This window comes from Nitratireductor aquimarinus (genome assembly GCF_017255295.1).
Lineage (GTDB): Bacteria > Pseudomonadota > Alphaproteobacteria > Rhizobiales > Rhizobiaceae > Nitratireductor > Nitratireductor aquimarinus.
The window spans coordinates 56,685-112,774 of the sequence record NZ_JAFKDE010000006.1 but is presented as its reverse complement, the minus strand read 5'-3'; the positions used below and the strand labels follow the sequence as shown (position 1 = coordinate 112,774).

Below are 56,090 nucleotides of genomic sequence, written 5' to 3'. Positions count from 1 at the left end.
TTCACCCGGTGATAGGCAAGCGCGATCTTCAGCGCCGTGTCGACGCTCTCCGAGCCCGAATTGGTGAAGAACACATGGTCCATGCCCTCCGGGGCCATCGCGGCCAGCCGGTTGGCGAATTCAAACGCGATGGGATGGCCCATCTGGAAGGCGGGCGCATAGTCCAGCTCTGCGGCCTGTTTCTGGATGGCCTCGGTGATCTTCGGCCGGCAGTGCCCGGCGTTCACGCACCACAGCCCCGCCGTGCCATCCATGATCTTGCGGCCGTCCTCGGCCGTGAAGTGCATGTCCTTGGCTGCGACCAGCATCCGTGGCGTTTCCTTGAACTGCCGGTTCGCAGTGAACGGCATCCAGAATGCGGATAGGTCGTTCGGCCTCTTGTTTTGCCTGTCGAGCATGACCAAGCTTCCCCTGATTGTTTGTTGCGCTCGGCTTATCCCGGTCAATGCTTGGTAGTTCGCACATAGTTATGCTACGAAATTTTTGACCGTTTGGACAAACGTTAACACCGCCATGTGGGCGGTCAAGAGTATAGTAGGGGAAATGTCCTTGCGCCGGCGCATTCCACAGTGGACTAATCGGCTGGACCAGAAGCGCCGTTTACACGGCCTTGATGGCCCCCGTCACACGCGCGCAACCGACCCCGCAGCCCATGGAGCGGCGGCCTGATGGACGAGCCCGCTCCCCGCCCCAAACGCACCCGCATCCAGCGCGAGAAACGCGAGCTGATCGGCGAGGCGGCGCTTGAGGTTTTTTCCAGGCACGGGTTCCGTGGTTCGACCATCGATCAGATCGCCGATGAGGCGGGTATGTCGAAGCCCAATCTCCTTTATTATTTCAAGAACAAGGAGGAGATTTTTACGACCCTGATTCAGCGTCTCATGGAGACATGGCTCGCGCCCCTGCGCGCCATGGATGCGGCAGGCGACCCACAGTCGGAAATCCGCTCCTACATCCGCCGCAAGATGGAGATGTCGCGCGACTTTCCGCGCGAGAGCCGGCTTTTCGCCAATGAGATCCTGCAGGGCGCGCCGCGCATCCTTCCGTTGCTTGAGGGCGAGCTCAGGGAACTGGTGGACGAGAAGGCGACCGTCATCGCCGCATGGATGCGCGAGGGGCGGCTAAAGAAGAGCGATCCCTATCACTTCATCTTCGCCATCTGGGCGACCACCCAGCACTACGCCGATTTCGACGTCCAGGTACGCGCCGTTCTCGGTGAAAAGCGCGGCGGTGAGGGCCGTTTCGAGGATGCCGCGCGGTTTCTGGAGGGGTTGTTTTTGGAGTAAGTAACGGCAAGATTGCGATAGCAAGTTCGCGTTGTTTTTTTGCCGTGGTGGGTTTGGACTTGAATTTCTGCAAACCGGGTATTTGGCAGGTTGTCTTCAAAACCCTTCTCAGCGACATGTGCGACCTTGGTTCTCGCAGAGGTTTCAGCCTTGTCGAGCTCAGCTAATCCGAGCCTTGCTCGGATACGATGAGGCGCGTTGCCTCTGCGCCGCACAGCTGTTAAACGCCCGGTCCCAACTCAACCGGAGCACTCACATGCGGCCTGCACTCAGGGCGAAAGCCATCGCGATCTGCGAAGAGAAAATCGCGAAGAAGGGTGAGGGCGTCGGGCTCTCTTTCTATGCCTTCTTCGCGAACAAGAATGACGATCCCGAGCTTCTCATGGAAGCGGCGGAATGGTGGATCAGGACGCACGCGCTCGATCATTTCGAAAAGGCGGTGAAGATCCGCGACATGATCCGGTCCGGCAAATAACCAGCTCTCTTTCAAAGCGGTTCGTCTGACCGGTGCATTCCATTTGCGCCGGTCAGTCCCCATATTGGGGGCATCCGAGTTTCAACCGTTCGAGACAGGCCATGCGTTTTTCCCTCCCGACCCTTGCCGCGTCATTCATCGCGTCCGTTTTCATCGCAGCTCCCGCATCCGCCGAGCAGGTGGGCGAAATCGGTGTCGACTGGCTCGGCAACGACATCATCATCGAAGCCGTCAATGACCCGAAAGTGGAGGGCGTGACCTGTCATGTCACTTATTTCGATCGCGGCGTGATCGACCGTCTGCAGAAGGGCAACTGGTTCGAGGACCCGTCCAACTCCTCCATCTCCTGCCGCCAGACCGGTCCCATCGTTATCGGCGATATCGATATGGATGACGGTGGCGAAGAAGTGTTCAAGCAGCGCCAGTCGCTCATCTGGAAGTCGGTCGTCGTCAAGCGCATCTATGATGAGGCCAACGACACGCTGATCTATCTGTCCCACGCCCGCCAGGTGCAGGACGGTTCGGCCAAGATGGCGATCTCCACCGTGCCGCTCTACGGGCAGGATGCGGTCTGGAAAGAGGGGGAATAGTCTTCTCTGCTGGTGCGAAGCGGGCGCAACGCGTTTCGCCCGCTTCGCCTCGTTTTCTCATCCTCAGACCGCGCGTGGCCTGTCGTAAGGGCACCACCAGTAAGCCCTGTGAATGCAGTTTCCCTGTCCATCGCCGAAGGCGTGATAGGTGCGCTTGAAGCGCTTTTCGTCAATGCCGAAAAGGGCCGCCACGTCTGCGATCTGGAAATCGTTGAGGCCGGCTTTCGCCAGATCTCCAAAGTAGATTTTCGAGACGAAGCCGTTCTCGTCGAAGTCCAGGCAATGCCTGAAAAACGAGATTTCCTCATTGCTCAGGATCGAAAGGTGCGATGTGTCGAGCTTCTGGTCGTCCCCGCAGAACTCGTCGAAATCTTCAAGTGACCTGATCATGACTTTCCTCCACAGCGTAATTGCAGCGAGAATTGCCGGATCAGGCTACTTTAATTCCGATTGATCTGTCACTCGAAATAAAACGCAGCTCCTTGGAAGTTTAGCCGTCAAGATAAGCGTAGGCGCCGGTCGCCGTGAAGGCGAGGCGTGCGTCGCCTTCAGCACGCATCTCCACCCGCACATAGGCCATGCGCCGTCCATTCGACAGAACCTCGACGCGGATCACCACGGGGCCGGGCTTCAGCGGGCGAATGAAGTGTGTGGTCATGTCCACCGTCGTGCAGGTGCGGAAGCGGCCATTGGCGGCGGAAAGGGCTGCCACCGCGCAGGTGTCGGCGGCGGAAGCCGTTGCCTGCCCGCAGATCACGCCGCCCGCATGCGCAAGGTCCCGGTTTTCCGGCAGGCGGAAGTCCACGCCCGTTTCGTCCGCTGCGAGCGCCTCGATCTCAAGCGCTGCAATCCACGGTGCGAAAACCGTTGCAAGCGTGTCGCGCGCGGCCGTCAGCGCGTCCTTTTCGATCGCCGTTTCGCTCATCATTCCTCCCGTCGCCAAAAAGCGTTACAAAATATTGCAAGTTTCAAGCTTTTTTGTTACACGTTTTCTGTGAGGGCATGTTCCCCCGCCCTGAGCCGCCGCAAGCATGGAGGACAAGCGATGTATAGCCAAGGGCTTATCGGCGCTAAGACCGATACGAACGAAGACGAGGCTTTCCTCGCCGCGTTTCAGGCGCGCATCGACGCCGAAGAGAAAATCGAGCCCAACGACCCGATGCCGGAGGGCTACCGCAAGACGCTCGTCCGCCAGATCGGCCAGCACGCGCATTCCGAGATTGTCGGCATGCTGCCGGAGGGCAACTGGATCACGCGCGCCCCGTCGCTGCGCCGCAAGGCGGCCCTGCTCGCCAAGGTGCAGGATGAAGGCGGCCACGGGCTTTATCTCTATTCCGCCGCCGAGACGCTGGGCGTTTCGCGCGAGGAGATGACCGAGGAGCTTCTGTCCGGCAAGGCGAAGTATTCCTCCATCTTCAACTATCCGACGCAGACCTGGGCTGACATCGGCGCGATTGGCTGGCTTGTGGATGGCGCGGCCATCATGAACCAGATCCCGCTCTGCCGCTGTTCCTACGGCCCCTATGCGCGCGCCATGATCCGCGTGTGCAAGGAAGAGAGTTTTCACCAGCGTCAGGGCTACGAGATCATGATGACGCTGGCGCGCGGCACGCCCGAGCAGAAGGAAATGGCGCAGGATGCGCTGAACCGCTGGTGGTGGCCCTCGCTCATGATGTTCGGTCCGCATGATGGCGACAGCCAGCACAGCGACCAGTCCATGAAGTGGAAGATCAAGCGCTTCACCAATGACGAGCTCAGGCAGAAATTCGTCGATGCAACGGTGCCGCAGGGCGAGTTCATCGGCCTGACCTTCCCCGATCCGGACCTGAAATGGAACGAGGAGAAGGGCGGCTACGATTTCGGCGCCATCGACTGGGATGAGTTCTGGCGCGTGGTGAAGGGGCATGGCCCCATGAACCGCGACCGCATCGCCGCCCGTCAGAAGGCCTGGGACGATGGCGCATGGGTGCGCGAGGCGGTCCTTGCGCATGCGGAAAAACGAAATGCCCGCCGCGAAGCGGCGAAGATGGCGGCAGAGTGAGCGGAGAGACGCTATGAGCAAGAACCAGATCCCCCTTTGGGAAGTCTTCATCCGCCCGCGCAACGGGCTGGCCCACAAGCATTGCGGCTCGGTGCACGCCGCCGATGAGGTGATGGCGCTTCAGGCTGCGCGCGATGTCTACACGCGCCGCGGCGAGGGCACCTCCATCTGGGTCGTGCCGTCGTCTGCGATCACCGCGTCGGACCCGGAAAACAAGGACGAGAACTTCGAGCCGGCAATGTCGAAGGTCTACCGTCACCCGACCTTTTACGAAATTCCGGAAGAAGTGGGGCATATGTGATGGCCGCTGCTTCTTCCACCGCTCCTTCCATCTCCGGCGAAACGCTGACGGCGTTCCTGTTGCGGCTTGCCGACGATCATCTGGTTCTCGGCCACCGGCTTTCGGAGTGGTGCGGCCACGCGCCCATGCTGGAAGAGGATCTCGCCATGCCCAACATGGCGCTCGATCTCATCGGTCAGGCGCGTTCGCTCTACCAATATGCCGGCGAGGTTGAGGGCAAGGGTCGCGACGAGGACCAGATCGCCTATGTGCGCCGCGAGCGTGAATATGTGAACTGCCTGATGGCCGAGCGCCAGAATGGCGATTTCGCACACACCATGCTGCGCCAGTTCTATTTCGCAGCCTTCATGCAGCCGCTCTGGCAGGCCATGATGACGTCGACCGACGAGCGTCTGGCCGGCATCGCCGCCAAGGCCGAGAAGGAAGTCGCCTATCACATCCGCCATGCCGGCGAATGGGTGGTGCGCCTTGGCGATGGCACGGAAGAAAGCACCCGCCGCATGAAGGCGGCGGTCGAGGCGCTCGCGCCCTATGTGGACGAGCTGTTCGAGAGCGATGATGTCACCCGCGCCGTGGCCGGGGCCGGCATCGCGCCCGACCCGTCCACCCTGCGGCCTGCCTTCGACGCCATTGTCGGCCCGGTCTTTGCCGAAGCTGGCCTTGAATGGGTGGAAACGCCCTATGGCCAGACCGGTGGCCGTCAGGGTCGCCATGGCGAGGCACTGGGCTTCCTGCTCGCGGAGCTGCAATACATGCAGCGCACCTATCCGGGGATGACCTGGTGAGTGCGAGGTCGGATAAGGTCGTGACAGCCTCCTTCTCCCCGCCTGCGGGGAGAAGGTCCCGGCAGGGGGATGAGGGGCGAGCCTGCCTCTCGGATGCTGTGCAAAGCCCCTCATCCGACCCTTCGGGCCACCTTCTCCCCGCAGGCGGGGAGAAGGAAGAGCGCGCCTATCGCGCCGCCGCTTCCGTGGTCGATCCGGAAATCCCCGCCGTCACCATTGCCGATCTCGGCATCCTGCGCGGTGTGGAGATGGAGGGTGACGTCGCCGTTGCCCGCGTCACGCCCACCTATACGGGCTGCCCGGCGGTGCTTGCCATTGAGCTCGCGGTGGAGACGGCGTTGCGCGAGGCGGGTTTCGAACCGCGCATCGAGCGGGTCATTTCGCCCGCATGGACGACGGACTGGATCACGGCGGAGGGGCGTGAAAAGCTGCGCGCCTATGGCATTGCGCCACCGGCGAATGCGTCCAATTCCATCCGCTCCCTTTTCGGCGAGACGGAGGTGGCGTGCCCGCGCTGCGGTTCGCTCGAGACCGCGCGCATTTCCGAGTTCGGTTCCACGGCCTGCAAGGCGCTTTACCGCTGCCAGACCTGCCACGAGCCTTTCGACTATTTCAAATGTATCTGACTGAACCCAGACCGAGGTGACCATGGCCCCGCGTTTTCACGATCTGAAAGTGGCCTCCATCGAGCGCCAGACCCCCGAAGCCGTGGCGATCGCCTTTGAGATCCCGGCCGATCAGGCCGAGGCCTTTGCCTTCACGCCCGGCCAGTATCTGACGCTCGCCACCGATATTGACGGCACGGAGGCGCGCCGGTCCTATTCCATCTGCTCCGCGCCCGGCGATCCGTATCTCCGCGTCGGTGTGAAGAAGGTGGCCGATGGCCGCTTCTCCACCTTCGTCAACGATGTCCTGTCGGTTGGCGACACGATCCGGGTGATGCCGCCGCAGGGCCGCTTCACCGCGCTGAAGGGTGAGCGCCACGATTACCTGCTGTTCGCCGCCGGCTCCGGCATCACGCCAATGCTCTCCATCGCCCGCACGGTTCTCGCCCACGAGCCCGAGAGCACCATCACGCTGGTCTATGGCAATCGCTCCACCGAGACGATCATGTTCCTTGAGGAGCTGAACGATCTCAAGGACCGCCATATGGGCCGCTTCACGCTGATCCATCTCCTGTCGCGCGAAACGCAGGATGTGGAGCTCCTGAATGGCCGCATTGATGCCGGGCGCGTTGGCGAGCTCGCCTCCGGCGGTCTCATCGAGCCCGCCGCCATGGATGGCGTGTTCCTGTGCGGCCCCGGCGAGATGATCGACGCGGTTTCCGGCGCACTTGAGACCATGGGTGTCGAGCGTGACCGCATCCGCTTCGAGCGCTTCACGCCCTCCGGCGAAGCGCCCGCGCCCCGCAAGGCATCGAAGGCCGCACGCGAAGCGGTTCAGGATGGTGTTGCCATTGAGGTCGTTGTCGATGGCGTGCGCCGCAGCTTCTCCATGCAGGATGCCGATGGCACCGTGCTCGACGCTGCCCACAAGGCCGGTATCGAGCTGCCTTACTCCTGCGCCGGTGGCATGTGCTGCACCTGCCGCTGCCGCGTTGTGGAGGGGCAGTCGGAAATGGCCGTGAACTTCTCGCTCGAACCCTGGGAAGTGGAAGCCGGCTTCACACTCGCCTGCCAGACCCGCCCCACGGCGAAGAAGCTGGTCCTCGATTTCGACGCCGCCTGATCAGCGCGTTTCATTTCTGACAACCGTCAATGACGCGTTCCTTCTCCCCGCAAGCGGGGAGAAGGTCCCGGCAGGGGGATGAGGGGCAAGCGCCTGCTCTTATGGATTTTCCGCTGCCCCTCCATGTCGCCCCCGCCCTTCGACAAGCTCAGGATGAGGGCTGGGTTGGAGGGGAGGACTTGGCAAGTCGGAGCCCACCCTATCAGAGGGCTTTCAAACGTAATCTCGCCTGATCAAAGATAGCACGGTTAATCTGCCTTCTCCCTCATCCTGAGCTTGTCGAAGGGCGGGGGAGAAGGCACGCGCTGACAGTGCCGCAGGCTCACGCCCGCAGCACAAATGATCCTCAACGCTTCTCGCGGATATCCGTCAGCGTTTTGGCGGGCGTGATGGCTTCCGGGTCGAGCCGGATTTCGATCAGCGCCGGTTTGCCGCTGGCCTGTGCGCGCTCGAATGCTTTGGCAAACGCTTCCGTCTTCTCCACCGTTTCGCCATGTCCGCCATAGGCACGGGCAAGCGCTGCGAAATCGGGGTTGTTGATCGAGGTGCCGGAAACGCGGCCGGGATATTCGCGCTCCTGATGCATGCGGATCGTGCCGAAAATGCCGTTGTTCACCACCACCACGATGATCGGCAGGTTCTCCTGCACGGCAGTGGCGAATTCCTGACCGTTCATCATGAAGCAGCCATCGCCGGCAAACGCCAGCACGGGGCGCTCGGGGAAAAGCGCCTTGGCGGCCACGGCTGCCGGCGTGCTATAGCCCATTGAGCCGGAGGTCGGTGCGCCCTGCGTGGCGAAACGGCGGAAACGGTGGAAGCGGTGCACCCAGGTGGCGTAATTGCCTGCGCCATTGGTGAAGATCGCATCGTCCGGCAGAACGCTTTCCAGATACTCCATGATCGGACCCATCTGCACCGCGCCGGGGCCGGTCTTTGGCGGGGTCGACCAGTCGAGATAGGCCTGATGCAGGCGCTCGGTCTCTTCTGCCCATGGCATGTCACGGGGCGCGTCACCCGGTGCGAGCCCGGCAAACGCCTCGGCGAAGGCCGCCGATGATGCGTTGATGGCAAGTGTGGGGCGATAGACGCGGCCAAGCTCATTGGCGTCGGCGTGCACATGCACCAGCTTCTGGTCGGGATAGGGGCTCTTCATGAGCGTGTAGTCTGAGGACGGCATCTCGCTGAACCGGCCGCCGACGAGCAGCACCAGATCGGCATCCTTGACGGCGGCTGCGAGCTTCGGATTGGGACCGATGCCCACATCGCCGGCATAGGAGGGGTGCAGGTGATCGAACAGCATCTGCCGGCGGAACGAGCAGCCAACGGGCAGCGACCATGCTTCCGCCGCCTTCTGGAAATCGGCCACGGCCTTCTCGTTCCAGCGCGAGCCGCCAAGAATGACGAAGGGCTGTTTGGCGTCCTTCAGGAGAGCGGCAAGCTCTTCCATCTCGGCTGCGCCCGGGCGCGTTTCGACCGGCGTGGCGGCCCGTGCTGCGGGCGCATCCACCAGGCTTGTCAGCATGTCCTCGGGAAGCGAAATCACCACCGGGCCGGGGCGGCCGGAGGTCGCGACCGAAAAGGCGCGCGTCAGGATTTCGGGGATCCGCGCCGCATCGTCGATCTCGGTTGCCCATTTGGCGATGGGGCCGAAAAAGGCGCGGTAATCCACTTCCTGAAACGCCTCGCGTTCGCGGGCATGGCTCGCCACCTGTCCGATGAACAGGATCATCGGCGTGGAATCCTGCATGGCGATGTGGACGCCGGGCGATGCGTTGGTCGCGCCGGGGCCGCGTGTGACGAAGCAGATGCCGGGCTGGCCGGTCAGCCGTCCGTGGCAGTCCGCCATCATCGCCGCGCCGCCTTCCTGACGGCAGACAATGTTGCGGATCTTTGAATCGTGAAGCGCGTCGAGCACCGCCAGGTAGCTTTCGCCCGGCACGCTGAAAATGCGGTCGACGCCATTGGCTTCAAGGCTGTCGACGATAAGCTGGCCACCGGTCTTCATTCGCTGTCGTCTCCGATTTCGCGCAGGATCTCTGCCGTGTGTTCGCCAAGCCGGGGGCTTGGCCGTTCATAGGAAAGCGGGGTTTGTGAAAGGGCGATGGGCGCACGCACCGAAGGCAGCGCCGTCCCGTGTCCGTCATCGAGCGAAAGCTGCATGCCGCGCGCCTTCACCTGCGGATCATCGAACATTTCCTCAATCGTGTTGATCGGGCTCGCCGGCACCGCATTGGCGTCGAACTTGCCCAGAAGTTCCGCCTTTTCCCAGCCCGCCAGCGTGGCGACGATGCGCTCGCGCAGCGCCGTGCGGTTGGCCACGCGCGCCGGGTTGGTTGCAAAGCGTTCGTCTGCCGGCAGATCGTCAAGGCCGACGATCTTGCAGAAGCGCTGGAACTGGCCGTCATTGCCCACGGCGAGGATGATGTGCCCGTCCTTCACCGGCAGCACCTCATAGGGCGCGATGTTCATGTGGGCGTTGCCCATCTGCACCGGGCTGTTGCCGGAGATCAGATAATTCATGTTCTGATTGGCAAGCACGGCCACCTGGCTGTCGAGCAGCGCCATGTCGATGTGCTGGCCCTGGCCGGTCGCCTCCGCGTGGCGAAGTGCGGCCTGAATGGCGATCACCGAGTAGAGCCCGGTGAAGATGTCGCTCACCGCCACGCCCACCTTCTGCGGCTCGCCGCCCGGCGCGCCGGTGATGGACATCAGCCCCGACATGCCCTGAATGATGAAGTCGTAGCCCGCGCGCGGCGCATAGGGGCCGGTCTGGCCAAAGCCGGTGATGGAGCAATAGACGAGGCGCGGGTTGATGGCCTTCAGGCTCTCATAATCGAGCCCGTATTTTTTGAGCCCGCCCAGCTTGAAGTTCTCGATCAGAACGTCAGCGGTGGCGATCAGCTTTTTCAGCTTCTCCGCCTCTTCCGGCTTCGAGAAGTCGAGCGCGATGGAGCGCTTGCCCCGGTTGCACGAATGGTAATAGGCGGCAGAAAGGTTCTCGCCATCCGCACCTTTCACGAAGGGCGGTCCCCATTTGCGGGTGTCGTCGCCGCCATTGGGGTTTTCGACCTTGATGACGTCAGCGCCCAGATCGGCCAGAACCTGGCCTGCCCAGGGGCCGGCCAGAATGCGCGCCAATTCGATGACGCGAACGCCCTTCAGGGGTGGGTTGTTCATGATCGCCCGCAGCCCTCCAAAACTGATATGCTTTTGAGGTAGCAAACGGCCCGGTCGCCTTCTAGATGCGCTCACCGCATTATTTTGGCATTAATTGATGATTTTTTCGGCCCAGGCCGCAAAGTCCTCCATGGCCTGCTCGCGCCCGATCTCCCTGAGGGATTCGTGCCGGAAACCCTCGTAAATCCTTGTTTCGAGATTCGAAAAGCCGTTTTTGCGCAGATGTGTTTCAAGCTTCCGTGTGATCTTGCCGCCGCGTGTCGAAGGATCTTCCGAACCGCCGACCAGTTGATAGGGCAGGGTCTTGCGCGCTGCCGCAAGCGTCGCCGGGTCGGCGGGGCCCCGACCCAGTTCGAACAGCACCGTCCAGATGCCGACCGACGGATCCCAGCCGGACAGCGGATCGGCGATATAGGCGTCGACTTCGGCAGCATCCCGCGACAGCCAGTCGGACCCGGTGCGCCGCTCCGGGAAGGCGCTCGCCCAGAGCGCAAAGGTAAATTTCGGCAGAAGCCATGAAGGCACATCCGATCCGAGGCGGAAGCGCTCCCACGCCAGAACGGACCGGCCGGCAAACGCTTCCAGCGCGGTGGTCAGTGGTGCGTTCCACACCGCAGCTCCCGCCAGCCGGTCGCCATGGCGCAGTGCGAAATTGAGGGCGATCATGCCGCCCATCGAATGCCCGAAGATGACCACCGGCAGACCGGGATGTTCCCCGGCGATATGATCATGCACCGCGTTCACGTCCGTGAGCAGCGTGTCCATCCCGACGCCTGGTCCGAAATGGCCAAGCGGGGCGCCCGGCGCTTTTGTTTCGCCATGGCCGCGATGGTCGTGTGCATAGACGTGAAAGCCACGCTGCGACAGGAAATCGGCGAAGGCCGCATAGCGCGCGGCATGTTCCGCAACGCCGTGGTTTATCTGCACGGCAGCGCGCGCCTCGCCGCTCGCCGAGCGTTTGAACAGATGCAGATCAGCACCGGTCGGCGTTGCAAGCCGCGTTTCGATATCGAAGCCCATCTTCCCTCCGTGCTGCGGATTGCCCCGCCGCTTCGTTTGGCCTACATACGCTGCTCAACAGGTTCCCCCCAATTCGAGTGAGACGGAGCGCGACGAGCCACATGGCACGCCAATTCATCTACCACATGTCCGGCCTCAACAAGGCCTACGGCTCCAAGAAGGTTCTTGAGAACGTTCATCTGTCCTTTTACCCGGACGCCAAGATCGGCATTCTCGGCCCCAACGGCGCGGGTAAGTCGACCGTGCTCAGGATCATGGCCGGTCTCGACAAGGAGTTCACCGGCGAAGCATGGCTCGCCGAAGGCGCGACCTGCGGATATCTGCCGCAGGAGCCGCAGCTTGATCCGGCCCTCGACGTGATGGGCAATGTGATGGAGGGCGTCGCCGCCAAGAAGGCGATCCTCGACCGCTACAACGAGCTGATGATGGACTACTCCGACGAGACGGCGGAGGAGGCTTCCCAGCTTCAGGATCAGATCGACAGCCAGAACCTCTGGGATCTGGAAAGCCAGGTCGAAATGGCCATGGAAGCGCTGCGCTGCCCGCCGGCCGATGCATCCATCGACCATCTGTCGGGTGGTGAAAAGCGCCGCGTGGCGCTGTGCCAGCTTCTCCTGCGCCAGCCCGATCTGCTGCTGCTCGACGAACCGACCAACCATCTGGACGCAGAAACCACGGCGTGGCTTGAAAAGCACCTGCGCGAATATCCCGGCGCCGTGATGATCATCACCCACGATCGCTACTTCCTCGACAATGTCACCGGCTGGATTCTCGAGCTCGACCGTGGTCGTGGCATTCCCTATGAAGGCAATTATACCGCCTATCTGGAAGCCAAGGCCAAGCGCATGGCGCAGGAAGGCCGCGAAGAGGCCGCCCGCGAGAAGGCGCTGTCGCGCGAGCGCGAGTGGATGGCAGCCAGCCCCAAGGCCCGTCAGGCCAAGTCGAAGGCCCGTATCCGCGCCTATGACGAGCTGGTGCAGTCTGCCGCCGACCGGCGTCCCGGCGATGCGCAGATCATCATTCCGGCCGGCGAACGCCTCGGCAATGTGGTCATCGAGGCCGAAGGCCTCTCCAAGGGCTATGGCGACCGCCTCCTGATCGACGGTCTCGACTTCAAGCTGCCGCCCGGCGGCATTGTCGGCGTGATCGGCGCCAACGGCGCGGGTAAGACCACGCTGTTCCGCATGATCACCGGCCAGGAAAAGCCCGATGGTGGCGAGATCCGTGTCGGTGAGACCGTCAAGCTGGGCTATGTCGACCAGAGCCGCGACTCGCTCGACCCCGACAAGACGGTCTGGGAAGAGATTTCCGGCGGCAACGACATCATCAAGCTTGGCGCTCACGAAGTGAACAGCCGCGCCTATTGCTCGTCCTTCAACTTCAAGGGCGGCGACCAGCAGCAGAAGGTCGGCTCGCTGTCCGGCGGTCAGCGCAACCGCGTTCACATGGCCAAGCTGCTCAAGGAAGGCGGCAACGTCCTGCTGCTCGACGAACCGACCAACGACCTCGACACCGAGACGCTGGCCGCACTCGAAGACGCGCTGGAAAACTTCGCCGGCTGCGCCGTTATCATCTCGCATGACCGCATGTTCCTCGACCGTCTGGCCACGCACATCCTCGCCTTTGAAGGCGATAGCCATGTGGAGTGGTTCGAGGGCAACTTCGAGGATTACGAGCAGGACAAGATCCGCCGTCTCGGCCCCGACAGCGTCAACCCCAGGCGGGTGACCTACAAGCGCCTGACGCGGTAGACAGACCGAAACGTGTCTGTAGAATGCGCATTCGGGAAGGGGCTTCGGCCCCTTCTCTTTTTGCGTTCACACTCTGTTTGAGTGTTTCGTTCATTATTGCATCGTGAACGCCCGGGGCAGTGTTTCCTTGACACCGTGGCGTCACGTCGTAAATCGGCCATAGATCGCCATGTATCCATTCGGACGCAAAAGGGACGATCGAAACTATTTGTGGGGCGTCGGATCAACCGAAACCGGTTTCCGGTCCGAACCTCCAGAAGGCAAACACAGGCACGGATCATGCTGCGCACCAGCGAGCAAGAGGCTTCAGACTTCGCACCGCACCATTCCAACGCCATGACGCGCGTCTGCGTCGGCGGAATTGGCGTCGAAATCCCTGAAGCGTCCATCTCCAATGAAGAATTGGTCGAGAGCTTCAACGCCTGGGTCGACACGGAAAACCCGAAGCGCGAGGCCGCCGGCCTGCCGCCGCTGGCGAAATCCGATGCCGGCTTCATCGAGCATGCGTCCGGCATCCAGCGCCGCCATGTCTATGAGCGTGACGGCATTCTCGATCCAGCCCGCATGGCGCCCAACATTCCCGCCCGCGCAGATGACGAACTTTCCGTCATGGCCGAGTTCGGCGTGGCCGCAGCCCGAAAGGCGCTTGCCCATGCCGGCGTCGAGGCGCGCGATGTCGATCTTGTCATCTGTGCGTCCGCCCATCATCAGCGGCCCTATCCGGCCATCGCCATCGAGATCCAGAAGGCGCTCGGCACCAGCGGCGCTGGCTTCGACATGGGGCTTGGCTGCTCCTCGGCGCTCGCCGGCCTCCATGTGGCGACCAATCTCGTGCGCTCCGGCGCGCACCGCCGTGTGCTCGTCGTCACGCCGGAGCTCATCACCGCGCATCTGAACTTCCGCGACCGGCAGACCCACTTCATCTTCGGTGACGCCTCCGTGGCCGTTCTCATCGAGGCGCTGGGCGCGAGCGAAGAGCGTCCCGGCCGTTTCGAAATCGTCGACACGCGCAGCTGGACCCAGTTCTCAAACAACATCCGCACCAATTTCGGCTTCATGAGCCGCCTGGCGCAGGACGATCCGTCCTATCTCGCCATGGAAGGCAATCTCATCAAGCAGAACGGAAACAAGGTCTTCAAGGATGTGACCATTGCCGGTCACAAATTCATTGTCGACTTTCTGGCGGAGCACGGTCACACGCCGGAGACGATGCGTCGCTTCTGGCTGCATCAGGCCAATGCGCGCATGAACGCCATGATCCTCAAGCTCGCCTTTGGCGGCGAGGTGGGGCAGGACCGTGCGCCCACCGTGCTCGACCGTCTGGGCAACACGGCAGCCGCTGGTGCAATCATCGCACTTGAAGAAAAGCACCGGGACATGAAACCCGGCGAGCATGGGCTGCTATGCGCCTTCGGCGCTGGCTACTCCATTGGTGGCGCGCTCCTGCGCATGATGTGATGCAGGGCATGGAAGCCCGGCAGGTTCAGTCCTGCCGGGCTTCCATGCCATCTTCTTCCGCCGGATCGAGCAGGCGTGTGGCGCGCCAGCGCGTCAGAACGGTGTTGATGTCGTCCACCACGAAGTGCCGCGCCGCATCCCGGTCATAACCGTCTTCCAGCATCGCGTCGTAATCCGTGTGCTCATGGCGCACATGCGTCACCGTTGCCAGCCAAACGGCGATGGCCGGAGGCAGCGTGCGCAGCTTGCGGTCGTCTGCCTTGTCGCGGATCGCCTCGGCATCCGCCATCGGCGCCCAGGGAATAAGCAGCGTCAGCGCCTTGTCGACCGCTTTGCGCCGCCCGGTTGATGCCCGTTTCATGTCCCTGAAAACTCTCTTCTTCCTGTGCGCGGCCCGCATTGCCGCGCGCTGTGCCCCGCCTTGCCGCAGGCTGTGCAGTGTGAACTGCGCCGCCTTGCCAAGCAAGCCGAAACGATATAAACATATCTTTATATGTATCAGGAGAAGCGCATGCTGATGCGTCCGGCAATTCATCTCGACCAGATGGTCGATACGTTGAAGGCGGCGGCTGAAACCAGTCGCCTGCGTATCCTTGCGCTTCTGTCGCAGGGCGATCTGACCGTGACCGACCTGACCGAGATTCTCGGCCAGTCGCAGCCGCGCGTTTCCCGTCATCTCAAGCTCCTGCTCGAAGCCCATCTCATCGTCCGTTACCAGGAAGGTTCCTGGGCCTATTTCCGCCTGTCGGATGCCGACGCCGCGCGTGAATTCGTCGATGGCGTCGTGGTGCGGCTCGATCAGGCCGACCCGGTCATTGAGCGTGATCTGGAGCGGCTTGGTGCGATCAAGCGCCGGCGCGAGGAGAGGGCGGCGGAGTATTTTTCGCAGAACGCGGCAAGCTGGGATGAGATCCGCTCGCTTCACGTGCCCGACAAGGCCGTGGAAGAAGAGCTCCGAAAGCTCATCGGCGACCGGCCGTTCCAGTCCATGGTGGATCTTGGCACGGGCACCGGCCGCATGCTGGAGCTGTTCGCGCCGCTCTACCAGCGCGGGGTCGGCATTGATCTGTCGCGCGAGATGCTTGCGGTGGCCCGCGCCAATCTCGACCGGGCCGGCATCGCCAATGCGCAGGTGCGCCTTGGCGATATCTCCGCCCCGCAGCTTGAGCGTGATGCGCATGATCTGGTGACCATCCATCAGGTGCTGCACTATATCGACAGGCCAGGAAACGCCATCCGCGAGGCCGCCCGGCTTTTGAGGCCCGGCGGGCGGCTGGTGATCGTCGATTTCGCGCCGCATGAGCACGAGTTCCTGCGCGAGGAACATGCCCATATGCGGCTCGGACTGGCCGACAGCCAGATTGCAGAATGGCTCGAAGAGGCCGAACTCGATCTGGCCGAAACACTGGAATTTGCGCCGCGTGGCGAGGCCGGAAAGGGCCTCACGGTCAAGCTTTGGCTGGCCCGCGACCGGCGCATGCAGATTGCCGACGGCATGGCGCCGTCGATTGCTCAGAAGGAGACGGCTTGATGCCGCAACAGCGTTTTTCCCGTCAGCCGGACACGGCTGGCAAGCTCCGTGTGTCGTTCGAGTTCTTCCCCCCGAAGACGGATGCGATGGAGGACCGCCTGTGGGAAACGGTGAAGCGGCTTGAGCCTCTGGCGCCGTCCTTCGTCTCCGTCACCTATGGCGCGGGCGGCTCCACGCGCGAGCGCACGGCCCGCACGGTCCGCCGCATCCTTGAAGAGACGACGCTGACGCCGGCCGCCCACATGACCTGTGTTGACGCTTCACGCGAGGAAGTCGATCAGGTGGTGGCCGAGTTCGTCGAAATGGGCGTAAAGCGCTTCGTGGCGCTGCGCGGCGATCCGAGTGCGGGTGTCGGCGCTGCCTATCGCCCCCATCCCAATGGCTACGCCAATGGCGCAGAGCTCACGGGCGCGATGAAGCTGCAGGGCGATCTCGATATCTCGGTGTCCGCCTATCCGGAAAAGCATCCCGAAAGCCCGGATTTCGCAACCGACATCGACATGCTCAAGCGCAAGGTCGACAATGGGGCGACACGCGCCATAACCCAGTTCTTCTTCGACAACGATCTCTATGAGCGTTACGTCGAGCGCGCGCGCCGCGCCGGCATCTACATCCCCATCGTTCCGGGCATTCTGCCGGTGCACAATTTCACCCAGGTGGCCAACTTTGCGGGCCGCTGCGGCGCAAGTGTTCCCGGCTGGCTGGCCGAGCGTTTCGCTGGGCTGGAAAACGAACCGCAGATCCACGCTCTCGTGGCTTCGGCGGTGGCCGCCGAGCAGGTTTTGGACCTTATCGAGCGCGGCATTGACGATTTCCATTTCTACACGATGAACCGTGCGGATCTCGTCTACGCCGTCAGCCACATGATCGGCATCCGCCCGAAGGCGGACCTTGGCGCCGAGCAGCCGGCGGCAGCATAAACCGCTTGTGAGAAAGGGCCGGCGAACCGGCCCTTTTTTATGTCTATCAACAAAATCCGGATAGCTGCCTTCCAGAGCATCGAAACCCTGGATCAACCCTTTTGCATCCGCATGGATGCGGGGAGGGGCTGGGTGGCTGTTCCGGTTATGGCTTTACGGCAACACGCCCATCACGAGAGCGCCGATAAAGACGAATGCCGCACAAATCATCAGTGCATTAACAGGCCGTGTCAGTCCCATGGCAAAGCCTCCTCTGCTTATGCTTCCCGGATTCTAGGGATGGGCGGGTCTGCGGCAAGCGGATTTTATGCTGCGCTGCGGTAGGAATCTGGAAAATCTGACCACTGTCGCGCGCGCCCTTTTGAAATCATTGGGCAATCGGTTTGATTCACTTTGTGTTAACGGATGCGCGCGATCAGCCGCCCGTCGATCACGATCAGGCCCGCCGCGATCAGCGCCATTCCGGCCATCTCGAAACGCGCCAGCCTTTCCCCCAGAAACACGGTTCCAAGCAGGATCGCGCTCACCGGATTGAGGAAGGTGACAAGCGAAGCGTTGGTCGCGCCCGCGCTTGCCAGGACACGGAAATAGATCAGATAGGCGAAGGCCGTCGAAAGGGCGGCAAGCCCGATCACGGCGGCCCAGACATTGCCCGAGAACGCAAACAGGTTGCCCGTGCCGTAAAGCGCCAGAACCAGCGGGATCATGATCACGCTCGAAGCGCTTAGCTGCCCGGCGGCGACGATGGGCGAAGGCACGTTGCGGAAGCGGCGCGCATAGATGAAGGCGAAGCCGTAGGAGACCGCACCGCCGATCATCGCGAACTTGGCCCAGATCGGCCCGCCCAGCCCGGCAAAAAGGCCGGGGCCGATCATCACCGCCGTGCCGGCGATGCCGAGTGCTATGCCCGTGATCTTCGTGACCGACAGTTTTTCATCCGCTGTCAGCATGTTTGCGAGGATGGCTGTCCAGAAGGGCGTCGTTGCATTGAGCACCGAGGCAAGCCCTGCGCCAACCTCCGTCTGGCCCATGAAGATCAGTGAAAACGGGATCACATTGTTCAGGAGCGCCATCACGCAGAAACTGCCCGCAAGCGGTAGCGCCGTGCGGAAAGAAGGGCCGCGCAGGGCGAGATAGGCCTGCAGGATCAGGGCTGCGATCGACACGCGAAACATGACCAGCATGAGCGGCGGCATCTCGCCGACCGCGATCCGCGCGAAGAAATAGGAGCCGCCCCAAACCGCGCCGAGAACGATGAGAAGCGCCCAGTTTTCAAGCGACATAGGCGGCGTGGCGGTTCCGGCTGGCGATTGTGCGGTCATCGCATTGTCTTTCATCTCGGAAACATTCGGGATCGAATGCCTGTCTGGTGCATTAGGATCAGGACCCTAAATCGGAGAGGCGCGCGCCGCCCACCCGAAACATGCCTTCCCGTTTCCTGTGCCGGAAAAACCCTTTGGAGGAGCGTTTACTTGAACGGCAAATCCTCTACCCTTCCGGTCCGCCCTAAGCGTTCAACCGAACCCGGAGCCGCCAATGCAGTTTTTTGAGACCGCCCGAGACGCCGCCATGAAGCTTCGTCCGGATGAGCCGATCTACTGCTTCCGGCCCGATGTTCTGAAAGCCGATGCACGTGATTTCATGGGGCAGTTCCCCGGCAAGACGGCCTATGCGGTCAAGACGAATGGCGAGAAACTGGTTTTGAAGACGCTGGCGGAAGCCGGCGTCGATGCGTTCGATGTGGCCTCACCCGCCGAGTTTGCTTCCGTCCGTTCCGTCGCGCCGCGGGCCGAGATGCTCTACATGCACCCGGTCAAGGCGCAGTCCGATATTCGCCTTGCGCTGGAGGAATACGGCATTCGCGTCATCGCGGTCGATCACGAGGATGAGGTCTCCAAGCTGATCCGCGTGGTCCGCGCCCTCGATATCGATCCGGGCACGCTCACCGTCTTCGTGCGCATCCAGACCAAGGGCCACGCGGCCTACGAACTGTCGAAGAAATTCGGGGCCGGTCCCGCTCAGGCGGTTGAGCTTCTGCGGCGTCTGCATCGCCATGGCTACAGGCTTGGCCTGTGCTTCCATGTCGGTTCACAGATCCAGGACCCGGATACCTATGAGCGCGCGCTTGCCTCGGCAGACTGGGTGCGGGGCAGGGCGGGCGTGCCACTCGCCGCACTCGACGTTGGCGGTGGTTTCCCGGCGGAATATGGCCACGACCCGAACCGCAAGAAGCCCGAAATGCCGAGCCTTGATGAAATCATGGCGCGGTTGCGGGCCGATATTGTGGAGTGGGGCTTTGATGAAATGCCGCTCGTTGCGGAGCCCGGTCGCGTCATCGTTGCGCGCGCCTTTTCGCTCATCGTGCGCGTTCTCCTGCGCAAGGGCCGCCGGCTTTACATCAATGACGGCATCTGGGCCTCGCTCTCCGATTCCTGGACCGGAAAAATCACCCTGCCGGCCCGCTTCATTCCCGACCCCGCGATCCGCAACCGCAATGGCGACCCTGAAAAGGTGGTGCCGTTCAAGGTCTGCGGGGCGACCTGTGATTCCGTCGACATCCTGTCTCGTCCGTTCTGGCTGCCGGAAACGGTGGATACCGGCGACTGGATCGAGATCGGCCATATTGGCGCCTATTCCATGTCGCTAAGAACCCGGTTCAACGGGTTTTATCCCGACACGTTCGTCGAGGTGAAAACGCCTTTCGATGCGGGTTCCGCACCGGAAGGTTTCGCCAGCCTCGAAACCATGGCGGATTGATCGGGCGCACACGGAAAAGGGAACCGGAACTTGGAAGCGGAAGCACACGCCTTTCCACTGACGGAGATCGCCTTCGTCCTTCTGGTGGCCATTGCGCTCGGGCTTGGCCTGATGCGCCTGAAACAGCCTCCGCTTGTCGGTTTCATTCTGGCCGGTGTCGTCATGGGGCCGACCGGCTTCGGCCTCATCGGCAATTCCGACAGCGTGACCGCGCTTGCCGAGATGGGCGTGCTCATGCTGCTTTTCTTCATCGGCATGGAGCTTTCGCTGAGAGCCTTCATCATGAGCCTAAAACCTGCTGTCCTTGTGGCGGTCGGGCAATTGGCCGTGGCGCTGGCCATCGGTCTGTCCATCGCATGGATGGGCGGAACGGGGCTTTCCGAGGGCATCATCTTCGGCTTCATCATCGGCCTGTCGAGCACGGTCGTCGCCATGAAGATGCTCAGCGACATGGACGAGCTTCGCCGCGATGCGGGCCGTATCGCCATCGCCGTGCTGATCGCGCAGGACATTGCCGTGGTGCCGATGCTCATCATCGTCTCGGCCCTTGGCGGTGCCGACACGAGCCTTCTCGCCATCGCCGCCAAGGTGGCGCTGGCGGTCGGGTTTCTCGGCTGGCTCCTGTGGTGGCTCGGGCGACGCGGCAAGCTGCGCTTGCCCTTCGCGGCTGCCATTGCCGACAATGTCGAGATCCTGGCGCTTGGCGCGCTGGGCGTCTGTTTCGGCGCGGCCGCTCTCTCGGGCTTTCTCGGTCTTTCGCCCGCCTATGGCGCGTTCGTGGCCGGCATTCTGGTGGGCAATTCCAACCTGCGCGCCCGCATCATCCCGGTCATCGAACCGATCCAGAGCATCCTCGTGGTGATCTTCTTCCTGTCCATCGGCCTTCTGTTCGACCTGACCTATATCTGGAACAATCTCTGGATGGTGCTGGGGGCCGCCCTTCTGGTCATCGCCGCCAAGACGCTGCTCAACGTCTTCCTGCTGCGCGCCACCGGGCACGACCGCAACACGGCGCTGATCGGCGGCCTCTCCATGGCGCAGATCGGCGAGTTCTCCTTCGTGCTGGCGGCTGCCGGCCTGTCGGCGGGCGCGCTCGGGCAGGACAGCTATCGCCTTGCCATCGCCGTCACCGCCATCTCGCTTCTCTTCTCGCCGGCGTGGATGTCGGTCATGCGCCGCATCGACTATGTGGCGGCCAAGGGCTTTTCTTCCTATCGCGAAGCGCTGTCGGAAGCCTATGCCGAAGAGATCGGGAATGTGGGTGAGGGGCTCTGGTGGGTGCGCGCCCGCTATCGCGCCGGCCGTCTGACCCTGCGCAAATGGCGCGCCCGCCGCGCGCTTGAAAAGGCCGCGAAAGCGGCCCGGAAGAAAGAAGAGAAGGCGGAAAAGGAAGCCGCCGAGGCGACGGTCGCATCTGAGGCGGCGGAAGAAAAACCCCGGCAACCCGATGAAGAACCGGCTGCCGGGGCGTCTAAAGAAAACGCCTAGAGGTTGGAGAACAGCGTCGGCGTCGGCCAGCCATCGGCGGGCAGGCCAAGGCGCAGCTGTTCCTGACGCACCGCTTCGCGGGTTCCGGCGCCCAGAATGCCGTCGATCTTGCCCACATCATGGCCGCGCGCGGCAAGCTTGGTCTGCAACTGCTTCATCGTCTCGGGCGCAAGGCCCTGCTCGGGCGAGCGCACGTCAAAGCGCGGTGCGCCGGCAAGGCGCGCCGCCAGATGCGCCGCCGTCAGCGTGTAGATGAGCGACTGGTTCCATTCCAGATAGATGTCGTAATTGTCGTAGACGAGGAAGGCCGGTCCCTTGTGGCCCATCGGCAGAACCACAGCCGTCGCCATGCCATCGGCCGGCAGCGGGCTGCCATCGCGATAGGTCACGCCCATCGCCGCCCATTCCGAGCGCGGCAGCTTGGTCACGCGGCCGGTCTTCTCCCAGGCCATCTGATCCGGCACACGCACTTCTTCCATCCAGGGCTGGCCGGGCTTCCAGCCAAGCGACTGGAGGTTCTTCGCCGCCGTCAGAATGGCGTCGGGCGAACTGCCTTTCAAATCCACCTTGCCGTCGCCGTCGCCATCGACACCCTTAGTGTAATAGTCGGACGGCAGCATCTGCATCTGGCCGATCTCGCCGGCCCACGCGCCGGTCACATTGGCCGGCACCCAGCCCTGATCGATCAGGTGCAGAAGCGCGATCAGCTGCGGGCGGAAGATCTCCGGCCGGCGGCAGTCATGCGCCAGCGTGGCGAGCGCGTTGAGCGTCGAGAAGTCGCCCTGCACCGCGCCGAAATCCGTTTCCAGCGCCCAGAAGGAGGCGATCACCGGGCCGGGGACGCCAAACTCGTTCTGGGCGCGCGCGAAGGTGTTGGCGTATTTCTTCAGATTGGCCGCGCCGTTCTTCAGCCGGTAATCATTGATCATGCGGCCGGCGAATTCGGCAAAGGTCTGGTTGAACACGCCCTGCGCGCGGTCGCGTTGCAGAACCTTCTGCTCGATGCCGGCGCCGTTCAGCGCCGAAAGGCCGCGCTCGCCGATGCCGTCGGCTGCAGCCTCCTGCCGCACGCCTTCCCGCCAGGCGTTGAAATCGCCGCCACATTGCTGCGCCACGGCGCTGCCGGCAAAGCCAAAGGCGAACAGCGCCCCAAGCGCGATGGAATTTCTGCGCATATGAACTCTCCTTGATAACACGGGCTGAAGGCGTCTGGCGCGATCAGCTGGCATTGGCCCGGAGCCAGTTCTTCCAGGCTCTGGCGTTGCCGTTGAACACGTTGATATCGGCCTTCCCCTCAATGCCCGGGATCACGCCGGTGCCCGTATATTGCCAGAAGACCCAAGGATGATCGGAATATTTGTCATCCGGATGACCGGCCACCGAGCGTAACCAGAAGGGATAGCCCTTGAAGCTGCTCAGATCATTGTCATCGAAGAAGTCGATCGAGGTATAGATGATCGGCCGCTTGCCATAATGGCGTTCCACCGCGTTCAGGAAGATGCGCATCTCCGAACGCACCTTCTCCGCCGGCGGGCGGATGGTGCAGGTGGGAGAGAAGGGCGTCCACTCCATGTCCAGAACGGGCGGCAGGGCCGAAGCGTCGCGCGGCACATTGCGGATGAACCACCGCGCCTGCTCGATGGCCGGGCGGCAATGGTAGTAGAAATGGTAGGCCCCGCGCGGAACGCCGGCCGCCTTTGCCGCGCGCCAGTTGCGCGCAAAATAATCGTCGACAATGTCGCCACCCTCCGTCGCCTTGATGAAGGCAAAGGAAATGTCGTTGCGGGCAACCTTCTTCCAGTCGATGTCGGCCTGATATTTGGCGACATCCGTTCCGTGCACCGCATAGTGCCAGGGTGCGCCACCCTCCCATTCATGCGGGTCGGTGTCGGCAAAGCGCAGGCCGCCGCTGCTGCGCATTGTCGAGGGTTGCGCCTTGGGCGCAACATCGGAAAAATCATAGTCGACGGTCGAGCAGCCGACGAGCAAAGCGGATAGACTGGCGATCATCAATCGACGCATGATGAGCGGGGCTCCTCAGGGTGCGAATCAGCAAATAGGGGCGTCGCCGACAGAAATAGGCGAAGTTGCCGGCCCCGTCACCACAGGATGAAAGGGCTGGCCGCAAGGGAAGACGGAGAAGACGACGGAATGCGAACTGCTCTCAGGCTCTTCAAATGGCTCCTCGGTCTCCTTGCCGTTGCAATCGCCGGTGCCGCTCTCTGGCTTTACGTCTCGCCGCCCGCGCTCATTCGTGTCGGCTCCAATTACGCCGCCAAGATTATCTGCTCCAATGTGTTCATAGCCGGGCGCGACCCGCAGACCGTGCTCGAGCGCGACGTTCAGGCCCCGGGCCATCCGCTTTTGAAGCTCATGAGCGTGCGGGTCGAGCCGTCCGACGCCACGGTTCACACCGGCCTCTTCGGGGTCTTTGGCGACGGGCTTGCCGTCTATCGTGGTGCGACCGGCTGCGCCGCCGTGCCCGATGGCGATGTGAAGGCGGCGCTGGGCGCCCGTTTCGACAGGCCGGAGCCTGCGTCTCAGGGAACGGATCTGTGGCCGGATGGCCCGCGCATCGACGTTAAGGGGCATGAACTGGTGGCCGAACTCCTCGATGATCCGGCGCTCACCGGCCCCGGCATGCGCGCCGTGGTCGTCGTGCAGGATGGCCGCATCATCGGCGAGCGTTTTGGCGAGGATGTCGCCCATTACACGCAGCCCCTGATCGGCTGGTCCATGACCAAGACCGTCACCGCCGCGCTCATCGGCACCCGCGTCAAGGCTGGCCGCCTGTCCGTCGAGGACAGCAATCTGTTCCCCGAATGGGCGGGTGACGAGCGATCGAAGATCACCGTTGCCGATCTTCTCGCGATGGAGAGCGGTCTCTACTTCAACGAGGATTACGGCGATGTGAGCGATGTCACGCGCATGCTCTATCTCGCCTCCGACATGCCGGCCTTCGCGGCTGACCAGAAGCTTGAAGGTCCCGTCGGCGGGGTCTTCAACTATTCGAGCGGCACGAGCGTTCTCCTGTCGCGTGTCTGGCAGGACACGTTCAATGCGCCACAGGATGCGCTGGCGTGGCCCTATGAGGCCCTGTTCGGTCCGCTGGGCATGGACAGCGCCGTCTTCGAGACGGACCCGCGCGGCACCTATGCCGGTTCTTCCAACCTCTATGCGTCAGCACGCGACTGGGCGAAGTTCGGCCAGCTTCTCCTGCAGGATGGCGTGTGGAAGGGCGAACGCATTCTGCCGGAAGGCTGGGTGCGGTGGATGCGCACCCCCACGGAAGCTTCGGGCGGCGAATATGGCCGGCAGACCTGGCTGCACGGTCCCCGCGCCAACACGCCGCGCGGCGTGCCGGAAGACGAGGGCTTCAACCTGCCGCCCGACGCATTCTGGATGCTCGGCCATGATGGCCAGACCATCACGGTCATTCCTTCGCTGCGCATGGTGGTGGTGCGCATGGGCCTCACGCCCTCACGCCTCGGCTACAAGCCGCAGGCGCTGATCGAGGCTCTGGCGAAGATCCCGGGGGAGTTGGAGTAGGGGCAGGCGCCAATCTCGGCGCTGTTCGGTTTTGCGGTGGCAGCATTGTGCGTGGTTCGACAAGCTCACCATGAGGGAGGTGGGCTTCGCGGTGAAGACCGGTTCCACACCCTTGCTCACCAGTTGTGCAGCCAATCCCATCCCTCATGGTGAGCTTGTCGAACCACGCACCACGTCACTGCAACGGGATGCCGTTCACCGCAGGCATTTCCACAATCGCCTGCACGGCGTAACCGCGAAAAGACGAGTCGAAACGAAGGCTTGCGCCCCGTTTCTCGCATTCCGATTCCAGCGCTTCACGCAGTGAATCACGCGGTGTCACGTGGAAGGCCGCAAGCCAGCGGCGCAATCCTGCGCGAAACCAGCCGGGCAGGCGCTCCTGCTGGCCGAAATCCACGATGTGCAGCGACCCGCCCGGCGCAACGCAGTCGAGGCCGGCTGCAATGGTCTCGCGCCATGGCGGGATCATCGACAGCGAATAGGAAATGAAAACCCGGTCGAACCGGGCCTGCCCGAACAGCGCCTCGGCATCGAAAGACGATGCATCGGCTTTGGCCAGTCGGGCGTCGATCCCCTCACGCTCCATGCGCCTTCTTGCGGTGGCAAGCATCTCCTGCGAGATATCGAGGCCGAAAAGACGCGCTTTCGGATAATGATCCGAAACGAGCGCCAGATTGCGCCCCGTTCCGCAGCCCAGCTCCAGCACCGCACCGCCTTCCGGTGCGTTCAGCCCGCCGATCAGCCCGTCACGCCCAAGCAGATAATATTTGCGCGTCAGGTCGTAGATATGGCGCTGGCGGCGATAGACGCCGTCCATCAGACTGGCGTGGCCGGCGGTCTGCGGCATGGCCATTCTCAGGCCGCTTTCACATAGAGGTGGAACCCGCCATAGATCGCCGAACGGTCATTGGCCGAGAGTTCGCGCGAGCGGAGCTTCTCATAGCGCCACTGGTTCAGAATGTGGTCGTTCACGCGGCCCGGCAGCAGGCTCGGCGCTGCGGCAGTGCGGAAGATGACGCGCGCGCCGGGCGCTGCCGTGCGGGTGATCTCGCTCCACAGTGCGTTGAGCTGATCGTCGTTCATCCAGTCCTGCGCGTCGAGCAGCACATAGCGGTCCACGCTCTGCGCGGGCTTGTTGCCCAGCACATCCATCAGGTTCGCGTGGTGCACCGTCACATTGTCCGCCGCAGCGCGGATCGTGTCGAAGTTCCTGCGCTCCAGATAGGCAGGCAGGGTGGCTTCGCCCTGTGCGGGATAATGGCGGGCGAAGGCCTGCCAGGCGAAATAGTTTTCCTTGAGCGGAAAATGGCAGGCGAGCTTCTCAAGCCGGCTCGACAGAACGTCCGCCATGGTGCCGTCACCCGCCGTGATCAGCGAGTCATACTGTGCCGGCGGAATGCCGAGGCCAAAAAGCGATGCCTTGCGCGAGGTCGCCCAGCGCACGAGCCCGCGGTCGAACAGCGGGCGTAACTGCTCATCGAAGAAGATGCGCTGATCGCGAAGCGAGCGCGATTTCATGATGTCCGCCGGGTTCACGCCATAGAACTTTGCGACCGTGTGGCCGGTGGCGATAAAGAAGCCGAGCAGGCCCTTGCGGTAGAAATTGCGCGTGAAGGCGTCGATGCGCTTGCGGCCGAGCGGCCCGCGGCTTTCCCAGTGCCGGCGCGACTGGGCGTCGAGCGCTGGCGCGATGAAGCGGCGATAGGCCTCGCTGTTGCTGCGCTGGTTGGTTGCGCCGAAGAAGCGCAGCAGGTCGCCATGGGCGGGCAGCGCCTTGAAGGCGGTGAGCTTCAGCCGGTTGAGCGCCACATGCGCGGCGTTCAGGTCCACGGCGTCGATCTTCGCCGGCTGGCGGGTGAGATAGGCCAGCACGTTGCAGCCGCCCGACGCGATGGTGACGATGTGGTGGCTTTCATCGAGCTCCATCGCCGCGATGTCCACGTCCGGGTCTTCCCAGATCTGCGGATAGACGAGGCCCGAAAAAAGAAGGGCGAAGAGGCGTTCGGAAAGGCCTGCGCGCGTTGTGGCCCTGTTCTGATAGACCGCCTTGCCGAGATGGCGTCGGGTGGAAAGGCCGGTGCCGGCTGAAAGATCTGTCATGGGTCTCTCCCCTCAATCTTGTCTTGAGGGGCTACTGCGCTTCCATGACGCGCGCGTGAAACCTGAATGACCGAGTGTGACGGGGCTGTTAAAGGCGGGGTGCAGGTTTAGCCCCGCGCGCCGCCCGTTCGGCAGCGCCTGGCCCCGGACCGGGGGCTTCAATGACAATGCGGGCGGAGAAGCACGCTCCCCCGCCCGCAATCCTGAGTGCTTTACGCCTTGCCGAAACCGCCGGCGGTGGGCGTTGTCACGATCACCGCTTCGCCAGCCTCGATCACCGTCTGGTCACAGCCCTTGAGCGTTTCGACATGACCGTCCTTGCGGCGCACCTCGGTCTTGCCCATTTCACCATCGCCACCGCCCTCAACGCCGCGTGGCGGCTGGGTGCGGTGGGAGGAGAGAATGGCGCATTCCATGGTCTTCAGGAAGCGGATGGTGCGGCGCGTGCCGTCGCCCGCATTCCACTTGCCCTTGCCGCCCGAGCCTTCGCGGATGTGGAAGTCCTCAAGCAGAACCGGGAAGCGCAGTTCGAGGATTTCCGGGTCTGTCAGGCGCGAATTGGTCATGTGGACATGAACGCCCGACGCGCCATCGAAGCCGCGACCGTCATTCATGCGACCGGCCGGTGAGCCGGAGCAGATGGTCTCGTAATACTGATACTCTTCATTGCCGAAGGTCAGATTGTTCATCGTGCCCTGGCTGTTGGCGATGGCCTTCATCGCGCCGAACAGCGCATTGGTGACGTGCTGGGACGTCTCCACATTGCCGGCCACGACCGCTGCCGGATAGGAGGGGCGCAGCATGCAGTTTTCCGGGATCACGATGTTGATCGGCCTGAGGCAGCCCGCATTCATCGGGATCTGCCCTTCCACCATCACGCGGAAGGCATAGAGCACCGCCGCGCGGGTCACCGGTTCAGGCGCGTTGAAATTGTTCTTCTGAACATTCGACGTGCCGGTGAAGTCGACGGTCGCCTCGCGCTTCTCGCGGTCGACGGTGATCTTCACCTTGATCACCTGGCCCGTGTCGGTCGGATATTCATATTCCGACGCATCCGGCAGGCGTTCGAGTACGCGGCGCACGGCTTCCGCCGCATTGTCCTGCACATGGCCCATATAGGCCTGCACCACGTCCAGACCGAACTGGTCGATCATCTTGCGCAGTTCAGCAACGCCCTTTTCGTTGGCGGCGATCTGCGCCTTCAGATCGGCGATGTTCTGGTGCGGGTTGCGCGCCGGATAGGCGTGGTCGGTCAGAAGCGTGTGCAGCTCCTCTTCGCGGAACTTGCCGCTCTCGACGAGGCGGAAATTGTCGAACAGAACGCCTTCTTCATCCACCGTGGTCGCCAGCGGCGTCATGGAGCCGGGTGCTGTGCCGCCGACATCGGCATGGTGGCCGCGCGAGGCGGTGTAGAACAGAATGTTCTCGCCGTGATCGTCAAACACGGGTGTGACCACCGTGATGTCGGGCAGATGCGTGCCGCCATTGTAAGGCGCGTTCAGCGCGAACACGTCGCCGGGGCGGATATTGCCCTTGTTCAGCCGGATGACGGTTTCCACCGAGCGGTCCATGGAGCCCAGATGCACCGGCATGTGCGGGGCATTGGCCACCAGCGCGCCATTCTGGTCGAACACCGCGCAGGAGAAGTCGAGCCGCTCCTTGATGTTCACCGAATAGGCGGTGTTCTGCAGCGTCACGCCCATCTGTTCGGCGATCGACATGAACAGGTTGTTGAAGACCTCAAGCATCACCGGATCGGCCTTGGTGCCGAGTGCGGCCATGCGGGCCTTCTTTTCCACGCGGCGCATCAGAATGTGGTCGAGCGCGGTGATCTCGGCCTGCCAGCCGGGCTCCACAACAACCGTCTGGTTGGCCTCGATGATGAGGGCAGGGCCGTTGACCCTGGCGCCGCGCGACAGCGTCTCGCGGCGGTAGATGCCGGCATCGTGCCATGCGCCGTCGCAGAAGATCGCGCGCGTTTCGCCGGGGGCGGGCGTGGCGTCGCTGGTCGCCTGCTCCTGCTCAACCGGACGGCCATCGCCCGCGTCCAGTCCCTCGACGCTGACGGCTTCCACCACCATCGGCTTGTCGTCATAGACGAAGCCGAACTGCGCCTTGTGCGCCGCCTCGAAGGCGGCCCTGGCGGTCTCAAGCGTGCCGTCGAAGGCGATGGGCAGCGTCGTGTCGGTGCCCTCGTAGCGGATTTCCAGCTTGGTTGCCCAGACCACCTTGTCGCCGGTGATGCCCTGATCGGCGAGTTCCTCGCGCACCTCTTCGCGCAGCGACGCCGAAAGCGCGTCGATGGCGTCCAGAGAGCTTTCCGCAAAGGGCTTCAAAAGCGCCTGCTGGCGCGAGGCGAACACGGTCGCAAGCCCGATGCCATAGGCCGAGAGCAGGCCCGACATCGGATGGATCAGCACCGCTTCCATGCCCAGCGCGTCGGCCACGAGGCAGGCATGCTGGCCGCCCGCGCCGCCAAAACAGTTCAGCAGATAGCCGGTCACGTCATAGCCGCGCTGCACGGAGATCTTCTTCACCGCATTGGCCATGTTTTCGACCGCAATGGTGATGAAGCCTTCCGCCACGGCTTCCGCGGGACGTCCGTCGCCGATCTGCTCGGCCAGTTCGGTGAAGCGGGCGCGCACGGCGTCCACATCGAGCGGCTCGTTCTGCTCGGGGCCGAAAATGGCCGGGAAGAAATCCGGCTGCAGCTTGCCCAGCATCACGTTCGCATCGGTCACGGCCAGCGGCCCGCCACGGCGATAGCAGGCGGGGCCGGGGTTTGCGCCGGCCGAATCCGGACCCGCCTTAAGGCGGTTGTCTTCATAATGCAGGATCGAACCGCCGCCGGCGGCCACGGTGTGAATGCGCATCATCGGCGCGCGGATGCGCACGCCCGCCACTTCCGTGTCGAAGGCGCGTTCATATTCGCCGTCATAATGGGCCACATCCGTCGAGGTGCCGCCCATGTCGAAGCCGATCACCTTGTCGAAGCCGGCAAGCCGCGCCGTCTCCACCATGCCGACCACGCCGCCGGCAGGGCCGGAAAGGATCGCGTCCTTGCCCTGGAACTTGTCGGCCGCCGTCAGGCCGCCCGACGACATCATGAATTTGAGGCCCGGGCCTTCGCCGTTCTCGTTGACGCCCAGTTCCGCCGCCACGCGGTTCACATAGCGCGACAGGATCGGCGACAGATAGGCGTCCACCACCGTGGTGTCGCCACGACCCACCAGCTTGATCAGCGGCGAGGTCTCGTGGCTGACCGAAACCTGCGAAAAACCGGATTCGCGGCAAAGGCTTGCCGCCGCTTTCTCATGCTCGGGATATTTCCACGCATGCATGAAGACGATGGCGACCGCGTCGATGCCATCGGCCTTGGCCGCCTCGATCTCGCCCTTCACGGCGTCGAGGTCGAGTTCCGTTTCCACCGTGCCGTCGACACGGCGGCGCTCCGGCACCTCGATCACGCGCTCATAGAGCTGTTCGGGCAGGATGATTTCCTTGGCGAAGATGTCCGGCCGCGCCTGGTAGGCGATCTTGAGCGCGTCGCGGAAACCCCTGGTGATGACCAGCGCCACGCGGTCGCCCTTGCGCTCCAGAAGCGCATTGGTCGCCACGGTCGTGCCCATCTTCACGTCGCCGATCAGATGCGAAGGCATGGCTTCGCCGGCCTTGACGCCGAGGTGATCGCGAATGCCCTGAATACCGGCGTCGGCATAGGCTTCCGGATTTTCAGAAAGCAGCTTGCGGGCGAAAAGCCCGCCATCCGGATCGCGGCCGATCACATCGGTAAACGTGCCGCCGCGGTCGATCCAAAAATCCCATTTGCCAGCTGTCATCGTCGGTTCCTTCGCATTATCCTTGGCAAAAGGAGAAACATGTCTCGGATAAAACGTCAATAATTTATTGACATATTATCTGAGTGTGCGACGCTCCTTCCATTGCAACGAAAGAAGGTGAGGGAACGCCTCCGTTGCCTCATACAAATGGGAGATTGACGATGCATCATTCCGTGAAATTCGCTGTGGCCGCAGCCGCTCTCGGCTTTGCCACCTCTGCCTCCGCGCAGACCAAGTGGGACATGCCGGTGCCCTATGGCGACACCAATTTCCACACGCAGAACATCGCCCAGTTCGCTGAGGATGTGAAAACCGCCACCGATGGCGGTCTGGAGATCACCGTTCATTCCAACGGCTCGCTGTTCAAGCATCCCGACATCAAGAACGCGGTGCGTCAGGGCCTTGCCCAGATCGGCGAGGTTCTGGGATCGCGTCTTTCCAATGAAGACCCGATCTATGAAGTGGATTCGATCCCCTTCCTGGCGACCAGCTATGATGACGCGAAGAAGCTCTATGGCGCGTCGAAGGACCAGCTTGCCGCAAAGCTTCAGGAGCAGGGGCTTCAGCTTCTCTTCTCCGTGCCGTGGCCGCCGCAGGGCATCTACACCCAGAAGGAAATCTCTTCGGTCGACGACCTCAAGGGTCTGAAGATGCGCGCCTACAATGCCGCCACCGAGCGTCTGGCGCAGCTCGCCGGCTCGCTGCCGACCCAGGTAGAGGTGCCGGACCTGCCGACCGCCTTCGCCACCGGCCGCGTCGAGGCCATGGTCACGTCGCCCTCCACCGGCGCAAACTCCAAGGTCTGGGACTTCCTCTCCCATTATTCCGACGCGCAGGCCTGGCTCCCGCGCAACATGGTCTTCGTCAACAAGGCCGCGTTCGATGCGCTGCCGGAAGATCAGCAGGCAGCGGTGCTTGAGGCTGCGGCCACCGCCGAGACGCGCGGCTGGGAAGCCTCCGTCAAGGAGACGGAAGACAAGACCCAGATCCTCAAGGACAATGGCATCACCGTCACTGCGCCGAGCGCCGAGCTCAAGGAAGGGCTTGCCGCCATCGGTGCGGAAATGTCCGCCGAATGGGCCGAAAAGGCTGGCGACGAAGGCAAGGCCGTCCTCGACGCTTACAGGAACTGACCGCTTTGACTGACCCTGCGGGCGGCTGGATGTCCGGCCGCCCGCAGACCGGTCGCCATGTGCGACCAAAATGAGACCGTCGAGCGGAGACGACGACAATGAGAAAAATACTGAACGGGCTTTATGGCGCGGCCGAGTGGCTGGCCATGGCTGCCCTCTGCGCGATTGCAGTTCTGGTGTTCGCCCAGGTCATGGGGCGCGTGGTGGACACCCTGCTTGGGCTTTTCGGCCTGCCTCCTTACGGGTTTCTCGTGCCGTCGCTGGCCGAGATCGCGGGCTTCCTGCTGGTCGGCGCGTCTTTCATGGCGCTTGCCGGCTCCCTGCGCGGCGGTGCGCAGATCCGTGTGACCCTGGGTCTTGCCGCCATGCCCGAGGGCATGCGCCGGGTGGCCGAGGTGTTCGTGCTTCTGGTCGGCGCGGCGCTGGCCGGCTTCTTCTTCTATTATGCAGCGAAGCTCGCCCTCGACAGTCACCGCTTCAACGAATTGTCTTACGGCATCATCGCCATCCCGCTCTGGATACCGCAGGCGGTCATGGCGCTCGGGATCGGCATCTTCGCCGTTGCGCTGCTGGATGACCTGTTCGCCGCGCTAACGGGCCGGTCTCCATCTTATCTCGCCACCGAAGATGGCGCGGCGGAGGAAGTGTGATGGACCTTCTGACCATTTCCCTCACGCTCGGCGGGCTGATGCTCGTCCTGCTTGCCGCCGGCCTCTGGGTCGCTCTGGCGCTCATGGTGGCCGGCCTTACCGCCATCTATCTCATGGTTCCGGTGCCGCCCGGCGCGGTGATGGCCACCACCGTATGGGGTTCCATCAATTCGTGGGACCTGGCTGCTCTTCCCATGTTCATCTGGATGGGGGAGATCCTGTTCCGCACGCGGCTGGCCGAAGACATGTTCGCCGGTCTTGCGCCGTGGATGCGGCGTCTGCCGGGCCGGCTCCTGCACGTCAACATTCTGGGCTGCGCCATCTTTGCCGCCGTGTCCGGCTCGTCTGCCGCCACCACGGCCACCATCGGCCGCATGTCTCTGCCCGAACTCAGAAAGCGCGGCTATGACGAGCGCATGGCCATCGGCTCGCTTGCCGGTTCCGGCACGCTCGGCCTGCTCATCCCGCCCTCGATCATCCTGATCGTCTATGGTGCGGCCACCGAGCAGTCCATCGCCCGTCTTTTCATCGCCGGCGTCATTCCCGGCATCATGCTGGCGGCGCTCTTCATGGGCTACACGGCCGTTTGGTCGATGATCAATCACAAGCGCATGCCCGAGGCCGATCCGCGCATTCCCTATCTTCAGCGCATCTGGCAGACTCGCCGCCTGTTCCCGATCCTGGCGCTCATCATCGGTGTCATCGGTTCGATCTATGGCGGCTTTGCGTCGCCCACCGAGGCCGCCGTTGTCGGTGTGGTTCTCTCACTGGCCCTGTCATGGTTCACCGGCACGTTAAGTCGCTCGACCTTTTTCGCTGCGCTGCGCAACGCCTCGCGCACTTCCTGCATGATCGTGCTCATCCTCGCCGGTGCGTCCGTTCTGACCGTGGCCATGGGCTATACGGGCATTCCCCGTGCGCTGGCGCAGTTCATCGCCGAGCAGGGCTACTCGCCCTATGCGCTTCTGGCTGTGCTGACCCTTTTCTTCGTCGTGCTGGGCTGTTTTCTCGACGGTATTTCCATCGTCGTGCTCACCGCATCGGTCATTCTGCCCATGGTCGAGGCTGCGGGGCTCGACATCATCTGGTTCGGCATCTATCTCGTGCTCGTGGTCGAGATGAGTCAGATCACGCCGCCGGTCGGCTTCAACCTGTTCGTCATTCAGGGGCTCACCGGGCACAACATTCTCAAGGTCGCCGGCATGACCCTGCCGTTCTTCCTCATGATGATCGTCGCCGTTGCGTTGGTCGTCCTGTTCCCGCAACTGGCGCTATGGCTGCCGCAAACCATGCTCGCGAGGTAATGATGTCGAACGCCGAACGGAAAGTCGGACCGGTCGTCTCCGCAGCCCATCTGGCCGCTGGCGCCATGCCGGCGCTGTCGGAGATCGAGTTTGCGATGACCGTGATGAGCCATTCCTTCGAGCGCTGGATGGTGCGCTGCATGGCGGCGGCGGGTGTGCCGGGTCTGCAGCCCACCGCCGTGCAGATCCTGCACGCCGTCAATCACAGGAACCGGGAGAAGACGCTTTCGGAACTGTGCATGATGTTCAACATCGAAGACGTTCACGTCGCGTCCTACGCCATCAAGAAGCTGGCCGCGCTCGGTCTGGTCAAGACCGGGCGCAGGGGCAAGGAGAAGACGGTGAAGGCGACTGCGGAAGGGGCTGCCGCCTGCGAGCGCTATCACGAGGTTCGTGAAGCGCTGCTCGTTTCGAGCACCAAGCGCCTCAAACTCGATGAGGAAGCACTTTCCGGCATTGCCGCGGTAATGCACGCCCTGTCCGGGCAATATGATCAGGCCGCGCGCAGCGCCACCAGCCTTTAGGGGCCTGACCCTGGCCCGTAAGCCTGCGGGCAGGGCGCATGGCGCGTCCGCGATCCCGCATCGTTACGGCCCGTCACTCAACGTTACGAAACTCCATGCGGTCTGGCGCATTTCCTCGCTGTGGGCGCGCGGCGACGTGCCCGGAAGATGTGCTTTGTATGGAGAGTGGATATGAAAAAGTTTCTAGCTGCAACCGTTTCGGGGCTGGCCCTTCTCGGACTTGCCGCCTGCAGTGAGGGCGACAACACGACCACCCAGAGCATCGAGTCCGAGCAGCAGGATACGACCCCGATGGATGCGCCCGCTGCTGCGCCGGAAGCGCCTGACACGATGCAGGATCAGGGCACGACCAGCCAGTAAGGTCCAGTAAGGTGATTGCACCGTCTGGTATCGAGCTGATGCCGGCGGGCATTGACGCTCATGAATGAGACCGGGTGAGCCGTGCGGCTTGTCCGGTTTCTTCATGCGCCAATCTGCGTCTCGAAATCGTCAGCAATTGCGGTTACAAAACCGCATGACTTTTTGGGATCGCATTACAGACTTTATTACGCGCGCACCCGGCAGCGCGCTTTCGGCGATGGTCGAGGCCATTCGCACCGTTTTCGAAGGCGATCCGCAGTTGCGCCGGCGCGTCGCCTTCTCCGTCGCCATCATTGCCCTGTCTGCAAAGATGGCCAAGGCCGATGGCGTCGTGACGCCCGACGAGGTGCAGGCGTTTCACGAGATTTTCTCCGTTCCGCGCAATGAGCAGGCCAATGTTTCGCGTCTTTATGGTCTGGCGCAGCAGGATGTGGCCGGCTTCGAGGCCTATGCCCGTCAGATGTCCGGTCTCTGCGGCTCCGGTGACACCAATTGCGCCATGCTTGAGGATATCCTTGATGCGCTGTTCCACATCGCCAAGGCCGATGGTGTGATCCATGAGCGCGAGCGTGACTTCCTTCAGCGCGTTGCCGAGATCTTCGATATCCGCGAAGACCATTTCGAGCAGATCCTCTCGCGCCATGCGCTTCAGGGCGAGGGCAATCCCTACATGGTTCTTGGCGTCGAGCAGGATGCCCCGTTTGACGAGATCAAGCGCCGCTACCGCAGGCTGGTTGCCGAAAACCATCCTGATCGCATGATCGCACGTGGCGTTCCCGAAGAATTCCTCGCTATCGCCAACACGCGGCTCGCTTCCATCAATGCCGCCTATGAGAGCATCGAGAAAGCGCAGGTTCGCGCGTGAGCGCGGAGGACTGTTCCGCCATGATGTTCGAGCCTGATTTCGCAGGCGCCGAAGTGTGTCCCTCTCCGAATTTCGGAGAGCGGCGTGGCGGGCTTCTGCCCGACATGCTCATCCTGCATTACACCGGCATGGAAACGGGCCAGGGCGCACAGGACTGGCTGTGCGCGCCCGAAAGCGAGGTCTCCAGCCATTATCTCGTTCACGAGGATGGCCGGATCGTGCAGATGGTGCGCGAGGCAGACCGCGCCTGGCATGCCGGGCGCAGCTCCTGGCAGGGCTGCGAAGACATCAATTCCTGCTCCATCGGCATCGAAATCGCCAATGCGGGACACCCGCAGGGGCTGCCTGATTTCCCCGATATCCAGATCGAAGCCGTCCTGAAACTGGGCAAAGATATCTGCCGGCGTCACAAAATCGGGCCAAAACGGGTCCTCGGACACTCCGATATTGCGCCCGGCCGCAAGGTTGACCCCGGCGAAAACTTCCCCTGGGAGCGTCTCGCAAAGGGCGGTCTTGGCACTTTTGTCGCAGTTCCGCCCATTTCGGGCGGCCATTCCCTGGGCGCTGGAGACGCGGGGCCGGCGGTGCAGGCTCTCCAGAGATTACTCTCCGGTTATGGGTATGGAATCGCCCAAACAGGCATTTTCGACCGTGACACGGAGGTTTCCGTTAGGGAATTTCAAAGGCATTTCAGACCGTTAGAGATAAATGGGATTGCCGATGTCTGGACATGCGCAATTTTGCAAAAACTAATGTATGATTAACCTGTGATTGATTCTTCTCCCTGACGATCACTCACTCCCAAGACTGGCGCAAAATTTCATCAGTTCATATTATTTGAATTGAAGCGCCTTTTTTGTTTCTCCTTCCCCTGCAAAACAGCGACCCGTGTTGAGGCCGAGGGACCACGTCCCGGCCTCGTGGAAAACAAAACCTGCCGCGCCCTGATGCAGCGGCACAGAATTACGGGTCGAAATGAAAATCACTACCTTATTCGCGGCAGCGCTTGCTGTCTGCGCCGCAACGTCTTTGTCTCACGCTGACGAGCCCCGCTACAGCCAGGTCATTGCCACGCATTCTGCAAAGAAGGCTGCAGAGAAGAAGGTTGATACGGGCAAGGAGCCGACCACGCTCCTTCAGGCAATCATTCGCGGCGGAAAAGGTTCCAGTGCGACTGACGTGGACATGACGACCACCGGTTCCATCAAGGCCGACAAGAAGACCGTCAAGAAGGCCCTGCAGGCGAAGTCCCGCAAGTCCACGAAAACGGCGAAGGCTTCCAAGTCCCGGAAGAAGACCACCGTCAAGACGTCGGTCCGCAAGAGCGGTTCGGGTGGTTCCTACCACACCATCATTTCCAAATACGCGGCTGCCTACGGTGTGCCGGTCTCGCTCGCCAACGCCGTTGTGCGCGTTGAAAGCAACTACCGCGCCAATGCCCGCGGTGCGGCAGGTGAAATCGGCCTGATGCAGATCAAGCCGGCAACCGCGCGCATGATGGGTTACAGCGGTTCCTCCAAGGGCCTCTACAACCCCGAGACCAATATCAAATACGGCATGAAATATCTCGCCAAGGCGCACAAGCTCGGCGGCGGTTCCACCTGCGGCACGATCCTCAAATACAATGCCGGTCACGGCGCAAAGCGCATGAACCCGATCTCCTCGCGCTACTGCTCCAAGGTGAAGCAGATCCTGGGGCATTAATTCTCGGGCTGGGCGGCGGAAACCGGTTTTCGGTTCCTCCGCTGCTTCGGGTGAAATTTGGATCGCCGCGCGTCCGGAAGGGCGCGCGGCGATTTAAGTTCGGGACGAAGGCGCTTTCCTGCGCGAACGCGGCTGTTTTGAGTTGCGTTTTGCCGCATGAAACCCTTTATACGCATTGCCAGCCGGTCGGACGGCCGCGCGGACCGGGGCCGAAAGGCTGTTCGCGAGGAAAGTCCGGGCTCCACGGAAAAACGGTGCCGGATAACATCCGGCGGGGGCGACCCCAGGGACAGTGCCACAGAAAGCAGACCGCCCCGCCTTCGGGCAGGGTAAGGGTGAAAGGGTGGGGTAAGAGCCCACCGCGTCGACGGTAACGGAGGCGGCAAGGTAAACCCCACCGGGAGCAAGACCGAATAGGAACGGCGCGAGGGGCAACCCTCAGGGCTTTTTCCGGCTTGACCGTTCGGGTAGGTTGCTAGAGGCCGATGGCAACATCGGTCCCAGAGGAATGGTCGTCACGTTGCATCGCTTTCGGGCGGTGCGGCCATACAAAATCCGGCTTATAGACCGGCTGGCATTTTCGTCTTTCATTTTCCGGAATTCTGTCCCGTTTGGGAAAATTCCGGATGCTTTTGGTAAATTTACAGGCCGTTCAGCGCCGTTTCGATGGATGCCCAGAGCGCCTCGGTCGGCTCGCATCCAATCGACAGGCGCACAAAGCCTTCCGCCACATCGTCACCCCATCTTGCGCGCCGTTCAGCCGAAGAGTGAACGCCGCCGAACGAGGTCGTGGCTTCGAGCAGCGGGCAGGTGTTGATGAAGGCTTCCGCCTTTTCTTCCGTTTCCAGAGTTAGCCCGATCAGCGAGCCGAAACGCAGCATCTGCGTGCGGCTGAGCGCATGGGATGGATCACCTGCAAGGCCGGGATAGCGCAATGCCTTGATGGCTGGATGATCGGCAAGGCGGGTGGCGATGGTTTCGGCCGACGAGCACATCCGGTCAAAACGCAGTTCAAGCGTCTCGATCCCGCGCAGCACCAGCCAGGCCTCGAACGGGCCGGGAATGTTGCCGGAAAGCTTGCGCCAGTCGCGCACCGCGCCGATCAGCGTGCTGTCGCGGCTTGCCACATGGCCGAACAGCACATCCGAGTGCCCGTTGACCGCCTTGGTGTCGGCGGCAAGAACGATGTCCGCGCCCAGATCCAGCGGGCGCTGGCCGAAAGGCGTCATGGTCGTGTTGTCGGCAACGACGATGGCGCCATGTTCATGGGCAGCCTTCGCGACGGCCGCGATGTCGCACACATCGAGCCCCGGATTGGACGGCGTTTCAATGAGAACCATGCGGTAGCCTTCAAACCCGCCTTCAAGGAAGGAGGCCGTGGGGCGCGTGTCGTAAAGAATGCCAAGCCGGGAGAGGTGTTTCTCCAGAAGAACGCGCGGCGTGTAGTAGCCGTCTGCGGGCAGAAGCACCCGGTCGCCAGCCGAAAGCAGCGCCAGAAAGACGGACGAAATTGCAGCCATGCCCGATGGGAAGCTCACGGTCTCGGCATCTTCCAGATGGGCGAGGGCGGCTTCGACCGCTTCCCAGGTGGGATTGTCGAAACGGCCATATTGCCTAAAGCCTGCGGGATCGCCGGGAAGATGAAACACCGAGCTCATGACGATGGGCGTAGAGAGCGGATCGCCCTTTGCGAGCCGTGCCGAATGAAGGTGCGAAAGGCTTGCAGCGCGGGTGTTCTGGCTGTCGGACATGGGGCTCCTCGCAGGCGTCATGGGTGACTTTGGGGCAGGTGCGGACCGGCCGGCCCGAAGCCTTTCCTAACCTTTTGTTAGCCTTAATGCACGATAAATGACCATGGCCCGATGCATGCCGAAATCGCCTGTCATCGAGGCATAAGTGAAGGTTAATCCCGTTGACGCCCATATCGGCCCATGGTACCCCATAAATCAAATCAGCGTTTCGTTGCAGTTGGAGTACGGGTTCCACCCATGTCGGCCTCTTTTTCAGGGCGACGTGGCGTATGGGATTCACCCTTGCAGAGGGGCGGGCACACATTCGGAGAGCCGCTTTTGACAGCGGCTGAAGAGATGCAAAGGGGCATAGGCCAGTTGGCCGTTAAGCGTCATGGACCGGTTTCTGTCGAATGCAGTAAACAAGATCGACTCCAAGGGTCGGGTCTCGGTGCCGGCGCACTTTCGCTCCGTTGTTCAAAAGCGTGGTTTCACGGACCTCTATGCACTGCGTGCGCTCGACATCCCGGCGATGGATGTGGGCGGTCTCGACCTGCTCGACCGCTACGAGGAGCGCATTGCGCAGGAGGATCCGTTCCTGCAGACGGCGGACGACATGTCCTTTTTCGTGCATGGCGACGGCGCCTTCCTCAAATTCGATCAAGATGGGCGCATCACGGTGACCGATTTTATTCGCGAGCACACGGGCATCACGAAGGAAGTGGCCTTCGTGGGGCGTGGACTGTTCTTTCAGATCTGGGAGCCGGAGCGGCTGAAGGCCCATGGGCAGGCAGTGCGCGAACGGCTTCTCAAACTTCGGCAAGCGGCTGCATCCGGCCGGACTGCCGGACAGTCGGAATGATGGCGGGCCCCGGCGGCGAAAGCCCGGCCGGTGGCGGACCGGCCCGCCACATTCCGGTTCTTTTGCGTGAAGTTCTTGAAGCCCTGCATCCGCTCGAAGGTCATTCCTTCATCGACGGCACATTCGGCGCCGGCGGCTACACCACCGCGCTTCTGGAAGCCGGCGGTTCGGTCACGGCCATTGACCGCGACCCGACGGCGATTGCCGCAGGGCAGGCGCTGGTCGACAAATGGGATGGACGCCTGCGTCTGGTGGAGAACCGCTTCTCCCGCCTCGACGAGGTGGTGGGCGCGCCGGTTGACGGCGTCGTTCTCGACATCGGCGTTTCCTCCATGCAGATCGACGAGGCGGTGCGCGGCTTTTCCTTCCAGAAGGAAGGCCCGCTCGACATGCGCATGGAGCGCACCGGGCTGAGCGCAGCCGACGTGGTCAACACGATGAAGGCGGGGGATCTCGCCCGCATCTTCGGCATTCTGGGCGAAGAGCGGCAGGCCGGGCGCATCGCGCGCGGGCTTGAGCGGCTTCGGGCCGAAAAGCCTTTCGAGACGACGCTCGACCTTGCCAATGCGGTCGAGAAAATCGTGGGCCGGCGTCCGCAGGAAAAGATCCACCCGGCGACCCGTGTGTTCCAGGGCCTGCGCATCTACGTCAATGACGAGCTGGGCGAACTGGCGCGCGCGCTCTTTGCAGCCGAGCGTGCTCTGAAGCCCGGCGGGCGGCTGGTCGTGGTGACGTTCCATTCGCTCGAAGACCGGATCGTGAAGCGTTTCATGGCTGAGCGGGCTGGCGGTTCCGGCGGTTCGCGCCATCTGCCGCAGGTTCAGGAAGCGGCGCCCCTTTTCCAGAAACCGGCGAAATCCGTTTCGCCGTCGAAGGAAGAGACGGACGTCAACCCGAGGGCGCGCTCGGCGCGTCTGCGTCTGGCCGTGCGCACCGATGCGCCGGCGGGCGATGTGGATTTCGACATTGTCGGTCTTTCGCGGTTCCCGCGGCCGACACGTGCTGGTGAAAGGTAGGCTCAGATGTTTCGCACAAGCGATATTGTTCTGATCACGGTGATGATGGCTGCCGCCGCCTTTACCTACAAGACCAAGCACGACGCCGAGGCCAGCTACAAGGAACTGCGCACGATTGAGCGGCAGGCCCAGCTGGAGAAGGATTCCATCGACATTCTGAAGGCGGACTGGAGCCTGCTGACACAGCCTGCGCGCCTGCAGCGGCTGACGGAAACCTACAAGGAAGAGCTGGGGCTTGAGCCGGTGGAAGCGCCGCGCATCGCCGAGTTCTCCGATCTGCCGGAGCGGCCATTGACCATTGAGGGGATCGTCACCGACATGGCGGGTGCCGATGGCGGTCCTGACCAGACGACAACCGGGGCGGTGCGGCCATGACTGGGGCAAGCGAATACACCCACGACACGGATACCTCTGCAGTGCGCCGCGGGGCTGCAACCATTGTAATGGATGGCGCAGGCAAGGCGCGTGGCGGCCGGGCGCAGAACCGCGTCGTCATGGCCATGGCCGTTATCTTTGGCATTTACGCCGCGCTTGGCGGCCGTCTCGTGCATCTGGCCATGCAGGAAGAGCCCGAAGCGAGCCTTCCCGCTGCCCGCGTGACCGCGTCGCGGCCCGATCTCGTGGACCGCAATGGCGAAGTTCTGGCGACCGACATCAAGACGGCATCGCTCTTTGCAGAGCCGCGTCGCATCGTCGACATCGACGAGGCCATCGAGAAGCTCTCCACGGTTCTGCCCGATCTGAACTATCAGCAGACCTATCGCCGGCTCGACAGCGATGCCGGTTTTGTGTGGCTGCGTCGCCAGCTTTCGCCGCGTCAGCAGGCCGACATTCTGGCGCTCGGCATTCCGGGCCTTGGTTTCCGCACCGAGAAGCGCCGCTTCTATCCGGGTGGCCCGACGGCCTCGCACATTGTCGGTCTCGTGAACATCGACAACAAGGGCATCGCCGGCATCGAGAAATTCGTCGACGATCAGGGGCTTGCCGACCTTCAGGCGACGGGCCTCGCGGTCGAGGGGCATCTGGAGCCGGTCAGGCTTTCTCTTGATCTGCGCGTCCAGCACATCATTCGCGACGAGCTGGTGCAGGCGCTCGACCGCTACAAGGCGATTGCCGCCGGTGCGGTGGTGCTCAATGCGCGCACGGGCGAAGTGGTGGGCATGGGCTCGGTGCCCGATTACGATCCCAACAACCCGGTCAACGCGCTCGACAAGGATCGGCTGAACCGCATGTCGGCAGGCGTGTTCGAGATGGGGTCGACCTTCAAGCTCTTCACCACCGCCATGGCGCTCGATTCCGGCCTGGTGAGCATCAATGACAGTTTTGACGCCACACGGCCGATCCGTATCGGCGGCTTTACCATCAACGACTTCCATGGCAAGCGCCGTGTGCTGAGCGTTCCGGAGATCTTCATCTACTCGTCCAACATCGGCACGGCCAAGATGGCGGACGTTGTTGGCATCGACGGACACCGCGCCTTCCTGCAGAAGATCGGCCTTCTGGGACGCCTGCCCACGGAACTGCCGGAGGTTGCTCTCCCGACCGAGCCGAAGACCTGGAAGAAGATCAACTCGATCACGATCTCCTACGGTCACGGCATGGCGACCACGCCGCTTCAGACGGCGGTGGCAGCGGCAGCGATGCTGAATGGCGGCAAGCTTTTCCCGCCGACCTTCCTGCCGCGCACCGAGGCCGAGGCCAACGAAATCGCCGAACAGGTGATCTCGCCGAAGACCAGCGCCGAGATGCGCTACCTCTTCCGTCTCAACACGGAAAAGGGTTCGGGCCGCCGCGCCGAGGTGGAAGGCTATTATGTGGGTGGCAAGACCGGAACAGCAGAAAAGGTCGTCAACGGTCGCTACTCAAACAATGTGCGCTTCAACGCCTACATCGCCGGTTTCCCGGCCGATGATCCGGACTATGTGGTCCTGGTCTTCGTCGATGAGCCGAAGCCGGAGCGGGATGGCATCAGTGCAACAGCGGGCATGAATGCCGCACCGATGGTGCGCAACATCATTCGCCGCTCTGCGCCGCTTCTTGGCGTGAAGCCCGAATTCGGTCAAGAAAGTAATGCTTTGCTGGTCTCACAGCAGTGAGTCGGCCATGCGCCGAGGGGAAACGTGGTAATTGAAAGCGCCGGGGCCCATGAAATTCAGTGAATTTGCAGACATTCTTTCCAGTCAGGGGCTCTTGCCGGCGGATCGACCGATTTCAGGCGTTTCGTCGGATTCTCGCACGGTTGAAGCCGGTGACCTGTTTTTCGCGCTCGCCGGCGTAAAGGCGGACGGCGCGTCCTTTGCGCAGGAGGCTGCGCGCAAGGGCGCTGCGGCCATCATTGCCCGACCGGGCGCGCTTTCGTCCGATCCGGGCATTCCCGTCATCGAGACCGACGATCCGCGCCGTGCGCTGGCGCTCTGCGCTGCGCGTGTGTTTCCGCGCCAGCCCGAAACCATGGTCGCCGTGACCGGCACCAGCGGCAAGACCTCCGTTGCCTCTTTCACGCGGCAGATCTGGGAACATGTGGGACTGCCCGCTGCCAGCATCGGCACCACCGGGGTGGTTGCGCCGGGGCGCGACGAATATGGCGAGCTGACAACGCCCGACCCGATTGCGCTGCACCGTCTTCTGGATGAGCTCGCAGGGGCGGGCGTGACCCATGCCTCCATGGAAGCCTCCAGCCACGGGCTCGACCAGCGCCGCCTCGATGGCGTGCGGCTCGCTGCCGGCGGTTTCACCAATCTTGGCCGCGACCACATGGATTACCATCCGACGATCGAGGAGTATCACCGCGCCAAGATGCGGCTCTTCGATGCGCTGCTGCCCAAGGGCGCGCCGGCGGTGATCTTCGCTGACGATCCGTGGTCGGAGCCGACCGAGAAGGCGGCGAAGGCGGCAGGCCTCGATGTGCGCACCGTGGGCCGCAAGGGCGGTTTTCTGACCCTGAAGCGGGTTGAGCATGAGCGGCATCGCCAGCGCGCCGAAGTGGATGTCGATGGCGTGATCTACGAGGTGGACCTGCCGCTTGCGGGCGACTTCCAGGTGGCCAATGCGCTGGTTGCGGCAGGCCTTGCCATCAGCACCGGCACTGCGGCGGAAACGGTCTTTGCCGCACTTGAGACGCTGAAGGGCGCTTCGGGACGGCTGGAGCTGGTCGGAACGGCCGGCAATGGCGCGCAGGTCTATGTGGACTACGCCCACAAGCCGGACGGTCTTGAGAATGTGCTCCAGTCGGTGCGGCCCTTCACCACCGGTCGCGTGATCGTGGTGTTCGGCTGCGGCGGCGACCGCGATACGGGCAAGCGCCCGATAATGGGTGAGATCGCCGCGCGGCTCGCCGATGTGGCCATCGTGACCGACGACAATCCGCGCTCGGAAGATCCGGCGATGATCCGCGCCGCCGTCATGGAAGCGGCGTCGGGCGCGCGTGAGATCGGCGACCGCCGTGAAGCGATCCGCGCCGCCGTCGCCATGCTTGAGGAAGGCGACACGCTGATCGTGGCCGGCAAGGGCCATGAAACGGGTCAGGAAATTGCAGGCCGCAAACACCATTTCTCCGATCATGAGGAAGTGCGCACGGCACTCGCGGAGCGCGCCGGATGAGCACGTTGTGGACCTTCGAGGCGCTGGTGCAGGCGACGGGCGGAAGACCGCTGGGCCAGGCATCAGGCCCCATCACCGGTATTTCCATCGATACGCGGACGCTCAACCCGGGCGACGCGTTCTTCGCCATTGAGGGCGAGCGTTTTGACGGGCACAGCTTCGCCACCGCTGCCATGGCGGCGGGCGCTTCGGTGCTGATCGTCGCCGAGGCGAAGCTGCCGGCGCTCGGCCGGCTGGCCGTGCCGATGGTGGTGGTGCCGGACGTTCTGGGCGCGCTGGAAGATCTTGGGCGCGCGGCGCGACTGCGCAGCCGCGCCAAGATCGTGGCGGTGACCGGCTCGGTCGGCAAGACCTCCACCAAGAACATGATGCGTCAGGCGTTTTCCGCCTGCGGCAGCGTGCATGCAGCCGACCGCTCGTTCAACAATCACTGGGGCGTGCCGCTGACGCTCGCCCGCATGCCGGCCGATTGCGATTACGCGATCTTCGAGATCGGCATGAACCATCCCGACGAAATCCGCCCGCTGGTGAAGATGGTGCGTCCGCACATCGCCGTGGTGACGCTGGTGGCTGCCGCGCATCTGGGCTTCTTCAAGAGCGTTGAGGAAATCGCCCACGCCAAGGGCGAGATCTTCGAGGGGCTGGTGAAGGGCGGCGCGGCGCTGATCAACCGCGACGATGCGCACTGGGACACGCTTGCGCGTCTGGCCGAAGAGGCCGGCGTGAAGACCATTGCCGGCTTCGGCGCGCACGAAAAGGCCGATATCCGGCTGACCCATGTGGAGTGTGGTCCGCAATCCTCAACCTTTGCCATCGAGATCGATGGCGAGGCGACCGAGGTGCGGCTGGGCGCGCCGGGGCGGCACATGGTGCAGAATGCGCTGGCGACGCTGGGTGCGGTGCATTTGGCGCAGGCCGACATGCAGAAGGCTGCGATGGCGCTTGGCTCTTTCGACGCCGAGGCCGGGCGCGGCGCACGCCACCGGCTGATGCTCGATGGCGGCGCGTTCACGCTGATCGATGAGAGCTTCAACGCCAATCCGGCCTCCATGGCGGCTGCCTTCGACCTGTTGAAGCGCGCCGAGCCGGAAGCCGGTGGACGGCGCATCGCCGTTCTGGGCGATATGGCGGAGCTTGGCGAACATGCAGAAAAGCTGCATGCCGGGCTCGCCGGCATGGTGACGGATGCGGGCACGGAGCTCGTTTTCCTCGCCGGCAGGGAAATGAAAGCGCTGGCCGCGGCACTGCCCGAAGGGCTGCCGGTGGAACACCGCGAAGCAACGGACGATCTGCGCGCGCTTGTGCTTGCGGCTGTGAAGCCCGGCGACGCCGTCATGATCAAATCTTCAAAAAGCATCGGCTTCAACAAACTGGTCGACGCCATCCTAAAAACCTATCCGGGCGCGGCGACGGGGGACTGATCCATGCTCATGATGCTCGTTGACCTGGCCGATGAAGTTTCGGTTCTCAACGTATTTCGTTACATCACCTTCCGCACCGGCGGCGCGCTGATCACCTCGGCGCTGATCGTTTTCCTGTTCGGGCCGATGATCATCGCATCGCTGCGTGTGCGCCAGGGCAAGGGGCAGCCGATCCGCGCCGACGGTCCGCAGACCCATTTCAAGAAGGCCGGCACACCGACCATGGGCGGGCTCATGATCCTGTCGGGCATTCTGGGCTCCTGTGCGCTCTGGGCGAACCTCTCCAGCGTTTATGTCTGGGTGGTGCTGATGGTCACGCTGGGCTTCGGCGCCATCGGCTTCTATGACGATTATCTCAAGGTGACGAAGCAGTCGCATCTGGGCTTTTCGGGCAAGGCGCGCCTGACGGCCGAATTCGTGATTGCGGGCATTGCCGCCTGGGTCATCATGAATGCGGGGCAGGCGCCGTTCTCCTCGTCTCTGACCTTCCCCTTCTTCAAGGATTTCCTGCTCAATCTGGGCATCTTCTTCGTGCCTTTCGCGGCCTTCGTGATCGTGGGTGCGGGCAATGCCGTGAACCTGACCGATGGTCTCGACGGGCTTGCCACTGTGCCGGTCATGGTGGCGGCGGCGTCGTTCGGCGTGATCGCCTATCTCTCCGGTAACGCCATCTTCGCCAACTATCTGCAGATCCACTTCGTGCCCGGCACGGGTGAGCTGGCGGTGATCCTTGGCGCGGTGATCGGTGCGGGGCTCGGCTTCCTGTGGTTCAACGCGCCGCCGGCGGCAATCTTCATGGGCGACACGGGATCGCTGGCGCTTGGCGGCCTGATCGGCTCGGTTGCCGTGGCCACCAAGCACGAGATCGTGCTCGCCATCATCGGCGGCCTGTTCGTGGTGGAAATCCTTTCGGTGATCATTCAGGTGGCGGTCTTCAAGATGACCGGCAAACGGGTGTTCCTGATGGCCCCCATACACCATCACTTCGAAAAGCTCGGCTGGACCGAAAGCCAGGTGGTGATCCGTTTCTGGATCATTGCGGTGCTTCTGGCGCTGGTGGGCCTGTCCACCCTCAAGCTGCGCTAGGGCGGGCGCGATGATCCCGGCCTCCGTCTTCAAGGGCAGGAATGTCGCTCTGTTCGGGCTTGGCGGCTCGGGCATCGCGACGGCGCGCGCGCTGGTTGCCGGTGGCGCGGTGGTGACCGCGTTCGACGACAATCCCGAAAGCGTGGCGCGGGCTGCCGGCGAGGGCGTGCCCACGGGCGACCTGCGCGGCATCGACTGGAGCGCGCAGGATGCGTTCGTCCTGTCGCCCGGCGTGCCGCTCACCCATCCGCGCCCGCACTGGAGCGTGGAACTGGCCCAGGCGGCGGGTGTGGAGATCATCGGCGATGTGGAGTTGTTCGCCCGCGAGCGGCAGGCCCATGCGCCCGACGCACCGCTGGTGGCGATCACCGGCACCAATGGCAAATCGACCACCACGGCGCTGATCGCGCATATTCTCGCCGATGCGGGGCGCGACACGCAGATGGGTGGCAATATCGGCCGGGCGGTCATGACGCTCGACGCGCCGCAGCCCGAACGGCATTACGTGGTGGAGTGCTCCTCCTACCAGATCGACCTCGCACCGACGCTCGACCCCTCGGTCGGCATTCTCCTGAACCTGTCGCCCGATCATCTCGACCGGCACGGCTCGTTCGAGAATTATGCCTCGATCAAGGAGCGGCTGGTGGCGAAAAGCGGGCTGGCGATTGTCGGTGTCGACGATCCCGATTGCCGCCGCATCGCCGACCGGCTTGCTGAGGCAGGGCGCAGGGTCGAGCGCATTTCATCAACGTCCCGGCTCGATGACGGGTTCTATCTCGACGGGCTCGCCCTCATGCGGGCGGTGAACGGCGTTGCCGAACAGCTTGCCACACTTGAAGGCATCGGCTCGCTGCGCGGCGCGCACAATGCGCAGAACGCGCTTGCCGCACTGGCGGCCTGTCTGGAATGCGGGCTCAGCCTTGAAGAGATACAGGCCGGGTTCAACAGCTTTCCGGGGCTTGCCCACCGCATGGAGCAGGTGGCGCGCAAGGGGCGGGTGCTGTTCGTCAACGATTCCAAGGCGACCAACGCCGATGCGGCGGAGCGGGCGCTTTCAAGCTTTGAACGCATTTACTGGATTGCCGGCGGCCTGCCCAAGGATGGCGGGATTGAAACGCTGAAGAGCCTCTTTCCGCGCGTCGCCAAGGCCTATCTGGTGGGCGAGGCCGCACCAGTCTTTGCTGCTACGATCGGAGAGGCGACGGCGTTCGAGATTTCGGGTACCATAGACAAAGCCGTCGACCATGCGGCGCGCGATGCGGCGGGCGATCCCGCGCCGGAGGCTGTAGTCCTGTTATCGCCAGCCTGTGCGAGTTTCGATCAGTTCAGGAATTTTGAGGTGCGTGGCGATGCCTTCCGCGAGGCGGTTCGTTCGCTCGCCGGCGCCGAGATGATGGGGAGCAAGTGACATGGTGAGCCGCACCGACCGAAGCCCGGTTGCCAATTGGTGGTGGACCATTGACCGTTGGTTCCTTGGCGCGTTCCTGCTTCTTATGGGGCTTGGCGTCGTTCTGTCGTTTGCGGCAAGCCCGGCCGTTGCCGATCGCATCGGTCTGTCCAGCTTCCATTTCGTGACGCGTCAGATTGTCTACATGCTGCCTGCGGTGGTGGTGATGATCGGTGTTTCGTTCCTCAGCCCGCGTCTGGTGCGGCGACTGGCGCTCGTGATGCTGGTGGGCGCTCTGGCGCTGATGGTGCTGACGCTCTTTGCCGGTATGGAAGTGAAGGGCTCGCGGCGCTGGCTCCACATATTCGGCGTCTCCATTCAGCCTTCGGAATATCTGAAACCCGCCTTTGTGGTGATCTGCGCCTGGCTCTTCCATGAGCATGCGCGCCAGCCCGAAATTCCAGGCAATCTGTTTGCGATGCTGCTGCTCGGTCTCGTCATCGCGCTTCTGGTCGCGCAGCCCGATCTGGGTCAGACCATGCTGGTGCTTGGCACATGGGGCGCGATGTTCTTCATCGCCGGCATGCCGTGGCTCTGGATCGCCGTGCTCGGCGCGCTGGGCGCGGGCGGCGCGTTTCTCGCCTACACGATCTTCCCGCATGTGGCCGACCGTATTGACCGCTTTCTGACCGGCGAGGGCGACACCTATCAGGTGGACATGAGCATCGAGGCGATCACCCGTGGCGGCTGGTTTGGACGTGGGCCGGGCGAAGGCACGGTGAAGCGCATTCTTCCCGACAGCCACACCGACTTCGTGTTCGCCGTGGCGGGCGAAGAGTTCGGGATCATCATCCTTCTTATCATTTTGAGCATCTTCGCCTTCGTTGTGCTGCGCGGTCTTTCAAAGGCGCGCCGCGAAGAAGACGATTTTACGCGCTACGCGGTGAGCGGGCTGGTGATTCTGTTCGGCTTCCAGTCGATCATCAATATGGGCGTGAATGTCCGCATGCTGCCGGCCAAGGGCATGACGCTGCCCTTCATCTCCTATGGTGGTTCATCGCTGATCGCCATGGCTATTTCCATGGGCTTCGTGCTGGCGCTCACGCGCCGCAAGCCCGAAAAGCGCCGCCCGGTCGCCTATGCGCAGCCGGCGGGACGCGAGGCAGTCGCAGGATAACATGACCAAGGGTACGATCCTTCTTGCCGCCGGTGGGACCGGCGGTCACCTTTTTCCGGCCGAAGCTCTGGCGCACACGCTGCATGAGCGCGGCTGGTCGGTGCATCTGGCGACCGACCGGCGTGCGGCGCGTTTTGCCGGTTCGTTTCCCGCCGACGAGACGCACATCGTTGAGAGCGCCACGTTCGGTTCCAAAAATCCGATTGCGCTTCTGAAGGCCGGCTGGACCATCTGGCGCGGCGTCAAGCAGGCTTCGGTGATCCTGCAGCGGTTCAAGCCTGCCGCCGTGGTGGGGTTCGGTGGTTATCCGACGCTTCCGCCGCTTTATGCCGCCACACGGCGCAGCATACCGGCGCTGGTTCACGAACAGAACGCGGTGATGGGGCGCGCCAACAAGGCGCTGGCTGGCCGCGTGCAGGCGATTGCCGGCGGCTTTCTGCCGGATGAGGGCGCGTTTGCCGACAAGATCGTCGCGACGGGCAACCCGGTGCGCCCTGCGGTCATCGAAGCTGCGGCAGAACCCTATCGTGCGGCAGGCGCGCAGGAACCTTTCAGGCTTCTGGTGTTTGGCGGCAGCCAGGGCGCGCAGTTCTTTTCCGATGCGATCCCCGCAGCGGTTGCGCTGCTTGAGCCCGGGCAGCGCGCGCGGCTCGTCGTGACGCAGCAGGCGCGTCCCGAATACGAGGGCGAGGTGTGCGCGGCCTATGAGAAGCTCGGCGTGCCAGCCGAGGTCTCCACTTTTTTCAAGGATATGGCGCGCCGCATTGCCGATAGCCATCTGGTCATTTCACGCTCCGGCGCTTCGACTGTTTCGGAAATTGCGGCCATTGGCCGTCCGGCGTTTCTTGTGCCTTATCCGCATGCGCTCGATCACGATCAGGCGGCCAATGCGGCAGCGCTTGAGCGGGCCGGCGGCGCGGAGCTTCACGCCCAGTCAACGCTCTCGCCCGAGCGGCTTGCAGAGCTGATCGGCGGAGCCATGAACGATCCTCAACATCTGGCCGAGATGGCGGCTGCCGCGCGCAGCGTGGGCAAACCCAATGCAGCGGAGTTGCTTGCCGACCTCGTGGAGGCTATTGCCTCCGGCCAACCCGCAGACACAATGAAGGAAGGAACCCGCGCATGAAGATGCCGCAGACGATTGGAACCGTGCATTTCGTCGGCATCGGCGGCATAGGCATGAGCGGCATCGCCGAGGCGCTGCACACGCTTGGCTACAAGGTGCAGGGATCTGACCAGGCCGAGAACCCCAATGTGGTGCGCCTGCGCGAGAAGGGTATCGAGGTTTTCATCGGTCACGCCGGAGAAAATCTGGGCGAGGCGGAAGTCATCGTCGTTTCGACGGCCATCAGGAAAGACAATCCCGAGATCGTTGCGGCGCGTGAGAAGCATCTGCCCATCGTTCGCCGCGCCGAGATGCTGGCCGAGCTGATGCGCTTCGGTCAGGCGGTCGCCATTGGCGGCACCCATGGCAAGACGACCACCACATCGATGGTGGCGGCACTCTTCGATGCGGGCGGGTTCGACCCGACGGTCATCAATGGCGGCATCATCAACGCCTATGGCACCAATGCGCGCATGGGCGAGGGCGACTGGATGGTCGTCGAGGCCGATGAGAGCGATGGCACCTTCCTCAAGCTGCCCGCCGACATTGCCGTCATCACCAATATCGATCCCGAGCATCTCGATCATTACGGCGATTTCGACAAGCTGCGCGCGGCCTTCCGCCAGTTCGTCGAGAATGTGCCGTTCTACGGTTTTGCCGCCATGTGCATCGACCATGCCGAGGTGCAGGCGCTGGTTGGTCGCATCGAGGACCGCCGCGTCATCACCTATGGTGAGAACCCGCAGGCCGATGTGCGGTTCTCCAATCATCACATGGACGGTCCGGTCTCCGTGTTTGACGTGACATTCCGCGACCGCAAGACGGGCGAGACGCAGACGCTTGAGGGCCTGCGCCTTCCGATGCCAGGCCGCCACAATGTGTCGAACGCGACGGCGGCCATTGCCGTGGCGCATGAGCTTGGCATCGACCATGAGGCGATCCGCGCAGGTCTGGCGGGCTTTGGCGGCGTGAAGCGCCGCTTTACGCTTACGGGCGTGTGGAACGGCGTCAGCGTGTTTGACGATTACGGCCATCACCCGGTCGAGATCCGCGCCGTGCTGAAGGCTGCGCGCGAGGCGTGTCAGGGGCGCATTCTGGCGATTGCGCAGCCGCACCGCTATTCGCGCCTGCATGATCTGTTCGACGATTTCGCCGCCTGCTTCAACGAGGCGGACAAGGTGCTGGTCGCGCCGGTCTATTCGGCGGGCGAAGACCCGATCGAAGGCGTGTCGTCCGACACGCTCGTTTCGCGCATCCGCGCTTCGGGCCACCGCGACGTGGCGTATATCGAAGGGCCGGAAGCGGTCGAGCAGATTGTGCGCGACTGGGCGAAGGAAGGCGATTTCATCGTCTATCTGGGCGCCGGCAACATCACCCAGTGGGCCTATGCGCTGCCCAAAGAGCTTGAGGCCAAGGGATGAGTGGAGCGGAACTGCTGGAGCGTCTCGGCGACCGGCTGTCGGGCCTGCGCGGACGGCTGACGCCCGACGCCGGCATGGACAAGATCACCTGGTTTCGCGCCGGCGGTCCGGCTGATGTTCTGTTTCAGCCGGCCGATGAGGAAGACCTCTCCGCATTTCTGAAAGCGGTGCCGGAAGACATTCCGGTGACCATGGTGGGCATCGGCTCGAACCTTCTGGTGCGCGAGGGCGGCATTCGCGGTTTCGTGGTGCGGCTTTCAGCCAAGGGGTTTGGCCAGGCGGAAGTGGTTTCCGATACGCGCATTCGCGCGGGCGCGGCCATTCCCGACAAGCGGCTTGCCGCAGCGGCGCTTGAGGCCGGCATTGGCGGGTTTCATTTCTATCACGGCATTCCCGGTGGTCTGGGCGGTGCGCTGCGCATGAATGCGGGCGCCAATGGCGTCGAGACGAAAGAGCGGGTGATCGAAGTGCGCGCGTTTGACCGGAAGGGCGAGCTGCATGTCTTCTCCAATGCCGATATGGGCTATGCCTACCGGCATTCGGACGCGCCCCGTGACCTGATCTTCACCTCCGCTCTTATGGAAGGTTACCGGGAAGATCCCGATGTCATCCGCAGCGAGATGGATGCGGTTCAGCATCACCGCGAGACCGTGCAGCCGGTGCGTGAGAAAACGGGTGGCTCCACCTTCAAGAACCCGCCTGAAAGCTCGGCCTGGAAAGAGGTCGACAAGGCCGGGTGCCGCGGGCTGACCATTGGCGGCGCGCAGATGTCGCCCATGCACTGCAACTTCATGATCAACACCGGAACGGCGAGCGGCTACGACCTGGAATATCTGGGCGAGACGGTGCGCTCGAAGGTTCTTGAGCATTCGGGCGTTCGTCTCGAATGGGAGATCAAGCGCATCGGTGAATTCCGCGACGGTCGCGAGATCGACCCGTTTCTGGGGCAGATGCTCTAGTCTCGTTCCTGAATGAATGCCGGCCGCACGAAGATGCGGCCGGGGATATTTGCTCCCGCGCGGTCTATGTTGCGCCGCAGCAGTTTTGCCCCTCCCGGATGTGTCAAGTTGCGTCCCGGGGGTGTTTGCGTTCACAAAATGTAAAATTTTCAGAAAATTGAATCTTCGGGAATCTCAAGCCCTTGCCTTGGAATCAAACCTCTGATTCTTTGGCCCATAAGTAATCACTGATTTGAGTCGCGGCGTTCGGGTCGGGGGCTTTCCCATTTGAGGAGGTCTTGCTCGGCCAATGCGGAATATTGCCCGAAATTCCGGGCGCTTGGACAAGGGGGTAGCCGGAAAATGAAGAGGAAGCACGTTGCCGTCCTGATGGGGGGATTCTCCTCCGAGAGGCCGGTTAGTCTTTCTTCCGGTACTGCCTGCGCCGACGCTCTCGAAGTCGAGGGTTATGCTGTCACGCGCGTCGATGTGGGGCGCGATGTTGCGCGGGTCCTGTCTGATCTCAATCCCGATGTCGCGTTCAATGCTTTGCATGGTCCGTTCGGTGAAGACGGGGCCATTCAGGGTATTCTCGAATATCTCGACATTCCCTACACGCATTCCGGCGTGCTGGCGTCCGCGCTTGCCATGGACAAGCAGCTTGCCAAGACCGTGGCGAAGGCGGAGGGCATTCCGGTGGCCGACGCGCTGGTGGTCAACCGTTTCCAGATCGGCAATGAGCACCCGATGGAGCCGCCCTATGTGGTGAAGCCCGTCAATGAAGGGTCCAGCTTTGGTGTGGTGATCGTGCAGGAGGGGCAGAGCACGCCCCCGCAGATCATCAGCTCGACGGACTGGCAGTATGGCGAGCGCGTGATGGTCGAGCGCTATGTGGCCGGACGCGAGTTCACCTGTGCGGTGATGGGTGATCGTGCGCTCGGCATTGCCGAGATCATTCCGGTCGGTCACACCTTCTACGATTACGACTCGAAATACGTTCCGGGTGGGTCAAAACACGAATGCCCGGCAAAAATTTCACCAAATATTTACCAAAAAATAGAGACACTGGCCCTCACGGCACACAAGGCTATTGGCTGCCGGGGCGTGTCCCGGTCCGACTTCCGTTTTGACGATCGCAAATCCGCTGATGGAGAGCTTGTCTGGTTGGAGGTGAACACGCAGCCCGGCATGACGCCAACCTCTCTGGTGCCCGAGATCGCCGCAGCGGCGGGAATTGGGTTTGGTGAATTGTTGAGTTGGATTGTGGAGGACGCTTCGTGTTCTCGCTGACGTCATCAAAGGCTGGGAAGGACCGGTACATGGCAAGGCGTCGTGGCGGCGATGTGGTGCTGCCGCGCTGGCTGCGCCGGCCGGCCCGCTTCATGCAGCGCGTCAATGCGGGCGAAGTGGAGCCGCCGCGCTTTGGCGCGAGCATTGCAACAGCTGCCCTTCTCGGGGCGACCGCGATCTACGGAACGCTTGCCGGCGGACATCTGCCGCAGGTGGTGCAGAGCGTGACCGCGCGCACCGGTCTGGCGATTGCGCAGGTTCATGTGGTCGGCAATGATGAAACGTCCGAGATCGACGTGATCCAGGAAGTGGGTCTCGACGGCTGGACGGCGCTGGTCGGTTTCAGCGCCGAGGGCGCGCGCGAGCGGCTTTCCGCCCTGCCATGGGTCGAGGGTGTGGCTGTCCGCAAGATTTACCCGGCGACGCTTGAAGTCGACATCACCGAGAAGAAGCCTTTCGCGATCTGGCAGCACGGCAACGAGCTTTCCCTGATCGAGAAGGATGGTTCGGTGATCGCGCCGTTCGATGGCGGGCGCTACACGGCGCTGCCGATGGTGATCGGCATTGGTGCGCGTGAGGCCGGACCGGAGTTCATTGCCAAGGTGGCGCGTCATCCCGCGATTGCGGATGCAGTGCGCGCCTATATCCGCATTGGCGACCGGCGCTGGGATCTGCGTCTGAAGAATGGCGTGACCATCAAACTGCCCGAGCGTGACGAGGCGCTGACGCTGGCGACACTGGCTTCGCTTGATCGCCAGAAGGGCCTTCTGTCGCGTGACATCACCTCGGTGGATATGCGTCTTGGCGACCGCATCGCCATCGGTCTGTCCGAGGATGCCGCCGAGGATCACCAGGAAGCGATGCGCAAGCGTTACAAGGCGCGGATTGCAGGTGGGGCGCAGATATGAGCTGGTTATCAGATCCCAAGAAGAACGCTGCGCGCCGCTCCGGCATCATCACGGTTCTCGATGTTGGTTCGAGCAAGGTGTGCTGCATCATCGCCAAGCTCATGCCGGCGGAAGAAGGCCGGGCGCTGCGCCATCGCACGCATCGTGTGAAGGTTATCGGCATCGGTCATCAGCAGTCGCAGGGCGTGAAGTCCGGCGTCATCATCGATCTCGACCGGGCCGAGGAATCGATCCGGCTTGCGGTGGACGCTGCCGAGCGCATGGCGGGCCTGACGGTGGATTCGCTGATCGTCAACGTGTCGGCGGGACGCCTGCGCAGCGAGACGATCTCGGCGTCTATCAATCTTGGCGGTCACGAGGTCGCCCGGTCCGACATCAACCGCGTTCTCGCGGCCGGTGCGCGCCAGGGGCTCGAGACCGAGCGTGAAGTGGTGCATTCGCTGGCGACGGGCTTCAGCCTCGATGCCGAGCGCGGCATTCGCGATCCGCGCGGGATGGTTGGTGCGGAACTCGGCGTCGACATGCACATCCTGACGGCGGACGCAGCGCCGCTGCGCAATCTGGAGCTTTGCATCAACCGTTCGCACCTTTCGGTCGAGCGCATGGTGGCGACGCCCTACGCAAGCGGTCTGGCCGCACTTGTGGATGACGAGGCGCAGATGGGTGCGGCCTGCATCGACATGGGCGGCGGCACGACGACGATTTCCGTCTTCGCCGAAGGCAAGTTCGTGTGGGCCGAGGCGCTGCCGGTTGGCGGCAACCACGTGACCATGGATCTGGTGCGCGGCCTGTCGGCGCGGCTTGAGGATGCGG

At 62.9% G+C, this 56,090-nt stretch carries 52 protein-coding genes and 1 other RNA gene (2 of these 53 cut by a window edge); 39 read left to right on the top strand and 14 right to left on the bottom strand.

What is annotated here, in order from left to right:
- Positions 1–398, bottom strand: the beginning of a protein-coding gene (gene aptA, locus JYP46_RS11535) for an omega-aminotransferase AptA (protein WP_113155683.1). Its footprint begins 931 nt before the window's first position; 398 of the gene's 1,329 nt are visible here — the first part of the coding sequence; the start codon lies at positions 396–398; the stop codon falls past the left edge of the window.
- Positions 399–668: 270 nt separating this feature from the next.
- On the opposite strand from aptA, the gene JYP46_RS11530 reads away from it, so the two are divergent.
- From JYP46_RS11530 to JYP46_RS11520, 3 genes are all read left to right on the top strand, one after another.
- A complete protein-coding gene (locus JYP46_RS11530; protein WP_113155682.1) occupies positions 669–1,286 on the top strand; it encodes a TetR family transcriptional regulator C-terminal domain-containing protein in 618 nt (205 codons plus the stop codon).
- Between the two features lie 256 nt (positions 1,287–1,542).
- Positions 1,543–1,761, top strand: a complete 219-nt coding sequence (locus tag JYP46_RS11525; protein ID WP_065814918.1) for a DUF6500 family protein — start codon at positions 1,543–1,545, stop codon at positions 1,759–1,761.
- A 101-nt stretch (positions 1,762–1,862) separates the two neighbouring features.
- Positions 1,863–2,351 carry a CreA family protein gene (locus JYP46_RS11520; protein ID WP_206543917.1) on the top strand — a complete coding sequence of 163 codons (489 nt, stop codon included), beginning with the start codon at positions 1,863–1,865 and terminating at the stop codon, positions 2,349–2,351.
- A 63-nt stretch (positions 2,352–2,414) separates the two neighbouring features.
- On the opposite strand, the gene JYP46_RS11515 is transcribed toward JYP46_RS11520, so the two are convergent.
- Positions 2,415–2,741, bottom strand: a complete 327-nt coding sequence (locus JYP46_RS11515; RefSeq protein ID WP_113155680.1) for a hypothetical protein — start codon at positions 2,739–2,741, stop codon at positions 2,415–2,417.
- 100 nt (positions 2,742–2,841) lie between these two features.
- Positions 2,842–3,276, bottom strand: a complete 435-nt coding sequence (locus JYP46_RS11510) for a PaaI family thioesterase (RefSeq protein WP_206548158.1) — start codon at positions 3,274–3,276, stop codon at positions 2,842–2,844.
- Between the two features lie 120 nt (positions 3,277–3,396).
- Here JYP46_RS11510 and paaA point away from each other — a divergent pair, with 120 nt between their 5' ends.
- From paaA to paaE, 5 genes are all read left to right on the top strand, one after another.
- A complete protein-coding gene (gene paaA / locus JYP46_RS11505; RefSeq protein WP_206548157.1) occupies positions 3,397–4,392 on the top strand; it encodes a 1,2-phenylacetyl-CoA epoxidase subunit PaaA in 996 nt (331 codons plus the stop codon).
- Between the two features lie 13 nt (positions 4,393–4,405).
- Positions 4,406–4,693, top strand: a complete 288-nt coding sequence (gene paaB / locus JYP46_RS11500) for a 1,2-phenylacetyl-CoA epoxidase subunit PaaB (RefSeq protein WP_065814923.1) — start codon at positions 4,406–4,408, stop codon at positions 4,691–4,693.
- Entirely contained in the window at positions 4,693–5,478 is a 786-nt protein-coding gene (gene paaC / locus JYP46_RS11495; RefSeq protein WP_206548156.1) for a 1,2-phenylacetyl-CoA epoxidase subunit PaaC, read from the top strand. Before paaB ends, paaC begins: the two co-directional genes overlap by 1 nt.
- A 98-nt stretch (positions 5,479–5,576) precedes the next feature.
- Positions 5,577–6,104, top strand: coding sequence for a 1,2-phenylacetyl-CoA epoxidase subunit PaaD (gene paaD, locus JYP46_RS11490; protein ID WP_206543914.1), 528 nt, complete (start codon positions 5,577–5,579; stop codon positions 6,102–6,104).
- Between the two features lie 22 nt (positions 6,105–6,126).
- The gene (paaE, locus tag JYP46_RS11485) at positions 6,127–7,206 is read left to right on the top strand and encodes a 1,2-phenylacetyl-CoA epoxidase subunit PaaE (RefSeq protein WP_113155676.1); all 1,080 of its coding nucleotides are present in this window, start codon (positions 6,127–6,129) and stop codon (positions 7,204–7,206) included.
- A 346-nt stretch (positions 7,207–7,552) separates the two neighbouring features.
- Here paaE and JYP46_RS11480 read toward each other — a convergent pair whose 3' ends face one another.
- The 3 genes from JYP46_RS11480 to JYP46_RS11470 form a co-directional block, all read right to left on the bottom strand.
- Positions 7,553–9,211, bottom strand: coding sequence for a thiamine pyrophosphate-binding protein (locus JYP46_RS11480; protein ID WP_206548155.1), 1,659 nt, complete (start codon positions 9,209–9,211; stop codon positions 7,553–7,555).
- Positions 9,208–10,383 (bottom strand): CaiB/BaiF CoA transferase family protein, encoded by a 1,176-nt coding sequence (locus JYP46_RS11475; protein WP_206543912.1) that lies wholly within the window; start codon positions 10,381–10,383, stop codon positions 9,208–9,210. Before JYP46_RS11475 ends, JYP46_RS11480 begins: the two co-directional genes overlap by 4 nt.
- 90 nt (positions 10,384–10,473) lie before the next feature.
- On the bottom strand, positions 10,474–11,403 hold the full coding sequence (locus tag JYP46_RS11470; protein WP_206548154.1) for an alpha/beta fold hydrolase: 930 nt from the start codon (positions 11,401–11,403) through the stop codon (positions 10,474–10,476).
- A 101-nt stretch (positions 11,404–11,504) separates the two neighbouring features.
- On the opposite strand from JYP46_RS11470, the gene ettA reads away from it, so the two are divergent.
- The gene (ettA, locus tag JYP46_RS11465) at positions 11,505–13,154 is read left to right on the top strand and encodes an energy-dependent translational throttle protein EttA (protein WP_206543910.1); all 1,650 of its coding nucleotides are present in this window, start codon (positions 11,505–11,507) and stop codon (positions 13,152–13,154) included.
- Between the two features lie 336 nt (positions 13,155–13,490).
- Positions 13,491–14,612 carry a beta-ketoacyl-ACP synthase III gene (locus tag JYP46_RS11460; RefSeq protein WP_113156369.1) on the top strand — a complete coding sequence of 374 codons (1,122 nt, stop codon included), beginning with the start codon at positions 13,491–13,493 and terminating at the stop codon, positions 14,610–14,612.
- 25 nt (positions 14,613–14,637) lie between these two features.
- On the opposite strand, the gene JYP46_RS11455 is transcribed toward JYP46_RS11460, so the two are convergent.
- Positions 14,638–14,973 carry a DUF2293 domain-containing protein gene (locus JYP46_RS11455; RefSeq protein ID WP_113155671.1) on the bottom strand — a complete coding sequence of 112 codons (336 nt, stop codon included), beginning with the start codon at positions 14,971–14,973 and terminating at the stop codon, positions 14,638–14,640.
- Between the two features lie 150 nt (positions 14,974–15,123).
- Here JYP46_RS11455 and JYP46_RS11450 point away from each other — a divergent pair, with 150 nt between their 5' ends.
- Together JYP46_RS11450 and metF are read left to right on the top strand one after the other, a co-directional pair.
- On the top strand, positions 15,124–16,143 hold the full coding sequence (locus tag JYP46_RS11450; protein ID WP_113156368.1) for an ArsR/SmtB family transcription factor: 1,020 nt from the start codon (positions 15,124–15,126) through the stop codon (positions 16,141–16,143).
- Positions 16,143–17,063, top strand: a complete 921-nt coding sequence (gene metF / locus JYP46_RS11445) for a methylenetetrahydrofolate reductase [NAD(P)H] (protein ID WP_206543909.1) — start codon at positions 16,143–16,145, stop codon at positions 17,061–17,063. Before JYP46_RS11450 ends, metF begins: the two co-directional genes overlap by 1 nt.
- A gap of 398 nt (positions 17,064–17,461) precedes the next feature.
- On the opposite strand, the gene JYP46_RS11440 is transcribed toward metF, so the two are convergent.
- Positions 17,462–18,385, bottom strand: a complete 924-nt coding sequence (locus JYP46_RS11440) for a DMT family transporter (protein WP_236042181.1) — start codon at positions 18,383–18,385, stop codon at positions 17,462–17,464.
- 214 nt (positions 18,386–18,599) lie between these two features.
- Here JYP46_RS11440 and JYP46_RS11435 point away from each other — a divergent pair, with 214 nt between their 5' ends.
- Positions 18,600–19,820 (top strand): alanine racemase, encoded by a 1,221-nt coding sequence (locus JYP46_RS11435; protein WP_206548153.1) that lies wholly within the window; start codon positions 18,600–18,602, stop codon positions 19,818–19,820.
- A gap of 30 nt (positions 19,821–19,850) precedes the next feature.
- Positions 19,851–21,308, top strand: coding sequence for a cation:proton antiporter (locus tag JYP46_RS11430; RefSeq protein ID WP_206548152.1), 1,458 nt, complete (start codon positions 19,851–19,853; stop codon positions 21,306–21,308).
- Here JYP46_RS11430 and JYP46_RS11425 read toward each other — a convergent pair.
- Positions 21,305–22,483 (bottom strand): lytic murein transglycosylase, encoded by a 1,179-nt coding sequence (locus JYP46_RS11425; protein ID WP_206548151.1) that lies wholly within the window; start codon positions 22,481–22,483, stop codon positions 21,305–21,307. The two genes, JYP46_RS11430 and JYP46_RS11425, sit on opposite strands and share 4 nt — an antisense overlap.
- Before the next feature lie 43 nt (positions 22,484–22,526).
- Positions 22,527–23,330 carry a glycoside hydrolase family 25 protein gene (locus JYP46_RS11420; RefSeq protein ID WP_113155665.1) on the bottom strand — a complete coding sequence of 268 codons (804 nt, stop codon included), beginning with the start codon at positions 23,328–23,330 and terminating at the stop codon, positions 22,527–22,529.
- A 129-nt stretch (positions 23,331–23,459) separates the two neighbouring features.
- On the opposite strand from JYP46_RS11420, the gene JYP46_RS11415 reads away from it, so the two are divergent.
- Positions 23,460–24,857, top strand: a complete 1,398-nt coding sequence (locus JYP46_RS11415) for a serine hydrolase domain-containing protein (protein WP_206548150.1) — start codon at positions 23,460–23,462, stop codon at positions 24,855–24,857.
- A gap of 175 nt (positions 24,858–25,032) precedes the next feature.
- Here the strand turns inward: JYP46_RS11415 and JYP46_RS11410 are convergent, their stop codons facing one another.
- The 3 genes from JYP46_RS11410 to JYP46_RS11400 form a co-directional block, all read right to left on the bottom strand.
- A complete protein-coding gene (locus tag JYP46_RS11410) occupies positions 25,033–25,710 on the bottom strand; it encodes a class I SAM-dependent methyltransferase (protein ID WP_206548149.1) in 678 nt (225 codons plus the stop codon).
- 2 nt (positions 25,711–25,712) lie between these two features.
- Complete coding sequence (locus tag JYP46_RS11405; protein WP_206548148.1) at positions 25,713–26,957, bottom strand: BtaA family protein; 1,245 nt, start codon at positions 26,955–26,957, stop codon at positions 25,713–25,715.
- A gap of 212 nt (positions 26,958–27,169) precedes the next feature.
- Complete coding sequence (locus JYP46_RS11400) at positions 27,170–30,796, bottom strand: hydantoinase B/oxoprolinase family protein (RefSeq protein ID WP_206548147.1); 3,627 nt, start codon at positions 30,794–30,796, stop codon at positions 27,170–27,172.
- Between the two features lie 161 nt (positions 30,797–30,957).
- On the opposite strand from JYP46_RS11400, the gene JYP46_RS11395 reads away from it, so the two are divergent.
- The 9 genes from JYP46_RS11395 to rnpB all read left to right on the top strand — a co-directional run bounded on the left by JYP46_RS11395 (position 30,958) and on the right by rnpB (position 37,915).
- Positions 30,958–31,929, top strand: coding sequence for a TRAP transporter substrate-binding protein (locus JYP46_RS11395; RefSeq protein ID WP_206548146.1), 972 nt, complete (start codon positions 30,958–30,960; stop codon positions 31,927–31,929).
- Positions 31,930–32,027: 98 nt separating this feature from the next.
- Positions 32,028–32,579: a TRAP transporter small permease gene (locus JYP46_RS11390; RefSeq protein WP_206543901.1), complete on the top strand. Its 552-nt coding sequence runs from the start codon at positions 32,028–32,030 to the stop codon at positions 32,577–32,579.
- Positions 32,579–33,883: a TRAP transporter large permease gene (locus JYP46_RS11385; RefSeq protein WP_206548145.1), complete on the top strand. Its 1,305-nt coding sequence runs from the start codon at positions 32,579–32,581 to the stop codon at positions 33,881–33,883. Before JYP46_RS11390 ends, JYP46_RS11385 begins: the two co-directional genes overlap by 1 nt.
- Positions 33,884–33,885: 2 nt before the next feature.
- Positions 33,886–34,407 (top strand): winged helix DNA-binding protein, encoded by a 522-nt coding sequence (locus JYP46_RS11380; protein ID WP_222474093.1) that lies wholly within the window; start codon positions 33,886–33,888, stop codon positions 34,405–34,407.
- Between the two features lie 171 nt (positions 34,408–34,578).
- Positions 34,579–34,767 (top strand): hypothetical protein, encoded by a 189-nt coding sequence (locus JYP46_RS11375; RefSeq protein WP_206548144.1) that lies wholly within the window; start codon positions 34,579–34,581, stop codon positions 34,765–34,767.
- 154 nt (positions 34,768–34,921) lie between these two features.
- Complete coding sequence (locus tag JYP46_RS11370; RefSeq protein ID WP_113155655.1) at positions 34,922–35,632, top strand: J domain-containing protein; 711 nt, start codon at positions 34,922–34,924, stop codon at positions 35,630–35,632.
- Between the two features lie 20 nt (positions 35,633–35,652).
- Positions 35,653–36,396 carry an N-acetylmuramoyl-L-alanine amidase gene (locus JYP46_RS11365; RefSeq protein ID WP_206543898.1) on the top strand — a complete coding sequence of 248 codons (744 nt, stop codon included), beginning with the start codon at positions 35,653–35,655 and terminating at the stop codon, positions 36,394–36,396.
- A gap of 211 nt (positions 36,397–36,607) precedes the next feature.
- Positions 36,608–37,336, top strand: coding sequence for a lytic transglycosylase domain-containing protein (locus JYP46_RS11360; RefSeq protein WP_206543897.1), 729 nt, complete (start codon positions 36,608–36,610; stop codon positions 37,334–37,336).
- Between the two features lie 178 nt (positions 37,337–37,514).
- An RNA gene (gene rnpB / locus JYP46_RS11355) (RNase P RNA component class A) lies at positions 37,515–37,915 on the top strand.
- A gap of 62 nt (positions 37,916–37,977) precedes the next feature.
- Here rnpB and JYP46_RS11350 read toward each other — a convergent pair.
- The gene (locus tag JYP46_RS11350) at positions 37,978–39,087 is read right to left on the bottom strand and encodes a cystathionine gamma-lyase (RefSeq protein ID WP_206548143.1); all 1,110 of its coding nucleotides are present in this window, start codon (positions 39,085–39,087) and stop codon (positions 37,978–37,980) included.
- A 373-nt stretch (positions 39,088–39,460) separates the two neighbouring features.
- Here JYP46_RS11350 and mraZ point away from each other — a divergent pair, with 373 nt between their 5' ends.
- From mraZ to ftsA, 15 genes are all read left to right on the top strand, one after another.
- Positions 39,461–39,928: a division/cell wall cluster transcriptional repressor MraZ gene (gene mraZ, locus JYP46_RS11345; RefSeq protein WP_206548142.1), complete on the top strand. Its 468-nt coding sequence runs from the start codon at positions 39,461–39,463 to the stop codon at positions 39,926–39,928.
- On the top strand, positions 39,925–40,944 hold the full coding sequence (rsmH, locus tag JYP46_RS11340; protein ID WP_206548141.1) for a 16S rRNA (cytosine(1402)-N(4))-methyltransferase RsmH: 1,020 nt from the start codon (positions 39,925–39,927) through the stop codon (positions 40,942–40,944). The genes mraZ and rsmH overlap by 4 nt, the downstream gene beginning before the upstream one ends.
- 6 nt (positions 40,945–40,950) lie before the next feature.
- On the top strand, positions 40,951–41,319 hold the full coding sequence (gene ftsL, locus JYP46_RS11335) for a cell division protein FtsL (RefSeq protein WP_113155649.1): 369 nt from the start codon (positions 40,951–40,953) through the stop codon (positions 41,317–41,319).
- Positions 41,316–43,040 carry a peptidoglycan D,D-transpeptidase FtsI family protein gene (locus tag JYP46_RS11330; RefSeq protein WP_113155648.1) on the top strand — a complete coding sequence of 575 codons (1,725 nt, stop codon included), beginning with the start codon at positions 41,316–41,318 and terminating at the stop codon, positions 43,038–43,040. Before ftsL ends, JYP46_RS11330 begins: the two co-directional genes overlap by 4 nt.
- Positions 43,041–43,089: 49 nt before the next feature.
- Complete coding sequence (locus JYP46_RS11325; protein ID WP_206548140.1) at positions 43,090–44,544, top strand: UDP-N-acetylmuramoyl-L-alanyl-D-glutamate--2,6-diaminopimelate ligase; 1,455 nt, start codon at positions 43,090–43,092, stop codon at positions 44,542–44,544.
- Positions 44,541–45,965, top strand: coding sequence for a UDP-N-acetylmuramoylalanyl-D-glutamyl-2,6-diaminopimelate--D-alanyl-D-alanine ligase (locus JYP46_RS11320; RefSeq protein WP_206548139.1), 1,425 nt, complete (start codon positions 44,541–44,543; stop codon positions 45,963–45,965). Before JYP46_RS11325 ends, JYP46_RS11320 begins: the two co-directional genes overlap by 4 nt.
- Positions 45,966–45,968: 3 nt before the next feature.
- Entirely contained in the window at positions 45,969–47,051 is a 1,083-nt protein-coding gene (gene mraY, locus JYP46_RS11315; protein ID WP_113155645.1) for a phospho-N-acetylmuramoyl-pentapeptide-transferase, read from the top strand.
- Between the two features lie 10 nt (positions 47,052–47,061).
- The gene (gene murD / locus JYP46_RS11310; RefSeq protein ID WP_206548138.1) at positions 47,062–48,459 is read left to right on the top strand and encodes a UDP-N-acetylmuramoyl-L-alanine--D-glutamate ligase; all 1,398 of its coding nucleotides are present in this window, start codon (positions 47,062–47,064) and stop codon (positions 48,457–48,459) included.
- 1 nt (position 48,460) lies between these two features.
- A complete protein-coding gene (ftsW, locus tag JYP46_RS11305) occupies positions 48,461–49,615 on the top strand; it encodes a putative lipid II flippase FtsW (RefSeq protein WP_113155643.1) in 1,155 nt (384 codons plus the stop codon).
- Position 49,616: 1 nt separating this feature from the next.
- On the top strand, positions 49,617–50,741 hold the full coding sequence (murG, locus tag JYP46_RS11300; protein ID WP_206548137.1) for an undecaprenyldiphospho-muramoylpentapeptide beta-N-acetylglucosaminyltransferase: 1,125 nt from the start codon (positions 49,617–49,619) through the stop codon (positions 50,739–50,741).
- Complete coding sequence (gene murC / locus JYP46_RS11295; protein WP_113155641.1) at positions 50,738–52,141, top strand: UDP-N-acetylmuramate--L-alanine ligase; 1,404 nt, start codon at positions 50,738–50,740, stop codon at positions 52,139–52,141. Before murG ends, murC begins: the two co-directional genes overlap by 4 nt.
- A complete protein-coding gene (gene murB, locus JYP46_RS11290; protein WP_206548136.1) occupies positions 52,138–53,100 on the top strand; it encodes a UDP-N-acetylmuramate dehydrogenase in 963 nt (320 codons plus the stop codon). Before murC ends, murB begins: the two co-directional genes overlap by 4 nt.
- A gap of 342 nt (positions 53,101–53,442) precedes the next feature.
- Complete coding sequence (locus JYP46_RS11285) at positions 53,443–54,369, top strand: D-alanine--D-alanine ligase (RefSeq protein ID WP_113155639.1); 927 nt, start codon at positions 53,443–53,445, stop codon at positions 54,367–54,369.
- A 29-nt stretch (positions 54,370–54,398) separates the two neighbouring features.
- Positions 54,399–55,277 carry a cell division protein FtsQ/DivIB gene (locus JYP46_RS11280; RefSeq protein ID WP_206548135.1) on the top strand — a complete coding sequence of 293 codons (879 nt, stop codon included), beginning with the start codon at positions 54,399–54,401 and terminating at the stop codon, positions 55,275–55,277.
- A protein-coding gene (gene ftsA, locus JYP46_RS11275) for a cell division protein FtsA (RefSeq protein WP_113155637.1) crosses the window boundary here: on the top strand, positions 55,274–56,090 show its 5' portion. 500 nt of this gene lie beyond the right edge of the window; only the first 817 of its 1,317 coding nucleotides appear in the window; its start codon is at positions 55,274–55,276; the stop codon falls past the right edge of the window. Before JYP46_RS11280 ends, ftsA begins: the two co-directional genes overlap by 4 nt.

Excerpts from the sequence above, each read along its gene's own strand:
- JYP46_RS11530 (WP_113155682.1), top strand. The coding sequence starts at position 669 with ATGGACGAGCCCGCTCCCCGCCCCAAACGCACCCGCATCCAGCGCGAG.
- JYP46_RS11525 (WP_065814918.1), top strand. The coding sequence starts at position 1,543 with ATGCGGCCTGCACTCAGGGCGAAAGCCATCGCGATCTGCGAAGAGAAA.
- JYP46_RS11520 (WP_206543917.1), top strand. The coding sequence starts at position 1,863 with ATGCGTTTTTCCCTCCCGACCCTTGCCGCGTCATTCATCGCGTCCGTT.
- JYP46_RS11515 (WP_113155680.1), bottom strand. The coding sequence starts at position 2,741 with ATGATCAGGTCACTTGAAGATTTCGACGAGTTCTGCGGGGACGACCAG.
- JYP46_RS11510 (WP_206548158.1), bottom strand. The coding sequence starts at position 3,276 with ATGAGCGAAACGGCGATCGAAAAGGACGCGCTGACGGCCGCGCGCGAC.
- paaA (WP_206548157.1), top strand. The coding sequence starts at position 3,397 with ATGTATAGCCAAGGGCTTATCGGCGCTAAGACCGATACGAACGAAGAC.
- paaB (WP_065814923.1), top strand. The coding sequence starts at position 4,406 with ATGAGCAAGAACCAGATCCCCCTTTGGGAAGTCTTCATCCGCCCGCGC.
- paaC (WP_206548156.1), top strand. The coding sequence starts at position 4,693 with ATGGCCGCTGCTTCTTCCACCGCTCCTTCCATCTCCGGCGAAACGCTG.
- paaE (WP_113155676.1), top strand. The coding sequence starts at position 6,127 with ATGGCCCCGCGTTTTCACGATCTGAAAGTGGCCTCCATCGAGCGCCAG.
- JYP46_RS11480 (WP_206548155.1), bottom strand. The coding sequence starts at position 9,211 with ATGAAGACCGGTGGCCAGCTTATCGTCGACAGCCTTGAAGCCAATGGC.
- JYP46_RS11475 (WP_206543912.1), bottom strand. The coding sequence starts at position 10,383 with ATGAACAACCCACCCCTGAAGGGCGTTCGCGTCATCGAATTGGCGCGC.
- JYP46_RS11470 (WP_206548154.1), bottom strand. The coding sequence starts at position 11,403 with ATGGGCTTCGATATCGAAACGCGGCTTGCAACGCCGACCGGTGCTGAT.
- ettA (WP_206543910.1), top strand. The coding sequence starts at position 11,505 with ATGGCACGCCAATTCATCTACCACATGTCCGGCCTCAACAAGGCCTAC.
- JYP46_RS11460 (WP_113156369.1), top strand. The coding sequence starts at position 13,491 with ATGACGCGCGTCTGCGTCGGCGGAATTGGCGTCGAAATCCCTGAAGCG.
- JYP46_RS11455 (WP_113155671.1), bottom strand. The coding sequence starts at position 14,973 with ATGAAACGGGCATCAACCGGGCGGCGCAAAGCGGTCGACAAGGCGCTG.
- JYP46_RS11450 (WP_113156368.1), top strand. The coding sequence starts at position 15,124 with ATGCTGATGCGTCCGGCAATTCATCTCGACCAGATGGTCGATACGTTG.
- metF (WP_206543909.1), top strand. The coding sequence starts at position 16,143 with ATGCCGCAACAGCGTTTTTCCCGTCAGCCGGACACGGCTGGCAAGCTC.
- JYP46_RS11440 (WP_236042181.1), bottom strand. The coding sequence starts at position 18,385 with ATGACCGCACAATCGCCAGCCGGAACCGCCACGCCGCCTATGTCGCTT.
- JYP46_RS11435 (WP_206548153.1), top strand. The coding sequence starts at position 18,600 with ATGCAGTTTTTTGAGACCGCCCGAGACGCCGCCATGAAGCTTCGTCCG.
- JYP46_RS11425 (WP_206548151.1), bottom strand. The coding sequence starts at position 22,483 with ATGCGCAGAAATTCCATCGCGCTTGGGGCGCTGTTCGCCTTTGGCTTT.
- JYP46_RS11420 (WP_113155665.1), bottom strand. The coding sequence starts at position 23,330 with ATGCGTCGATTGATGATCGCCAGTCTATCCGCTTTGCTCGTCGGCTGC.
- JYP46_RS11415 (WP_206548150.1), top strand. The coding sequence starts at position 23,460 with ATGCGAACTGCTCTCAGGCTCTTCAAATGGCTCCTCGGTCTCCTTGCC.
- JYP46_RS11410 (WP_206548149.1), bottom strand. The coding sequence starts at position 25,710 with ATGGCCATGCCGCAGACCGCCGGCCACGCCAGTCTGATGGACGGCGTC.
- JYP46_RS11405 (WP_206548148.1), bottom strand. The coding sequence starts at position 26,957 with ATGACAGATCTTTCAGCCGGCACCGGCCTTTCCACCCGACGCCATCTC.
- JYP46_RS11400 (WP_206548147.1), bottom strand. The coding sequence starts at position 30,796 with ATGACAGCTGGCAAATGGGATTTTTGGATCGACCGCGGCGGCACGTTT.
- JYP46_RS11395 (WP_206548146.1), top strand. The coding sequence starts at position 30,958 with ATGCATCATTCCGTGAAATTCGCTGTGGCCGCAGCCGCTCTCGGCTTT.
- JYP46_RS11390 (WP_206543901.1), top strand. The coding sequence starts at position 32,028 with ATGAGAAAAATACTGAACGGGCTTTATGGCGCGGCCGAGTGGCTGGCC.
- JYP46_RS11385 (WP_206548145.1), top strand. The coding sequence starts at position 32,579 with ATGGACCTTCTGACCATTTCCCTCACGCTCGGCGGGCTGATGCTCGTC.
- JYP46_RS11380 (WP_222474093.1), top strand. The coding sequence starts at position 33,886 with ATGTCGAACGCCGAACGGAAAGTCGGACCGGTCGTCTCCGCAGCCCAT.
- JYP46_RS11375 (WP_206548144.1), top strand. The coding sequence starts at position 34,579 with ATGAAAAAGTTTCTAGCTGCAACCGTTTCGGGGCTGGCCCTTCTCGGA.
- JYP46_RS11370 (WP_113155655.1), top strand. The coding sequence starts at position 34,922 with ATGACTTTTTGGGATCGCATTACAGACTTTATTACGCGCGCACCCGGC.
- JYP46_RS11365 (WP_206543898.1), top strand. The coding sequence starts at position 35,653 with ATGATGTTCGAGCCTGATTTCGCAGGCGCCGAAGTGTGTCCCTCTCCG.
- JYP46_RS11360 (WP_206543897.1), top strand. The coding sequence starts at position 36,608 with ATGAAAATCACTACCTTATTCGCGGCAGCGCTTGCTGTCTGCGCCGCA.
- JYP46_RS11350 (WP_206548143.1), bottom strand. The coding sequence starts at position 39,087 with ATGTCCGACAGCCAGAACACCCGCGCTGCAAGCCTTTCGCACCTTCAT.
- mraZ (WP_206548142.1), top strand. The coding sequence starts at position 39,461 with ATGGACCGGTTTCTGTCGAATGCAGTAAACAAGATCGACTCCAAGGGT.
- rsmH (WP_206548141.1), top strand. The coding sequence starts at position 39,925 with ATGATGGCGGGCCCCGGCGGCGAAAGCCCGGCCGGTGGCGGACCGGCC.
- ftsL (WP_113155649.1), top strand. The coding sequence starts at position 40,951 with ATGTTTCGCACAAGCGATATTGTTCTGATCACGGTGATGATGGCTGCC.
- JYP46_RS11330 (WP_113155648.1), top strand. The coding sequence starts at position 41,316 with ATGACTGGGGCAAGCGAATACACCCACGACACGGATACCTCTGCAGTG.
- JYP46_RS11325 (WP_206548140.1), top strand. The coding sequence starts at position 43,090 with ATGAAATTCAGTGAATTTGCAGACATTCTTTCCAGTCAGGGGCTCTTG.
- JYP46_RS11320 (WP_206548139.1), top strand. The coding sequence starts at position 44,541 with ATGAGCACGTTGTGGACCTTCGAGGCGCTGGTGCAGGCGACGGGCGGA.
- mraY (WP_113155645.1), top strand. The coding sequence starts at position 45,969 with ATGCTCATGATGCTCGTTGACCTGGCCGATGAAGTTTCGGTTCTCAAC.
- murD (WP_206548138.1), top strand. The coding sequence starts at position 47,062 with ATGATCCCGGCCTCCGTCTTCAAGGGCAGGAATGTCGCTCTGTTCGGG.
- ftsW (WP_113155643.1), top strand. The coding sequence starts at position 48,461 with ATGGTGAGCCGCACCGACCGAAGCCCGGTTGCCAATTGGTGGTGGACC.
- murG (WP_206548137.1), top strand. The coding sequence starts at position 49,617 with ATGACCAAGGGTACGATCCTTCTTGCCGCCGGTGGGACCGGCGGTCAC.
- murC (WP_113155641.1), top strand. The coding sequence starts at position 50,738 with ATGAAGATGCCGCAGACGATTGGAACCGTGCATTTCGTCGGCATCGGC.
- murB (WP_206548136.1), top strand. The coding sequence starts at position 52,138 with ATGAGTGGAGCGGAACTGCTGGAGCGTCTCGGCGACCGGCTGTCGGGC.
- JYP46_RS11285 (WP_113155639.1), top strand. The coding sequence starts at position 53,443 with ATGAAGAGGAAGCACGTTGCCGTCCTGATGGGGGGATTCTCCTCCGAG.
- JYP46_RS11280 (WP_206548135.1), top strand. The coding sequence starts at position 54,399 with ATGGCAAGGCGTCGTGGCGGCGATGTGGTGCTGCCGCGCTGGCTGCGC.